Source organism: Glycomyces albidus (genome assembly GCF_009451885.1).
GTDB lineage: Bacteria > Actinomycetota > Actinomycetes > Mycobacteriales > Micromonosporaceae > Glycomyces > Glycomyces albidus.
The window spans coordinates 23,363-79,792 of the sequence record NZ_WIAO01000020.1 but is presented as its reverse complement, the minus strand read 5'-3'; the positions used below and the strand labels follow the sequence as shown (position 1 = coordinate 79,792).

The 56,430-nt window shown below is 71.6% G+C and carries 53 protein-coding genes, 2 tRNA genes and 1 riboswitch; of the genes, 36 read left to right on the top strand and 19 right to left on the bottom strand.

Going from position 1 to position 56,430, the window contains the following annotated elements; all coding sequences use genetic code 11:
• Positions 1–2 precede the first annotated feature (2 nt).
• Positions 3–437 (bottom strand): ribonuclease P protein component, encoded by a 435-nt coding sequence (gene rnpA / locus GFD30_RS16440; protein WP_407649079.1) that lies wholly within the window; start codon positions 435–437, stop codon positions 3–5.
• 78 nt (positions 438–515) lie between these two features.
• A complete protein-coding gene (gene rpmH, locus GFD30_RS16435) occupies positions 516–653 on the bottom strand; it encodes a 50S ribosomal protein L34 (protein WP_091053947.1) in 138 nt (45 codons plus the stop codon).
• 620 nt (positions 654–1,273) lie between these two features.
• On the opposite strand from rpmH, the gene dnaA reads away from it, so the two are divergent.
• The 13 genes from dnaA (at position 1,274) to GFD30_RS16375 (ending at position 15,490) form a co-directional block, all read left to right on the top strand.
• Entirely contained in the window at positions 1,274–3,127 is a 1,854-nt protein-coding gene (gene dnaA, locus GFD30_RS16430) for a chromosomal replication initiator protein DnaA (RefSeq protein WP_153026275.1), read from the top strand.
• Positions 3,128–3,519: 392 nt separating this feature from the next.
• Positions 3,520–4,668 carry a DNA polymerase III subunit beta gene (dnaN, locus tag GFD30_RS16425; protein WP_153026274.1) on the top strand — a complete coding sequence of 383 codons (1,149 nt, stop codon included), beginning with the start codon at positions 3,520–3,522 and terminating at the stop codon, positions 4,666–4,668.
• 82 nt (positions 4,669–4,750) lie between these two features.
• The gene (gene gnd / locus GFD30_RS16420; protein WP_153026273.1) at positions 4,751–5,626 is read left to right on the top strand and encodes a phosphogluconate dehydrogenase (NAD(+)-dependent, decarboxylating); all 876 of its coding nucleotides are present in this window, start codon (positions 4,751–4,753) and stop codon (positions 5,624–5,626) included.
• Between the two features lie 167 nt (positions 5,627–5,793).
• Positions 5,794–6,873 (top strand): DNA replication/repair protein RecF, encoded by a 1,080-nt coding sequence (gene recF / locus GFD30_RS16415; protein ID WP_407649078.1) that lies wholly within the window; start codon positions 5,794–5,796, stop codon positions 6,871–6,873.
• Entirely contained in the window at positions 6,863–7,318 is a 456-nt protein-coding gene (locus tag GFD30_RS16410) for a DciA family protein (protein ID WP_322633319.1), read from the top strand. Before recF ends, GFD30_RS16410 begins: the two co-directional genes overlap by 11 nt.
• Before the next feature lie 357 nt (positions 7,319–7,675).
• Positions 7,676–9,634: a DNA topoisomerase (ATP-hydrolyzing) subunit B gene (gene gyrB, locus GFD30_RS16405; RefSeq protein ID WP_407649073.1), complete on the top strand. Its 1,959-nt coding sequence runs from the start codon at positions 7,676–7,678 to the stop codon at positions 9,632–9,634.
• 87 nt (positions 9,635–9,721) lie between these two features.
• A complete protein-coding gene (gyrA, locus tag GFD30_RS16400; protein ID WP_322633318.1) occupies positions 9,722–12,226 on the top strand; it encodes a DNA gyrase subunit A in 2,505 nt (834 codons plus the stop codon).
• Positions 12,227–12,937, top strand: a complete 711-nt coding sequence (locus tag GFD30_RS16395) for a DUF3566 domain-containing protein (protein WP_153026270.1) — start codon at positions 12,227–12,229, stop codon at positions 12,935–12,937. It begins immediately after the preceding gene.
• 168 nt (positions 12,938–13,105) lie between these two features.
• Positions 13,106–13,182 (top strand) — tRNA-Ile (locus tag GFD30_RS16390).
• Positions 13,183–13,293: 111 nt separating this feature from the next.
• The gene (locus GFD30_RS16385; RefSeq protein ID WP_153026269.1) at positions 13,294–13,878 is read left to right on the top strand and encodes a flavodoxin family protein; all 585 of its coding nucleotides are present in this window, start codon (positions 13,294–13,296) and stop codon (positions 13,876–13,878) included.
• Between the two features lie 121 nt (positions 13,879–13,999).
• The gene (locus tag GFD30_RS27045; RefSeq protein ID WP_218125197.1) at positions 14,000–14,131 is read left to right on the top strand and encodes a DLW-39 family protein; all 132 of its coding nucleotides are present in this window, start codon (positions 14,000–14,002) and stop codon (positions 14,129–14,131) included.
• Between the two features lie 101 nt (positions 14,132–14,232).
• Positions 14,233–14,308: transfer RNA gene (locus GFD30_RS16380), tRNA-Ala, on the top strand.
• 147 nt (positions 14,309–14,455) lie between these two features.
• Positions 14,456–15,490 carry a phosphotransferase gene (locus GFD30_RS16375; RefSeq protein WP_153026268.1) on the top strand — a complete coding sequence of 345 codons (1,035 nt, stop codon included), beginning with the start codon at positions 14,456–14,458 and terminating at the stop codon, positions 15,488–15,490.
• Here GFD30_RS16375 and GFD30_RS16370 read toward each other — a convergent pair.
• Together GFD30_RS16370 and GFD30_RS16365 are read right to left on the bottom strand one after the other, a co-directional pair.
• Complete coding sequence (locus tag GFD30_RS16370) at positions 15,487–16,146, bottom strand: response regulator (protein ID WP_153026267.1); 660 nt, start codon at positions 16,144–16,146, stop codon at positions 15,487–15,489. The two genes, GFD30_RS16375 and GFD30_RS16370, sit on opposite strands and share 4 nt — an antisense overlap.
• Positions 16,143–17,858 carry a sensor histidine kinase gene (locus GFD30_RS16365; RefSeq protein WP_322633317.1) on the bottom strand — a complete coding sequence of 572 codons (1,716 nt, stop codon included), beginning with the start codon at positions 17,856–17,858 and terminating at the stop codon, positions 16,143–16,145. Before GFD30_RS16365 ends, GFD30_RS16370 begins: the two co-directional genes overlap by 4 nt.
• A 100-nt stretch (positions 17,859–17,958) precedes the next feature.
• On the opposite strand from GFD30_RS16365, the gene GFD30_RS16360 reads away from it, so the two are divergent.
• From GFD30_RS16360 to GFD30_RS16350, 3 genes are read left to right on the top strand one after another with little or no spacing between them, the layout of a single operon-like run.
• Positions 17,959–18,954: a Bug family tripartite tricarboxylate transporter substrate binding protein gene (locus GFD30_RS16360; protein WP_153026266.1), complete on the top strand. Its 996-nt coding sequence runs from the start codon at positions 17,959–17,961 to the stop codon at positions 18,952–18,954.
• The gene (locus tag GFD30_RS16355; RefSeq protein ID WP_153026265.1) at positions 18,951–19,538 is read left to right on the top strand and encodes a tripartite tricarboxylate transporter TctB family protein; all 588 of its coding nucleotides are present in this window, start codon (positions 18,951–18,953) and stop codon (positions 19,536–19,538) included. The genes GFD30_RS16360 and GFD30_RS16355 overlap by 4 nt, the downstream gene beginning before the upstream one ends.
• 9 nt (positions 19,539–19,547) lie before the next feature.
• On the top strand, positions 19,548–21,065 hold the full coding sequence (locus tag GFD30_RS16350; RefSeq protein ID WP_407649071.1) for a tripartite tricarboxylate transporter permease: 1,518 nt from the start codon (positions 19,548–19,550) through the stop codon (positions 21,063–21,065).
• A 43-nt stretch (positions 21,066–21,108) separates the two neighbouring features.
• On the opposite strand, the gene GFD30_RS16345 is transcribed toward GFD30_RS16350, so the two are convergent.
• Together GFD30_RS16345 and GFD30_RS16340 are read right to left on the bottom strand one after the other, a co-directional pair.
• Entirely contained in the window at positions 21,109–22,272 is a 1,164-nt protein-coding gene (locus GFD30_RS16345) for a DUF418 domain-containing protein (RefSeq protein ID WP_153026264.1), read from the bottom strand.
• A 113-nt stretch (positions 22,273–22,385) separates the two neighbouring features.
• On the bottom strand, positions 22,386–23,201 hold the full coding sequence (locus GFD30_RS16340; RefSeq protein ID WP_322633316.1) for a DUF2306 domain-containing protein: 816 nt from the start codon (positions 23,199–23,201) through the stop codon (positions 22,386–22,388).
• Positions 23,202–23,345: 144 nt separating this feature from the next.
• Here GFD30_RS16340 and GFD30_RS16335 point away from each other — a divergent pair, with 144 nt between their 5' ends.
• The gene (locus GFD30_RS16335) at positions 23,346–24,035 is read left to right on the top strand and encodes a TetR/AcrR family transcriptional regulator (RefSeq protein ID WP_153026263.1); all 690 of its coding nucleotides are present in this window, start codon (positions 23,346–23,348) and stop codon (positions 24,033–24,035) included.
• Positions 24,036–24,207: 172 nt separating this feature from the next.
• Here GFD30_RS16335 and GFD30_RS16330 read toward each other — a convergent pair whose 3' ends face one another.
• The gene (locus tag GFD30_RS16330; RefSeq protein ID WP_153026262.1) at positions 24,208–25,578 is read right to left on the bottom strand and encodes a dicarboxylate/amino acid:cation symporter; all 1,371 of its coding nucleotides are present in this window, start codon (positions 25,576–25,578) and stop codon (positions 24,208–24,210) included.
• A 337-nt stretch (positions 25,579–25,915) separates the two neighbouring features.
• Here GFD30_RS16330 and GFD30_RS16325 point away from each other — a divergent pair, with 337 nt between their 5' ends.
• The 3 genes from GFD30_RS16325 (at position 25,916) to GFD30_RS16315 (ending at position 29,366) form a co-directional block, all read left to right on the top strand.
• Positions 25,916–26,350: a FluC/FEX family fluoride channel gene (locus GFD30_RS16325; RefSeq protein ID WP_322633315.1), complete on the top strand. Its 435-nt coding sequence runs from the start codon at positions 25,916–25,918 to the stop codon at positions 26,348–26,350.
• The gene (crcB, locus tag GFD30_RS16320) at positions 26,347–26,709 is read left to right on the top strand and encodes a fluoride efflux transporter CrcB (protein ID WP_153026261.1); all 363 of its coding nucleotides are present in this window, start codon (positions 26,347–26,349) and stop codon (positions 26,707–26,709) included. The genes GFD30_RS16325 and crcB overlap by 4 nt, the downstream gene beginning before the upstream one ends.
• A gap of 149 nt (positions 26,710–26,858) precedes the next feature.
• On the top strand, positions 26,859–29,366 hold the full coding sequence (locus GFD30_RS16315) for a S8 family serine peptidase (protein ID WP_153026260.1): 2,508 nt from the start codon (positions 26,859–26,861) through the stop codon (positions 29,364–29,366).
• A gap of 399 nt (positions 29,367–29,765) precedes the next feature.
• On the opposite strand, the gene GFD30_RS16310 is transcribed toward GFD30_RS16315, so the two are convergent.
• Entirely contained in the window at positions 29,766–30,500 is a 735-nt protein-coding gene (locus GFD30_RS16310) for an SDR family NAD(P)-dependent oxidoreductase (RefSeq protein ID WP_153026259.1), read from the bottom strand.
• Positions 30,501–30,629: 129 nt separating this feature from the next.
• Positions 30,630–30,839, top strand: a riboswitch (cobalamin riboswitch).
• A gap of 41 nt (positions 30,840–30,880) precedes the next feature.
• Here GFD30_RS16310 and metE point away from each other — a divergent pair.
• The 9 genes from metE (at position 30,881) to GFD30_RS16265 (ending at position 40,407) form a co-directional block, all read left to right on the top strand.
• Entirely contained in the window at positions 30,881–33,127 is a 2,247-nt protein-coding gene (metE, locus tag GFD30_RS16305) for a 5-methyltetrahydropteroyltriglutamate--homocysteine S-methyltransferase (protein WP_153026258.1), read from the top strand.
• Positions 33,128–33,207: 80 nt separating this feature from the next.
• Positions 33,208–34,374: an alanine racemase gene (gene alr, locus GFD30_RS16300; protein WP_227996463.1), complete on the top strand. Its 1,167-nt coding sequence runs from the start codon at positions 33,208–33,210 to the stop codon at positions 34,372–34,374.
• A gap of 88 nt (positions 34,375–34,462) precedes the next feature.
• Positions 34,463–35,659 carry an alpha/beta fold hydrolase gene (locus tag GFD30_RS16295; RefSeq protein ID WP_153026256.1) on the top strand — a complete coding sequence of 399 codons (1,197 nt, stop codon included), beginning with the start codon at positions 34,463–34,465 and terminating at the stop codon, positions 35,657–35,659.
• A gap of 73 nt (positions 35,660–35,732) precedes the next feature.
• Positions 35,733–36,224, top strand: coding sequence for a tRNA (adenosine(37)-N6)-threonylcarbamoyltransferase complex ATPase subunit type 1 TsaE (gene tsaE, locus GFD30_RS16290; RefSeq protein ID WP_322633314.1), 492 nt, complete (start codon positions 35,733–35,735; stop codon positions 36,222–36,224).
• Complete coding sequence (gene tsaB / locus GFD30_RS16285; RefSeq protein WP_153026255.1) at positions 36,221–36,925, top strand: tRNA (adenosine(37)-N6)-threonylcarbamoyltransferase complex dimerization subunit type 1 TsaB; 705 nt, start codon at positions 36,221–36,223, stop codon at positions 36,923–36,925. The genes tsaE and tsaB overlap by 4 nt, the downstream gene beginning before the upstream one ends.
• Positions 36,926–36,978: 53 nt before the next feature.
• Positions 36,979–37,599, top strand: coding sequence for a ribosomal protein S18-alanine N-acetyltransferase (rimI, locus tag GFD30_RS16280; protein ID WP_153026254.1), 621 nt, complete (start codon positions 36,979–36,981; stop codon positions 37,597–37,599).
• Complete coding sequence (gene tsaD / locus GFD30_RS16275) at positions 37,596–38,654, top strand: tRNA (adenosine(37)-N6)-threonylcarbamoyltransferase complex transferase subunit TsaD (RefSeq protein WP_322633313.1); 1,059 nt, start codon at positions 37,596–37,598, stop codon at positions 38,652–38,654. Before rimI ends, tsaD begins: the two co-directional genes overlap by 4 nt.
• Before the next feature lie 41 nt (positions 38,655–38,695).
• Positions 38,696–39,259 (top strand): mycothiol transferase, encoded by a 564-nt coding sequence (locus GFD30_RS16270; RefSeq protein WP_153026253.1) that lies wholly within the window; start codon positions 38,696–38,698, stop codon positions 39,257–39,259.
• A 284-nt stretch (positions 39,260–39,543) separates the two neighbouring features.
• Positions 39,544–40,407, top strand: a complete 864-nt coding sequence (locus GFD30_RS16265; protein WP_153026252.1) for a hypothetical protein — start codon at positions 39,544–39,546, stop codon at positions 40,405–40,407.
• Positions 40,408–40,606: 199 nt separating this feature from the next.
• On the opposite strand, the gene GFD30_RS16260 is transcribed toward GFD30_RS16265, so the two are convergent.
• The 6 genes from GFD30_RS16260 to GFD30_RS16235 are packed head-to-tail and all read right to left on the bottom strand — an operon-like array spanning position 40,607 to position 43,571.
• Entirely contained in the window at positions 40,607–41,200 is a 594-nt protein-coding gene (locus GFD30_RS16260; protein WP_153026251.1) for a hypothetical protein, read from the bottom strand.
• Positions 41,201–41,252: 52 nt separating this feature from the next.
• On the bottom strand, positions 41,253–41,726 hold the full coding sequence (locus GFD30_RS16255; protein ID WP_153026250.1) for a toxin-antitoxin system YwqK family antitoxin: 474 nt from the start codon (positions 41,724–41,726) through the stop codon (positions 41,253–41,255).
• Positions 41,708–42,316, bottom strand: coding sequence for a YwqJ-related putative deaminase (locus tag GFD30_RS16250; RefSeq protein WP_153026249.1), 609 nt, complete (start codon positions 42,314–42,316; stop codon positions 41,708–41,710). The genes GFD30_RS16255 and GFD30_RS16250 overlap by 19 nt, the downstream gene beginning before the upstream one ends.
• A complete protein-coding gene (locus tag GFD30_RS16245) occupies positions 42,309–42,803 on the bottom strand; it encodes a WXG100 family type VII secretion target (RefSeq protein WP_227996453.1) in 495 nt (164 codons plus the stop codon). The genes GFD30_RS16250 and GFD30_RS16245 overlap by 8 nt, the downstream gene beginning before the upstream one ends.
• 37 nt (positions 42,804–42,840) lie before the next feature.
• On the bottom strand, positions 42,841–43,167 hold the full coding sequence (locus GFD30_RS16240; protein WP_153026248.1) for a WXG100 family type VII secretion target: 327 nt from the start codon (positions 43,165–43,167) through the stop codon (positions 42,841–42,843).
• 2 nt (positions 43,168–43,169) lie between these two features.
• Entirely contained in the window at positions 43,170–43,571 is a 402-nt protein-coding gene (locus tag GFD30_RS16235) for a hypothetical protein (RefSeq protein ID WP_153026247.1), read from the bottom strand.
• 113 nt (positions 43,572–43,684) lie between these two features.
• Here GFD30_RS16235 and GFD30_RS16230 point away from each other — a divergent pair, with 113 nt between their 5' ends.
• Positions 43,685–44,704 carry an endonuclease/exonuclease/phosphatase family protein gene (locus tag GFD30_RS16230; protein ID WP_153026246.1) on the top strand — a complete coding sequence of 340 codons (1,020 nt, stop codon included), beginning with the start codon at positions 43,685–43,687 and terminating at the stop codon, positions 44,702–44,704.
• A gap of 100 nt (positions 44,705–44,804) precedes the next feature.
• Positions 44,805–45,371: a dihydrofolate reductase family protein gene (locus GFD30_RS16225; protein WP_153026245.1), complete on the top strand. Its 567-nt coding sequence runs from the start codon at positions 44,805–44,807 to the stop codon at positions 45,369–45,371.
• A 179-nt stretch (positions 45,372–45,550) separates the two neighbouring features.
• Here GFD30_RS16225 and GFD30_RS16220 read toward each other — a convergent pair whose 3' ends face one another.
• The 3 genes from GFD30_RS16220 to GFD30_RS16210 all read right to left on the bottom strand — a co-directional run bounded on the left by GFD30_RS16220 (position 45,551) and on the right by GFD30_RS16210 (position 48,308).
• Positions 45,551–46,093, bottom strand: coding sequence for a GNAT family N-acetyltransferase (locus GFD30_RS16220; protein WP_153026244.1), 543 nt, complete (start codon positions 46,091–46,093; stop codon positions 45,551–45,553).
• Between the two features lie 87 nt (positions 46,094–46,180).
• Positions 46,181–47,158: a S66 peptidase family protein gene (locus GFD30_RS16215; RefSeq protein ID WP_153026243.1), complete on the bottom strand. Its 978-nt coding sequence runs from the start codon at positions 47,156–47,158 to the stop codon at positions 46,181–46,183.
• Positions 47,159–47,240: 82 nt separating this feature from the next.
• Positions 47,241–48,308 carry a hypothetical protein gene (locus tag GFD30_RS16210; protein ID WP_153026242.1) on the bottom strand — a complete coding sequence of 356 codons (1,068 nt, stop codon included), beginning with the start codon at positions 48,306–48,308 and terminating at the stop codon, positions 47,241–47,243.
• 499 nt (positions 48,309–48,807) lie between these two features.
• Here GFD30_RS16210 and GFD30_RS16205 point away from each other — a divergent pair, with 499 nt between their 5' ends.
• From GFD30_RS16205 to GFD30_RS16190, 4 genes are all read left to right on the top strand, one after another.
• Entirely contained in the window at positions 48,808–51,081 is a 2,274-nt protein-coding gene (locus tag GFD30_RS16205; protein WP_153026241.1) for a glycoside hydrolase domain-containing protein, read from the top strand.
• Positions 51,078–52,367 carry a glycosyltransferase gene (locus tag GFD30_RS16200; protein WP_322633312.1) on the top strand — a complete coding sequence of 430 codons (1,290 nt, stop codon included), beginning with the start codon at positions 51,078–51,080 and terminating at the stop codon, positions 52,365–52,367. The genes GFD30_RS16205 and GFD30_RS16200 overlap by 4 nt, the downstream gene beginning before the upstream one ends.
• A gap of 308 nt (positions 52,368–52,675) precedes the next feature.
• Entirely contained in the window at positions 52,676–53,263 is a 588-nt protein-coding gene (locus GFD30_RS16195) for a SigE family RNA polymerase sigma factor (protein WP_153026240.1), read from the top strand.
• Complete coding sequence (locus GFD30_RS16190; RefSeq protein WP_153026239.1) at positions 53,260–54,051, top strand: hypothetical protein; 792 nt, start codon at positions 53,260–53,262, stop codon at positions 54,049–54,051. The genes GFD30_RS16195 and GFD30_RS16190 overlap by 4 nt, the downstream gene beginning before the upstream one ends.
• A 142-nt stretch (positions 54,052–54,193) precedes the next feature.
• On the opposite strand, the gene GFD30_RS16185 is transcribed toward GFD30_RS16190, so the two are convergent.
• Together GFD30_RS16185 and GFD30_RS16180 are read right to left on the bottom strand one after the other, a co-directional pair.
• Positions 54,194–54,922: a PIG-L deacetylase family protein gene (locus GFD30_RS16185; RefSeq protein ID WP_153026238.1), complete on the bottom strand. Its 729-nt coding sequence runs from the start codon at positions 54,920–54,922 to the stop codon at positions 54,194–54,196.
• Between the two features lie 19 nt (positions 54,923–54,941).
• Positions 54,942–55,412 carry a rhodanese-like domain-containing protein gene (locus GFD30_RS16180; RefSeq protein WP_153026237.1) on the bottom strand — a complete coding sequence of 157 codons (471 nt, stop codon included), beginning with the start codon at positions 55,410–55,412 and terminating at the stop codon, positions 54,942–54,944.
• 159 nt (positions 55,413–55,571) lie between these two features.
• On the opposite strand from GFD30_RS16180, the gene GFD30_RS16175 reads away from it, so the two are divergent.
• Complete coding sequence (locus GFD30_RS16175; protein ID WP_153026298.1) at positions 55,572–56,363, top strand: aldo/keto reductase; 792 nt, start codon at positions 55,572–55,574, stop codon at positions 56,361–56,363.
• The last annotated feature ends 67 nt before the right edge of the window (positions 56,364–56,430 follow it).

Below are 56,430 nucleotides of genomic sequence, written 5' to 3'. Positions count from 1 at the left end.
CGTCATGGCCGGCCCCGGCGGGAGCGGCCGCCTTTGGCGCTGCGGGCCGCCTTCACGGCTTCGGAGAGGTCGCGCTGGAGCTCGCTGAAGTCGCGTTCGGCGGCCTTCGGGGTGGCCCGGACGACGACGTCGGTCCCGGCGGGCCAGTGCGGCAGCTCGGCGGCGGCGGCGTGGCGGAGGCGGCGCTTGACCTTGTTGCGGACGACGGCGTTGCCGACGGCCTTGGAGACGACGAAACCCGCCCGCGCCGTGCGGTTCGCATCGGCTTCGGACGGTGTCGTCGGATCGGGCGTGTCGGTGTCTGCCGGTTCAGCGTCCGCCGGTCGGGGCGCGGGTGCCCAGTGCACGACGACGCCGCCGCGGGCGGCGCGGCGGCCGCGCTTGAGCGCGGCACCGAAGTCCCGGCTGCTGCGGATGCGCGCGTCGGCTGGAAGCACCTGGATCACGTCCTCATCGGGACCCCTGCCGGGCGGTCGTTCGAGCGCCCGGAGGTGCAGGGGTCCGGAGGCAAGCGCTCAGACGGTCAGCTGCTTGCGACCCTTGTTGCGGCGCGCGTTGACGATGGCGCGGCCGGCACGGGTGCGCATGCGCAGCCGGAAGCCGTGGGTGCGCTTGCGACGGCGGTTGTTCGGCTGGTAGGTGCGCTTGCTCACGACGGATGTCTCCCATTACGAATCAAATTGCCACTGCGTCGGCGGCCCCCCGGGCCTGACCCGGCCCGGCGGCGGGCTGCGGGGACGCGGAGAACAGCCTAGCAGGGCATTCGCGCGCCGCCCCAGCCGCGGACGGCGGGTGTGGCATGCCCCTCTGGTTCGACGGGCAACCACCTCATGTTACTCGCCGCGGCGGCGGCGCCGCCAACCCGGGGGCGGTCCGGCCGGGCGGGGACGGCGGCGGCGACCGTCCTTCCGAGACGCCTTCGAGCGGTCCTCCGGAGGCGTCCGCAGAGCTCCCGCGACCGATGCGAGCAGCCTGTGGATAACTTTGCCCCGATCGTGGGCGAGTTTCGCGGCGCCGGAACGGCATCCTCCGGTGACCTGCGAGAAATACCAGGTCACCCCCGTGATTCGGGAAACATTGTCACAAGCGGCGCATGTGCACAGGGCACCTGAAGGCCTGTGGATAACCTGTGGAAAACTTGCTGGGACGCACTGCGGGCGGCACCGGGGGAACCGGGTGCGGCGGTGCGGAACGCCTGCATCGGAGCCTACCGGCTGCGGCCCCCGGACTTCGCGAAACCGACCGGTCGGGGACAGACGACGAGCACAAAGGGATGGCGAACGTGACCGACCGAGATCTGTCGGCAGTCTGGTCGGCGGTGACCGCCGAGCTGGCTGAGGCGTCCTCGCTCACCCGCCAGCAGGCGGCGTGGATGCGGCTGTCCCAGCCCGTGCTGTCGATGCCGGGCACGTTCATCGTGGCCGCCCCCGACAAGTTCGCCCGCTCGGCCTTCGAGTCGAAGCTCCGCGTCCCGATCAGCGAGGCCCTCTCCCGGCATCTGGGCCAGCCGACGCAGATCGCGGTCACCTTGCAGGAGAAGCAGGCCGACACCGCCCCTGCTCCGGAGCCGGCGGCCGAGCCGCAGCCGGCCTCCGAGGGGCCCGCGAACGGCGCCGCCGCGCACGACGCGGCCGACGCGACCATCGTGTTCGAGCGGCCCAGCTTCGACGGCCCCGCGCCCGGCGCCGAACCGCACCGGGCGGTCCCCAAGCAGGCCGCCCAGAACCCGCCGAGCCTGTTCGACACCGCCGCGTTCCGGTCCGGAGAGCGCGCGGCCGAACGCCAGACCGAACGACAGGCCGAACGCCCCGCCGAGACCGAGCCCGAGCGGCCCGCCGCGATCCCGCACCAGCCGGCCCGCCCCGCCGAGGCCGAGGGCCCCCGCTGGGAGGAGCCGCACCACGGGCCGCCCCCCGCCGACGGGGCCGAGCTCGAGCGGGTCCTCTCCGAGACCGCGGCCCGCCGCGCGGACGGGCACAAGGACCAGGCGTCGCCGCCGGTCGCGCCCCCGCCCTCGGACGACCCCGATCCCGAGCGCCGCGGCCACATCACCAAGGCACACCAGGCCGCGCCCGCCAAGGCCGTCGACGGGGTCGGCCGGCTCAACCCGCGCTACAACTTCGACACGTTCGTCATCGGCTCGTCCAACCGGTTCGCGCACGCGGCCGCGTTCGCCGTGGCCGAAGCCCCCGCGAAGGCGTACAACCCGCTGTTCATCTACGGCGGCTCCGGGCTCGGCAAGACCCACCTCCTCCACGCGGTCGGGCACTACGCGCACGACCTCGGCACCGCCCACTCGGTGCGGTACGTGACCACCGAGGAGTTCACCAACGACTTCATCAACTCCCTCTCGGACCGGCGCCAGCAGGCGTTCCAGCGCCGATACCGGGACGTCGACATCCTGCTCATCGACGACATCCAGTTCCTCATGGACCGGGAGCGCACCCAGGAGGAGTTCTTCCACACCTTCAACGCGCTCCACAACGCGAACAAGCAGCTCGTGATCTCCTCGGACCGCTCGCCGAAGCAGCTCCAGACCCTCGAGGACCGGCTGCGGACCCGCTTCGAGTGGGGCCTGCTCGCCGACATCCAGCCGCCGGACCTGGAGACGCGCATCGCGATCCTGCGCAAGAAGGCCGTCCAGGACGAGCTGAACGTGCCCACCGACGCGGTCGAGTTCATCGCCACCCAGATCCACCACTCCATCCGCGAGCTCGAAGGCGCGCTCATCCGCGTCACCGCGTACGCCAGCCTGAACAAGAAGCCCGTCGACCTGGGCCTGGCCGAAGAGGTGCTGCACGACTTCATCCCCGAGGGCGGCAACACCGCCGAGGTCACCGTCGACCAGATCATGCAGGCCACCGCGGACTACTTCGGCGTCGCCTCCGCCGACCTCAAGGGGAACTCGCGCTCGCGGATCCTCGTGAACGCCCGCCAGGTGGCCATGTACCTGTGCCGGGAGTTGACCGACATGTCGCTGCCGCGGATCGGGCAGGCGTTCGGCGGCCGCGACCACACCACGGTCATGCACGCGAACAAGAAGATCCGCAAGCAGATGTCCGAGCGGCGCGCGCTCTACAACCAGATCGCGGAATTGACGAACCGTTTGAAACACACCGACGAGTGAGCGGGCCTGTGGACAAGGTTGTGGAAAAGCTGTGGAAAAGCCCGGGAATCTGTGGAAAGCCTGTGGACAGAGTGTGGAGAACACGCGGGAGTGCGATTCTGATTCGCGTTGAGGCTGTGGAGAAGCCTGTGCATAACCTGTGGAAAAGCTGTGGATGAGGCTGTGGACGAGATGTGGAAAACTCGGCGGGTGTCGGTGCCTGTGGATAAGCTCCTGATTCATCCACAGGTTCTCCACAGGCCGTCCACAGGCCGGAACCGTGAAAGAGCTGCGGAAAGGCGGGTTTTCCACAGTTTCCACAGCACCGACTACTACGACGACAGTTATATCTATAGAGAAACCATTAGTAATAGCGCTGTGAACAACCGAGCTTCATCCAGAAGGAGCGACCCATGAAGTTCCAAGTCGATCGAGACACCTTCGCCGACGCGGTGTCCTGGACCGCGAAGAGCCTCCCGGCCCGCCCGTCGGTCCCCGTCCTCGCAGGCGCCCGCCTGTCGGTCGACGAGGGCACCCTGACCATCTCCGGCTTCGACTACGAGATCTCCACCCGCGTCATCGTCGAGGTCACCGGGGAGTCCGCCGGGACCGCGCTGGTCTCGGGCAAGCTCCTCGCCGAGATCGTCAAGGCGCTCCCGAACAAGCCGGTCGACTTCGTCGTCGACGGCCCCCACGCCGAACTCACGTGCGGGTCGGCCCGCTTCACCCTGCCGACCATGCCCCTGGAGGACTACCCCTCGCTGCCGCAGATGCCCGAGGCGATCGGGACCATCGACGCCGAGGAGTTCGCGAAGGCCGTCGCCCAGACCGCCGTCGCCGCCGGCAAGGACGAGACCCTGCCGACGATGACCGGCGTCCAGATCGAGATGACCGGCGGCGGCATCGGCATGCTCGCCACCGACCGGTACCGCATGGCGATCCGCGACTCCTCCTGGGAGCCGAACGCCTCCGACGTCGCCGTCACCGTGCTCGTCCCCGCCAAGGCCCTCGCCGACACCGCCCGCACCTTCGGGTCCCTCTCCGGGCCGGTGACCATCGCCGTCCCCATGGGCACCGAAGGCGCCCCCGGCATGATCGGCTTCACCGCCGGCGGCCGCCAGACCACCTCGCGGGTCCTCGACGGCCAGCTCCCGCCGCTGCGCAGCCTCCTCGCCACCTCGTACGCGACCACGCTGAAGGTCAAGACCGCCGAACTCATCGAGGTGGCCCGCCGCGTCGCGCTCGTCGGCGACCGCAACTCGCCCATCCGCCTCTCGTTCGACGAGGACGGGCTCGTGGTCGAGGCCGGCGGCGCCGAGGACGCCAAGGCCTCCGAGGCCATGGACTGCTCGCTCGACGGCGAACCGGGCAAGATCGCGTTCAACCCGACCTACCTGCTCGACGGCCTCTCCGCCGTCGACGCCCCCTACACCGCGTTCAAGATGAACGAACTGGGGAAGCCGGTCGTGATGACGGGGCAGCCCGCGCCCGAAGATGAGGATTCCGACACAAACCACGACGTGTACCTGTACATGCTGCAACCATTGCGTTGGGACGCCTGACCCCACAACGACGTGAGTGACCCTGGCGCACGGCTTCGCTGAAGCGGATGTACTGGACTCTTCTCCAGAGAGGGGGCGCGACATGCAACTGGGCATGATCGGGCTCGGCAAGATGGGCGGCAACATGAAGTTGCGGCTCGAAAAGGCTGGACACCAGGTCGTCGGGTACGACCGCAACCCGGACGTGGCCGACGTCGGCTCGCTCGCGGCACTGGTCGACGCGCTCGAGGCCCCCCGGGCCGTGTGGGTCATGGTCCCCGCCGGGGAACCCACCCGGTCCACCGTGGCCGAACTGGCCGGGCTCCTGTCCGAGGGCGACATCGTCGTCGACGGCGGCAACTCCCGCTTCACCGACGACGCGGTCAACGCGCAGGCGCTCGCCCAGCACGGCATCGGCTACATCGACGCCGGCGTCTCCGGCGGCGTGTGGGGCCTGACCGAGGGGTACGCCCTCATGGTCGGCGGCGCCGAAGCCGACGTGCAGCGCCTCCAGCCGGTCTTCGACGCGCTCAAGCCCGAAGGCGAGTTCGGCTTCGTCCACGCCGGCGGCGTCGGCGCCGGCCACTACGCGAAGATGGTCCACAACGGCATCGAGTACGCCATGATGCAGGCCTACGCCGAAGGCTACGAGCTCCTCGAAGCCAGCGAGTACGTCGACAACGTCCCCGAGATCTTCAAGTCCTGGCGCTCGGGCACCGTCATCCGCTCCTGGCTCCTCGACCTCATGGACCGCGCCCTCGAAGAGGACCCCGAGCTCTCCCGCATCAAGGGCTACGTCGAGGACTCCGGCGAAGGCCGCTGGACCGTGGACGAGGGCATCCGCCTGCGCGTCCCGCTCCCGGCCATCACCGAATCGCTGTTCGCCCGCTTCACCTCGCGCCAGGAGGACTCCCCGGCGATGAAGGCCGTCGCGGCCCTCCGCAACCAGTTCGGCGGCCACGCCGTCAAATCCGAGTAGCGCCGCGGAGCCGCCGGTGCCGGGACCGGCCCGGCGCCCCGCGACGTCCGACCGAACACTTTGCGGGGGCTCGCACGCAGCGCCCCCGAGCGACGCGGCAGGATAGAGGCGTGCGTGTACGACAGCTGCAGTTGACGGACTTCCGGTCCTACGCGCACGCCCAGGTCATGTTCGACGAGGGGCCCTCGATCCTGGTGGGCCCCAACGGACACGGCAAGACCAACCTGGTCGAGGCCCTGGTCTACCTGGCGAACCTCCGCTCCCACCGCGTCTCCACCGACGCCCCCCTGGTCCGGCAGGGCTGCGAGCAGGCCGTCGTCCGCGCCGAGATCCTCCACGAGTCCCGCCGCCTCCTCGCCGAGCTCGCGATCGTCCCCGGCAAGTCCAACAAGGCCAGGCTGGGCCGCACCGACCTCAAACGCCCCCGCGAGATCATCGGCGCGCTCAAGGCCATCGCCTTCGCCCCCGAGGACCTCGCGCTCGTCCGCGGCGAACCCTCCGCGCGCCGCCGCTACCTCGACGAGCTCCTGTGCGCCCGCTACCCGCGCTTCGCCGGCGTCCGCGCCGACTACGAACGCGTCCTCAAACAGCGCAACACCCTCCTGCGCACCGCCTACCTCGCGAAGAAGACCGGCGGCCGCGGCCCCGGCGGCGCCGAGATGGCCACCCTCGACGCCTGGGACGCGCACCTCGCCGCCCACGGCGCCGAACTCATGGCCGGGCGCCTCGCCCTCCTCGACGACCTCGCCGAACCCGTCGCCAAAGCCCACGCCAAGATCGCCGACGGGCGCTCCGAGGTCGCCCTCGCCTACGAGTCCGAACTCGGCGACGGCCTCACCGCCGACCGCGACGTGCTCGCCGCCCGCCTCGCCGCCGCGCTCGCCGCCGCCCGCGCCAAGGAGGTCGAACGCGGCTCCACCCTCGTCGGCCCCCACCGCGACGACCTCGACCTCGTGCTCGGCAGCCTCCCCGTCAAGGGCTACGCCTCCCACGGTGAGACCTGGTCGGTGGCGCTGGCGCTGCGCCTGGGCGCCTTCGAACTCCTGCGCGCGGACGGCACCGCGCCGATCCTGATCCTCGACGACGTGTTCGCCGAGCTCGACGCCACGCGCCGCGAGCGCCTCGCCGAGTACGCCGAGGCCGCCCCGCAGACGCTCATCACCTGCGCGGTGGCCGGCGACGTGCCCGACCGCCTCGCCGGCGCCCGCTACGACGTGTGGGAAGGGGAGGTCAAGCGTGTCCTCTGACGGCGGCTACGACTACCGGCCGCGCCCGCGCCGGCGCGGCAGGTCCGACGACCCGCGGTTCCGCAAGGAGTGGTCCGGTCCCGGGCCCGACAAGCGCGACCCCGAGCTGCTCGGGAGCCTCCTCCCGCAGGTCGTGCGCAAGAACGGCTGGACCCGGAAGGTCGCCGACGCCTCGGTGTTCGGCCGGTGGGAGGCGATCGTCGGCCCCGAGATCGCGAGCCACTGCCGCCCCGAGCAGCTCGAGCACGGCGAGCTCCTGGTCGTCGCCGAGTCCACCGCCTGGGCCACGCAGCTGCGGCTGTTCTCGCGCCAGATCCACGCCAAGATCGCCGCGGCGCTGGGCCCGAGCGTCGTCAAGCGCCTGAAGATCGTCGGCCCGAAGCAGCCGACTCGTTCCTTCGGCCCCAGGCGGGTGCGGTTCAATGGCTCTCGTGACACGTTCTGAAGCCGGACACCCCTAGGTCCGTAGGGGGGTTCATGTCCGCGGCTCCCAGTGCGACTGCGGCGACAATGAGGGCCGCGGAAGGGGTATCGCGAGACCGGACGCAGTAGGATGGACTGATGCGGTCGCGGCCGGCGCTCTCCAGCGTCCGGCCCTGTTTCGTGGCTCACCACGGCCGCCACGGCGGCGGCGACCCGGTACGGCCCCCGACTCCGGTCCGCCCCCGGGCAGGCCCGCGCCGGCGGCCCCGGGCCGGACATCAGGCGCTTGCGCGGCCAGACCGGCTGCAAGTGTCACAGCCATGGACTAGCTTTTCTCTACCGACCGTGAACGACGAATCGACGACAGAAGGAGTTGCCGGTGGCGGCGAAGCAGCAGGACGAGTACAGCGCCAGTTCGCTGACAGTCCTCGAAGGCCTCGAGGCCGTCAGGAAGCGGCCCGGCATGTACATCGGCTCGACCGGTGAGCGCGGCCTGCACCACCTCATCCAGGAGGTCGTCGACAACTCCGTCGACGAGGCCATGGCGGGCTACGCCACCGACATCCTCGTGACCCTCACCGCCGACGGCGGCGTGAGCGTCAAGGACGACGGCCGCGGCTTCCCGGTCGACATCCACCCCAAGCTCGGCAAGCCCGGCGTCGAGGTCGCCCTCACCGTCCTCCACGCGGGCGGCAAGTTCGACTCCCAGACGTACGCCGTCTCCGGCGGCCTCCACGGCGTCGGCGTCTCGGTCGTCAACGCCCTCTCGACCCGCGTCTCGGTCGAGATCCGCCGCGACGGGCACGTGTGGCGCCAGGACTACAAGCACGCCCAGCCCGGCCCGCTGGAGAAGGGCGAGACCACCGACGAGACCGGCACCATCGTCAGCTTCTGGCCCGACGGCGAGATCTTCGAGACCCTCGAGTTCGACTACAAGACGATCTACCGCCGCCTCCAGGAGATGGCCTTCCTCAACAAGGGCCTGTCCATCACCCTCCGCGACGAGCGCCCCGAACACGTCGACGAGGACGGGAACATCCGCCACGTCACGTTCAAGTACGACGAGGGCATCGCCGACTTCGTCCGCCACCTCAACGCCTCGAAGAACGCCATCCACCCCACGGTCATCGCGTTCAGCGCCGAGGAGTCGGAGCAGGCGATCGAGGTCGCCATGCAGTGGAACGAGTCCTACGGCGAATCGGTCTACACGTTCGCGAACACGATCAACACCCACGAGGGCGGCACCCACGAAGAGGGCTTCCGCTCCGCGCTCACCAACGCGGTCAACAAGTACGGCCTCGAGAAGAAGATCATCAAGTCCGAGAAGGACCGCCTCTCCGGCGACGACATCCGCGAGGGCCTGGCCGCGATCATCTCCGTCAAACTCCGCGAACCCCAGTTCGAAGGCCAGACCAAGACCAAGCTCGGCAACACCGAGGTCAAGGGCTTCGTCCAGCGCGTGTGCAACGAGTGGCTCCCCGACTGGCTCGACCGCCACCCCAAGGAAGCGCGGATCATCGTCCAGAAGGCCTCCAGCGCCGCGAACGCCCGCAAGGCCGCCGCGCAGGCCCGCAAGCTCGCCCGCCGCAAGAGCCTCCTCGAGACCTCCTCGATGCCCGGCAAGCTCGCCGACTGCCAGTCGACGAACCCCGAGGAGTGCGAGATCTTCGTCGTCGAGGGCGACTCGGCCGGCGGCTCCGCCAAGCAGGGCCGCAACCCGCGCACCCAGGCGATCATGCCCATCCGCGGCAAGATCCTCAACGTCGAGAAGGCCCGCCTCGACAAGATCCTCAAGAACAACGAGGTCCAGGGCATGATCACCGCCCTCGGCACCGGGATCCACGAGGAGTTCGACGCCGAGAAGCTCCGCTACCACAAGGTCATCCTGATGTCGGACGCCGACGTCGACGGCCACCACATCAACACGCTGCTGCTGACCCTCCTGTTCCGGTTCATGCGCCCGCTCATCGAGCTCGGCCACGTGTACATGAGCCAGCCGCCGCTGTACAAGATCAAGTGGAACAAGAAGGGCGACCTGGTCGACTACGCCTACTCCGACGCCGAGCGCGACCGGGTCATCGAGGCCGGCGTCGCCTCCGGCAAGGCCGACCCGCGCCGCTCCGACGGCGTCCAGCGCTACAAGGGCCTCGGTGAGATGAACTACACCGAGCTGTGGGAGACGACCATGGACCCCTCGCGGCGCAACCTCCTCCAGGTTCAGCTCGACGACGCGGCAACCGCCGACGAGCTCTTCAGCGTCCTGATGGGGGAGGACGTGGAGAGCCGCCGCCGATTCATCCAGGAGAACGCCAAGGACGTCCGCTTCCTGGACATCTGACGGCACAGCCAGGACATCCGACGGCCCGGCCCGAACGACACGGCAGCGGCCCGAAACGACTTCGTCTGACACAGCAAGGAAGCACTGGTGCCTGAGAACAACCAAGACCAGCTGGAGATCCCCGAGGGCCACGGCCGCATCGAACCGGTCGGCATCGAAGTGGAGATGTCGCGGTCCTACCTCGACTACGCGATGAGCGTCATCGTCGGGCGCGCGCTGCCCGACGTCCGCGACGGCCTCAAGCCGGTCCACCGCAAGATCCTGTACGCCATGTACGACGGCGGCTACCGCCCCGACCGCGGGTACGTCAAGTGCTCGCGCGTCATCGGCGACGTCATGGGGCAGTTCCACCCCCACGGCGACGGCGCGATCTACGACTCGCTGGTCCGCATGGCTCAGCCGTGGAGCCTGCGCTACCCGCTCATCGACGGCCAGGGCAACTTCGGCTCCCCGGGCAACGACCCGGCCGCCGCGCACCGGTACACCGAGTCGCGCCTCGAGCCGCTCGCGATGGAGATGCTCCGCGACATCGACGAGGAGTCCGTCGACTTCGAGCCGAACTACGACGGCAAGACCACCGAGCCGACGATCCTCCCCAGCCGGATCCCGAACCTGCTCGTCAACGGCTCCGAAGGCATCGCGGTCGGCATGGCCACCAAGATCCCGCCGCACAACCTCCGCGAGGTCGCCAAGGCCGTCGACTGGTGCCTCGAGCACCCCGACGCCGACGAGGCCGAGGCCCTCGAGGCGATCCTCGGCATCATCACCGGCCCCGACTTCCCGACCGGCGCCACCATCCTCGGCCGCGCCGCCATCGAGGACGCCTACCGGACCGGCCGCGGCTCCATCAAGATGCGCGCCGTCATCGAGGTCGAAGAGGACGCCAAGGGCCGCCCCTGCCTGGTCGTGACCGAACTGCCCTACCAGGTCAACCCCGACAACCTCGCCGAGCGCATCGCCGACCTCGTCAAGGAGGGCAAGCTCGGCGGCATCGCCGACATCCGCGACGAGTCCTCCGGCCGCACCGGCATGCGGATCGTCGTCGTCCTCAAGCGCGACGCCGTCCCCAAGGTCGTCCTCAACAACCTGTACAAGCACACCCAGCTCCAGGACACGTTCGGCGCGAACATGCTCGCCCTGGTCGACGGCGTGCCCCGGACGCTGAACATCGCGCAGATGGTCCGCTACTACGTCGCGCACCAGATCGACGTCATCGTCCGCCGCACCCAGTACCGGATGCGCAAGGCCGAAGAGCGCGCCCACATCCTCCGCGGCCTCGCCAAGGCCCTCGACCTGCTCGACGAGACCATCGCGCTCATCCGCCGGTCGCCCTCGGCCGAGGAGTCGAAGCAGGGCCTCATGTCGCTGCTCGACGTCGACGAGGTCCAGGCCGTCGCCATCCTCGACATGCAGCTGCGCCGCCTCGCCGCCCTCGAACGGCAGCGGATCATCGACGAGCTGTCCGAGATCGAGGCCAAGATCGCCGACCTCAAGGACATCCTCGACAAGCCCGAGCGGCAGCGCCAGATCGTCCGCGAAGAGCTCGCGGCGGTCGTCGCCCGCTGGGGCGACGACCGCCGCACCCAGATCCTCCCCGACGCCGGCGAGGTGTCCATGGAGGACCTCATCGCCCGCGAGGACATCGTGGTGACCATCACCCGCGGCGGCTATGTGAAGCGCACCTCCACCGACTCCTTCCGCTCGCAGAAGCGCGGCGGCAAGGGCGTCCAGGGCGCGCAGCTCAAGCAGGACGACATCGTCAGCCACTTCTTCGTGTGCACCACCCACGACTGGATCCTGTTCTTCACGAACAAGGGCCGCGTGTACCGCGCGAAGGCCTACGAGCTGCCCGAGGCCAGCCGCACCGCCCGCGGCCAGCACGTGGCGAACATCCTCGCGTTCGGCCCCGACGAGACCATCGCCCAGGTCATCCAGATGGCCAACTACGAGGTCGCCCCCTACCTGGTGCTGGCCACCCGCAACGGCCTGGTGAAGAAGTCCAAGCTCACCGACTTCGACTCCCCGCGCACCGGCGGCCTCATCGGCATCAACCTGCGCGACGGCGACGAACTGGTCGGCGCCTCGCTCATCCAGCCCGAGGACGACCTGCTGCTCGTCTCCCGCAAGGCCCAGTCGATCCGGTTCCAGGCCACCGACGAGGCGCTCCGCCCCATGGGCCGGGCGACCAGCGGCGTGATCGGGATGCGGTTCGTCGGGGACGACGAATTGCTCACCATGATCGTCCTCCGCGATAATATGGACATCCTCGTGGCCACCAGCCGCGGCTACGCGAAACGCACTCCGGTCGACGCGTATCCGCAGCAGGGCCGCGGCGGCAAGGGCGTTCTGACGGCTAAGATCACGGAACGGCGCGGCGACCTGGTTGGGGCGCTGTCGGTGACGCCCGACGACGAGCTGTTCGCGATCACCTCGGAGGGAGGGGTCATCAGGACTCCTGTGAAGCCGGTCCGGCAGACGTCGGACCGCAACACCCAGGGCGTCAAACTGATCGACCTGCCCGAGAAAGTGTCGCTGCTCGCCATCACCAGGAGCGCCGAGGAACCGGAACCCGATGAGGGACAGGACGAGTAGATGACCGACGCGAAGGCCACCGCAGCGGAGACCGAGCGCGACGACGACGTGCCGGAGCTGCCCTCCGAACCGTCCGCAGCCGCAGAGCCGGAAGCGGGACCGTCGGCTTCCGACGCCGCCCCCGAACCGGCCCCTGCGCCCGCACAGGACCAGACGCTGACACTGCGGCGCCCGCCGGGCATGACACCGCCCCCGGTCACCCCGGAGGCGATCCCGATCCCCACCGGGCCCACCGGCAACACCGCGGCCAACCAGGCCGCCGGCGTCGCCTCGTCGGCGCGCGTCGCCGACGCGGTCCGCGCCGCCCGCGCGGCCGTCAGCCAGGCCACCGCACGCGGCCCCCGCCGGGCCCGCCTGCGGCTCAAGCGCATCGACCCGTGGTCGGTGATGAAATTCGCGTTCGCCGTGTCGATCGTGCTCTTCATCGTCATGGTCGTGGCGACCACCGTCCTCTACATCGCCCTCGACGCGATGGGCGTGTTCGACACCGTCAACGACATGCTGCAGATGCTCATGGGCACCAACGCCGACTCGGGCACCCCCGCGGAGGACTTCCGGATCACCGCGAAGGGCGTCATCGGGGCCGCCGCCCTGCTCGGCGTCGTCAACATGGTCCTGTTCACCGCGCTGGCCACACTCGGCTCGTTCATCTACAACGTCTGCGCCGACCTCGTCGGCGGCGTCGAGGTCACCCTCGCCGAACGCGACTAGCGAGTACCGGTGCGCCCGCGGCCGGACGGCCGCGGGCGCACCTGCGTTCCCGCCCAGTGATGCCCGTCCCTCCCCGGAGGGGCCCTGATTCGCCGCTGGAACGATGATGGGGTAATCTTTCTCAGCGTCGCCGATGAGACCCCAGGTCCCCGGCCTCGCAACCTGCAAGGGCGTATAGCTCAGGTGGTTAGAGCGTCGAGCTGATAACTCGAAGGTCCCAAGTTCGAGTCTTGGTACGCCCACCAACACCCGCCGGTGACCGGCGGGTTTTTTCTTGCCCGGAATACCCGGGCCCGGCCCGGGCCTTGAACCGGGAGACCCCGCCTCGTCCCGTCCCGCCGCTCGAAAGCACGCCCATGCCCTCGCCCCGCTCGTTCCTGTTCCTCCTCGGCAGCGCCCGCACCGGCGGCAACACCGAGACCCTCGCCCGCGCCGCCGCCGAACACCTCGAACCCGAGGCCGCCCAGGAGTGGATCCGCCTCGCCGACCTCGCCCTCCCGCCCTTCAAGGACCTCCGGCACACCGGCGACGGCACCACCCCGCCCGCCACAGGACCCGAGCGGACGGTCCAGGACGCGACCCTCGCCGCCACCGACATCGTGATCGCCTCCCCGCTGTACTGGTACTCGGTGAGCGGCTCGATCAAGAACTACCTCGACTACTGGTCGGGGTGGCTGCGCGTCCCCGGCCTCGACTTCAAGGCCCGCATGCGCGGCCGCCGCCTCTGGGCCGTCACCGTCCAAGGCGACGACGACCCCGCCGCCGCCGCCCCGCTCGCCGGCACCCTGCGCCTCTCCGCCGAGTACATGGGCATGGACTGGCGCGGCGTCCTCCTCGGCTGCGGATCCCGCCCCGGCCAGGTCCTGCGCGACGACGCCGCCCTCGCCGCCGCCAAGACCTTCTTCACACCCGAAACCGACACGCCCGGAATCAGACACTGAGCCCGCGGGGGACCGGCCCGGCGGTCCGGCGCGCCGCAGTTCGCTATGCTGAGGCGCATCGCGCGATGCCGACCGCGGCATTGCTGTACGCGGCAATCTCTGATATAGGGGGCCTGGGTCCATGTGGAAGAAGATCTTGATCGTCGCCGGGGTGGCGACGGTCGCGTTCGTGGTCGCCAAGAAGGTCAAGTCGATCAACGACGACCGCACCCTGTGGCACGAGGCCACCACCTCCGCGGAGGACGTGCGCTAGCGGATCGCGTTAGCCAACTCACTGCGCTGCGGGTATCCTCGCTGTTGCCCCGTGCGCAGCGGGGATACTCGAACGGTCCGGTCTCACCGCCGGCCGTCCCAGGGGTCTTAGCTCAATTGGCAGAGCACCGCCTTTGCAAGGCGGGGGTTAGGGGTTCGATTCCCCTAGACTCCACCACACCACCGCTCGGCCGCAGACCATTGCGGCACGGGCAGCATCCGCGGCCGGGCACCCGCCCGGCCGTTCCCCATTCACAGCCCCTCCTCCGCCCTCCCGGACCAAAACACCGATGCGCCGCCCGGCCCCCGCCGGTAGCCTTTCGCGGTGGCCCCACCCGAACCCCGCCCGCGCGCCGGACTCGACCCGATCGCCCGCGCCTACCGCCTCGGCACCGTCACCGCCTGCCGGTACCTGCCCGACGGACTGCTGAACCGCAACTGGCGCCTGGACACCGACGCGGGCGCGTTCGCGCTCAAAGAACTCGACGCGCTCGACCCCGACTCGGCCCGGCGCAGCCTCGCACTCACGGCCTCGGTCGCTGCCGACGGCGTCCCCGTCGCGGCGGCGGTCCCCGCCGCCGACGGCACCACCGTCGCCGAGATCGGCGGACACGGCTACTACCTCACCCCCTGGATCGACGGCACCCACCTCCTCGGACCCGACATGGACGCCGGCACCTCCTTCCACATGGGCGCGGTCATCGGCCGGATCCACACCGCGCTGGCCCGCCCCGGCCTGCTCCCCGAGGCCGGTCCGAGCACCGAAGGGCCGCCCACGGTCGCGACCGCGCACGACCGCATCGGCGACTACCTCGACCAGATCGCCGCCCGCGCCGAACCCGACGCGTTCGACCGCGCCGCCGAACCGCTGCTGCGCAGCCGCCTCGACCTCATCGCCGCCCACGAGCGCCTGCGGCCCTCCGAGGACCCGCCCGCCGGGCCGGCCGGCTGGACGCACGGCGACTGCCAGAACTGGAACCTGCTCTGGCGCGGCGACCGCATCGCCGCCGTCCTCGACTGGGACCGGGTGCGCCCCAACCCGTACGGCGAAGAGATCGTGCGCGCCGCCACCTACCAGTTCGCGCTCCCCGACGGGCGCATCGACCTCGACAACGTCGCCGCACTCGTCGCCGGGTACCGGACCGTCGCCGGCATCGGGTCCGACGCCCTCGCCGACGCCGCCCGGCGCCGCTGGTGGCGACTGCTGACCTCCGTGTGGCACTTGAAATACCACTACTACCTGGACCGCACGGCGAGCGACCGCGTCTTCTTCTCCGACGAGCGGCTCCTGCGCTGGTGGACCGCGAACCTCGACGCGGTCGAAGCGGCATTCACGCGCGGCGAAGCCGGCCGGTCCTAACGCCAGGTGTAGCGGCGCTCGGGGCGGCCGCGGCCGGCGTACCTCAACGCGACCTCGGCCCGGCCGCGCTCGGCGAGCTGCTCCAGGTAGCGGCGGGCGCTCACCCGCGAGACGCCGATGCGCTCGGCGCACTCGGCCGCCGACAGCGACCCCTCCGCCTCCCGGAGCGTGGCCTCCACGAGCTGGGCCGTCTCGGCGCTGAACCCCTTCGGCATCGCCGCCGCCGACCCGGTCCGCTCGAACGCCCGGTCGACGTCGGCCTGGTCCCGGACGGCCATGGCGAGCCCGGCCCGCCGGTTCGCGTACTGCTCCAGGCGCTCCTGGAACTCGTCGAAGCCGAACGGCTTGAGCAGGTACGAGACGACGCCGAGGCGGACCGCGGCCCGGACGGCGTCGGCCTCGCGGGCCGCGGAGATGACGAAGACGTCGGTCTCGTGCCCCTCGGCGCGCATGCGCCGCACCAGGTCGAGCCCGAACACGTCCGGCAGGTACAGGTCGAGCAGCACCAGGTCCGGGCGGTGCTCCTCGAGCGCGGCGAGGGTCTCCTCCCCGGAGCGGGCCGACGCCACCACCCGGAACCCGGGGGTGCGCTCGACGAAGCCGCGGTGGATGTTCACGAGGCGGAAGTCGTCGTCGACGACCAGCACATCGATCATGTCGGCTCCTCGGCCAGCGGGCGGGCGGGGCGGGCGCGGCGGCGCCCGGACGGCCCGGACGCGTCGCCGAGCAGCGGCAGCACCGCCGTGAAACGGGCGCCGCCGGCGGTGTTCGCGACGTCCACGCCGCCGCCGTGATGCTCGCACACGAGCTTCGTGAGCGCCAGCCCGATCCCGTGCTCCCCGGCCGCCGCCTTCGTGGTGAAACCGTGCGCGAACACCTCCTCGGCGGTCTCGGGCGGGACGCCCGGACCCGAGTCGGTCACCGTGATGCGCACGGCCCCTTCGGATTCGCGGAGGTCGACCGACACCCACGCCTCGGCGGCCGGGAGCGCCGCCCGCGTCCCCGCCGCCGCGTCCACGGCGTTGTCGACGAGATTGCCGAGGACCGTGCCGACGTCCGCCGAATCGGCCGGCGCGAGCGGCCCGAGCGCGCTGCCCTCGGCGACCTCGAGACGCACCTGCCGCTCGGACGCCTGCGCCGACTTCGCCATCAGGAGCGCAGCGATCGCCTTGTCGCGGATCGGCTCGCCGATCGACAGGTCCAGGGACTGCCGGTGCCGGTTGAGCGCGTCGATGTACCGGACCACCTCCTCCTGCTCCCCGATCTGGATCAGCCCCGAGATGGTGTGCAGCTTGTTGTCGAACTCGTGCGCCTGCGCCCGCAGCGCCTCCGCCGTGGACCGGAACGACCCCAGGTCGCGTTCGAGCTGCGCGAGCTCGGTCCGGTCGCGCAGCGTCGCGACCGCCCCCAGCGCCCGCCCGTCCTTCGCCACCGGCATCCGGTTCACGACCAGGACCCGGTTCCCCTGCAGCACCACCTGGTCGGAACCGGTCACGGTCCCCGAGAGGACGTCCCGGAGCCGCCCCGTGAGGTCCAGGTCGTCGAGGGTGCGGCCGACCGCGCCGTCCGGCAGGTCCAGCAGCCGCCGCCCCACATCGTTCACGAGCGTCACCCGGTGCTGGTCGTCCAGCGCGATCACGCCCTCGGCGATCCCGTACAGCATCGCCTCCCGGTGCTCGGCGAGCCCCGCGATCTCCCTGGGCTCCATCCCGAACGTCTGCCGCTTGATCCGCCGCGCGAGCAGCCACGACCCGGCGACGCCGAGAACGCTCGCCACCCCCAGGTACAGCAGCAGCGTCGGCGTCGCCTCCACCAGCAGCTCCCGCAGCGACGGCACCTCCCGGCCGACCACCGCCACCCCGAGCTGCACCCCGAGGCTCCCGTCCTCGGCGCTGAGCACCGGCGCCTGCCCCACCAGCTCGGTCCGGCCCCCGAGGTCGACCTCCCCGCGCCAGCCCCGGCCCTCCAGGACGCCTGCGCCGAGCGGCAGCCGCGTCCCGATCAGCAGCGGGTTCGTCGACGCCACCACCGTGCCCTCCGCGTCGGCCACCGTCACCGACGACACCTGCCAGCGCTCGAGGTCGGCCTGGATCTGCGGCGCCAGCGTCTGCGCCGGCGCCGGCTCCGGGAGCCGCCCGCGCACCAGCTCCGACGCGGCCAGGGACTCGGCCAGCTGCGTGACCCGCCGCCCCTGCTCGGCGTCGAACACCGCCGCCGACTGCGCCAGCGACAGGCCGGCGACCGCCGCGAGCACCAGCAGGATCACGGTGAGCTGGAACAGCAAGAGCTGGCCGGCGAGGGTCGGGCGAAGCGCCGCTGGGCGGAGCAGCGGACGGTGCAGCGGACGGAATGCGGGCGGCCTGAACACAATGAACTCAATGATCGATACGGACACAAGGCTGACGCAGGGGCCGCGCCAGGGTGACCATCGTCTCTCACACCACCCTCGAAATGAAAGAGCAACCACGATGAAATTTCACCGGAGGGCCCTCCTCAGCGCTGCGGCGGCCGTCCCGGCGCTCGCGGCGGCATCGGCATGCGGCCTCACCGCCGAGAGCGAATCGGGCGACGGACCCCTCACCGGTCTGCGCATCATGGTCCCCAACAGCCCCGGCGGCGGCTACGACACGACCGCCCGCTCCATCGCCCGCATCATGGAGGACGAGGGCATCGCCAAAGCCGTCGAGGTGTTCAACCTCGAAGGCGCCGGCGGCACCGTCGGCCTCCAGCGGACCGTCAGCGAGGAAGGCAACGCCGACCTCGCCATGCAGATGGGCCTCGGCGTCGTCGGCGCCTCCTACACGCAGAACTCCGAAGCCAAGCTGACCGGCACCACGCCGCTCGCGAAGCTCGTCGAGGAGTCCGGCGCCATCGTCGTACCCACCGCCTCCCCGTTCCAGACCATCGACGACCTCGTCGCCGCCTGGTCGGGCGACCTCGCCGGCGTCACCGCCGGCGGCGGCTCCTCCCCCGGCGGACCGGACCACCTGCTGCCGATGCAGCTCGCGAAGGCCGTCGGCATCGACCCGACCCAGGTCAACTACGTCTCCTACGACGGCGGCGGCGAGCTCCTGCCCGCGCTCCTGGGCGCGAAGGTCGCGTTCGGCGCCAGCGGCGTCGGCGAGTTCATCGACCAGATCGAGGCCGGCCAGCTCCGGGTCCTCGCCGTGTCCGGCGCCGAACGCGTCGACGTCGTCCCCGACGCGCCGACGTTCGCCGAGTCCGGCATCGACCTCGAGTTCACCAACTGGCGCGGCTGGGTCGCCCCTCCCGGCATCGCCGACGCCGACGTCCAGAAGTGGACCGACGCGCTCACCGCGATGCACGAGTCGGCGGCCTGGCAGGACGAGCTCGAGAAGCAGGGCTGGACCGACGCGTTCCTCACCGGCGACGACTTCGGCGCGTTCCTCACCGAGCAGGACGCCACGGTCGCGGCCACCCTGCAGGAACTGGGCCTGGCATGACCGGCGAGCACGACGCGGCCACCGCCGAGACGGGCGCCGAAGACCGCGCCGCAGACCGGGTCCCCGAGAACGGGCCGGCCGAGCACGACGCGGCCGAGACCGCCCCCGCACCCAGGGACCTCGCGCAGCTCTGGGTGTGCGGCTTCCTCGCCGTCCTCGGCGTCCTCGTGATCGTCGACGCCGCCCGCCTCGGCGGGTTCTCCGCCTCCAACGACCCGATCGGCCCCAAACCGGTCCCGATCATCCTCGGGATCCTCCTGTTCGCCGTCGCCGCCTGCTACGCCGTCAGCGTCCTGCGCGGCGGCCACGGCGAAGACGGCGGCGCGCACGCCGGCGAGCGGTTCGACGCCACCACCGTCGGCCTGCTGTGCGCGGTGTTCACCGCCAACGCGCTGCTCATCGACTGGCTCGGCTGGGTGATCTCCGGGTCGCTCCTGTTCTGGGGCTCGGCGATCGTCCTCGGCTCCCGCAGGTACCTCCTCACCCTCGCGGCTGCGGCCGTGCTCGGCCTCGCCACGTTCTACGGGTTCGCCATCGGCCTGGGCCTCGCCCTGCCCGCCGGCGTGCTCCAGGGAATCCTGTAGGGGGCGGCCGTGGACAACATGAACGCGCTCCTCGACGGCTTCGCCGCGATCCTCACCCCCGGCAACCTGCTCATCGCCCTCATCGGGGTCACCATCGGCACCGCCGTCGGGATGCTCCCGGGCCTCGGGACCGCGATGGCGATCGCCCTGCTGCTGCCCATCACGTACGGGATGGAGCCGACCCAGGCGTTCATCATGTTCGGCGGGATCTTCTACGGCGGCATGTACGGCGGCTCCACCACCGCGATCCTGCTCAACACGCCCGGCCAGTCGTCGTCGGTCGTCACCGTCCTCGAGGGCTACAAGATGGCCCGCAACGGCCGCGGCGGCCAGGCCCTCGCGACCGCCGCCATCGGCTCGTTCGTCGCCGGGACCATCGCCACGGTCGCCCTCGTGTTCGTCACCCCGATCACCGTCGACTTCGCGATCGGCCTCGGCGCCCCCGAGTACTTCGCGATCATGGTGCTCGCGCTCGTCGCGACCGCGTCCGTGCTCGGCACCTCCCGCGTCCGCGGCTTCGCGTCGCTCCTGCTCGGCCTCGTCATCGGCACCATCGGCATCGACGCGGTCACCGGCCAGCAGCGCCTCACCTACGGCGTCCCCGAACTCGCGAACGGCATCGACATCGTGGTCGTCGCGGTCGGCGCGTTCGCCGTCGGCGAGGCACTGTGGACCGCGGCCCGGCGCAGGAACGGCAAGGACGAGGTCGTCCCCGTCGGCCGGGTGTGGATGGGCCGCAGCGACTGGCGCCGATCGTGGGGCCCGTGGCTGCGCGGCTCCGCGCTCGGCTTCCCGTTCGGGGCCGTGCCCGCCGGCGGCGCGGAGGTGCCGACGTTCCTGTCGTACGTGACCGAGCGGCGCCTCTCGAAGCACAAGCAGGAGTTCGGCAACGGCGCGATCGAAGGCGTCGCGGGACCGGAGGCCGCCAACAACGCCTCCGCCGCCGGGACGCTCGTGCCGATGCTCGCGCTCGGCCTGCCGTGCAACGCGACCGCCGCGGTCATGCTCGCCGCGTTCCAGACCTACGGGATCCAGCCCGGGCCGCTCCTGTTCGCGAACGAGTCGGCGCTCGTGTGGACGCTCATCGCCGGGCTGTTCGTCGGGAACGCGATGCTGCTGGTGCTCAACATGCCGCTGATCCCGATCTGGGTGAAGCTGCTGCGCATTCCCAAGCCGTACCTGTTCGCCGGGATCCTGTTCTTCGCGTCGATGGGCGCGTATGCGACCAGCGGCCAGCCGTTCGAGCTGTACATCCTGCTCGCGCTCGGCCTGATCGGACTCGGCATGCGCCGCTTCGGGATCCCGATGCTGCCGATGATCGTCGGCGTCATCCTCGGCCCCATGGCCGAACGGCAGGCGCGCATGTCGCTCCAGCTCTCCGGCGGGGACCTCTCCGGGCTCGTCGGCGGGCCCGTCTCGTGGACCGTGTACGGGATCATCGCGCTGATCGCCCTGTGGCCCTTGGCCGCCCTGGTGCGTCGCCGGACGGCCCGGGACCGCGAACCGGAGCCGGCCTCCGCCGGGTGAGGGGGAGGTGCGGGCCGGATCTCGAACCCGGCCCGCACCCGGCTCAGCGGAGGACGGCCTTCTGCAGCGATTCGGCCGGGCCGTTCGCGAAGCGGCGCAGCCACAGCCACGACCCCGCGAGGAGGAGCGCGCCGATGCCGAGCCACAGCGCCGGGGCGAGCCACGGCTCGGACCCGTACCGGGCGGCCAAGCCCAGGCCCCAGCCGTAGCAGGCGACAGAGGCGAGCAGGTTCTGGAGGATGTAGCCGCTGAGGGCGGTGCGGCCCAAGGACTCCAGCGACGCCGTGACCGGGCCGCGGCGCACGTGCTCCACGAGGAACCCGACCAGGCCGATGTACCCGAGCATGACGACCGGGGCGATCACGTACCGCTCCAGGTAGAAGCACTCGGCGGGGGCGAACAGGGCGGCGGTGTTGAGCGGCAGGCCGAGACCGAGGCCCCAGGCCATGAGCCGGGCCCGGATACGGCGGCCGCGCTCGCCCGCGCCATCCGCGCCCATGGCGAACGCGCCGGATCGGAACAGCCTGACGCCCAGGAGGAACAGGAAGACCAGCAGCGGGAAGGTGATGACCGGCTCGATGCGGAAGGCGATCGCGTTGTCGAGCCGGAACTGCACCTGTTCCGACCAGGTCCCGGTGGCGTAGAGCGCCTGCACCTCCGGCTCGGGCCGCGGCTCGATGCCGCCGGCCGCGGCGCCGGCGGTGATGAGGCCGACGAGGGCCAGGTGCAGGCCGAGCGCGGTCCACATGGCGGCCCGCTGCGCGCGTTCGGAGCGCTTGAGGAGCCAGGCCACGGTGATCGCGGTGACGGCGTACCCCATGAGCACGTCCCACGCGAACAAGAGGACGAAGTGGACGGTGCCTTCGGCGAAGAGGAACAGGGCCCGCCAGTGGTACCGGCCCGGCCAGCGCCGTCCCCGCTTCTCCGCGGACCGGTACTGGATCGCCAGTCCGACTCCGAAGAGGACGGTGAGCATGGACAGGAACTTGCCGTTGGCGAGCAGCTGGAACGCCGAGCCGACGGGCCCGCCGTCGTTGATCTCGAAGCCGAGCAGGGGCCCGGCCTCGCCGTGCGCGGAGGTGAAGAGCCAGATGTTGGTGCCGAGGGTGCCGAGGATCGCGACGCCGCGGAGCACGTCGAGGAGCGGCAGCCGCTTCGCCGCGGCCGGCTCGGCGGGCGCGGGTGCGGTGGCGGTGGTGGTGTCCATGCCTTTCAGCATCGCGTGCCCGGCGGCTCCGCGAATCCTTCCGCGGCATGGACTTCCGGTCCGGACCGGGGCGACCGGGGGTGGAGCCCCGGCCGCCCCGAAGGTGGCAGCGCCTACGCGGCGGCTGCGACCTTCGTCGGACCCGGCCGGCGGCCCCGGCGCGCCGGCCTGCGGTCGAGCCACCACTGGGCGATCATCAGGTTCACGACCCAGGACAGCCAGATCGAGGCGACGGCCACGTCAGTGACCAGCGCGTCGGTGTCGCCGCCGTAGTAGCTCTCCTCGAACGGCAGCAGCACCGCGATCAGCAGGGCGATCCACACCCGGTTGACCACGATGGACCAGCACAGGGCGAAGCTGCGGATCATCCAGCGCCGGTGCGCCTGGAAGTCGTGGCGGCGGGCCGCCAGGAACCCGGCGAAGGTCGTCCCGAACCACAGGAGCGACAGCATGACGTTCCCGATCTTCCCGGCCGGGCCGATCACGGACATGATCGAGACGACGAGTGCGAACACGCCCGAGGGCAGGACACCCGCGAACACGTACAGGCGCCCGGAGACGCGGTGGACCTTCGGGTGCTTGAGCCGCAGCCACGTCCACACCTGCATCGAGCAGGTGATGATCGCGATCGAGCCGAACAGGATGTGCCCGGACAGCATCAGGTAGTGCGTCTCCGGGAACGCGTCCTGGAGTTCGACGAGCGAGTCGCTCGTGTCGAAGGTCAGGTAGAACGGCAGCCGCGCGGCCACGAAGAGGCCGGCGACCGCGAACAGCGGGACGATCCAGGGGCGGCGGTACCACTTGGTCCTCTCGCCGGGCGGGGTGGCGCGGTCCGGCCGCTCGGGCCGGTTCCGGCCCGCCTGGTCGGGGGCCGGCCGGCCGGCCGCGGCGGGCGGCTCGGGTGCGGCGGGGGCGGGTGCTTCGGTCACGGGTGTCTCCGGTCGTGTCGCGGGGGTCCGAACGATGCGTATGACATACGCTAATAAGCGTACATCATACGCACGATGTGTGCGTGCACGCAGCACCGGCACGGCGCCTAGGCTGCGACGCGGGACGGACGAAGGGGGTGCCCTGTGGGACAAGGCGAATACGAGCTGCTGTGGAGCGACCGCCCGCGGCCCGGACGCGGCCGCCCCTCCGGCCTCACCCGCGAGCGCATCGTCGCCGAAGCCGTCGCCATCGCCGACACCGAAGGGCTCCACAAGGTCTCGATGAAGCACCTCGCCGAACGCCTCGGCAGCGGCGTCATGTCCCTCTACCGGCACGTCCCGGGCAAGGACGAACTCGTCGTCCTCATGTACGACTCGCTCATGGCCGACCCCGTCGACCTGCCCGCCGCCGAGAGCTGGCGCGACGTCCTCCTCCACTGGGGACGCGCCGTCATGGGCATGTTCCGCGCCCACCCCTGGGCGGTGACCGTCGGCACCGGCCACCGCACCATGGGCCCCGGCGAGGCCGGCTGGGTCGACGAGGTCCTCGGCCGCCTCACCGCGGTCGGCCTCCCCGCCGACCTCGGCCTCATGGCCGTCCTCACCGTCGACTGCTTCGCCCTCGGCGCCGTCCGCCCCGAGATCGGCGGCGCCGACTCCTCCGCCCAGTTCTTCCAGTTCCTCGCCGACCCCGGCATCCGCGACCGCTTCCCCCACCTCTCCCGCCTCGCCCCCGCCGCAGCGGACTCGGACGACCTCATCGAGGACTACTTCGAATTCGGCCTCAACCGCGTCATCGACGGCCTCGAGCAGTACCTCGAAGGCAACCGCTGACCCAGCGCCGGACCCCTGCGGCACCACCGGGAGCGGCACCATCGGAGCGCCGCCCGACAACCGCCGGCGGTTCCCGCCCGACGACCGCCAGAGCATCGAGCAGGCAAAAAGAGCGAGGGACCGGCCCCGACGGGCCGGCCCCTCACTCCTCAGGAGAGAACAAAGCTCCAGATCACGCCGGCTGCAACGCCGGCTCGCCCTTCCGGGCCGGCGCCGAGTCGCCGCCGAACGCGGACTCCTCGTCCAGCGGCACCGGCGCGGCGTCGTAGACCTCCCGGTCCAGGATCCGCTCCGACCGCGCCACGATCACCGGCACCACCATCTGCCCGGTCACGTTCGTCGCCGTCCGGATCATGTCCATGATCGGGTCGATCGCCAGCAGCAGACCCACGCCCTCGAGCGGCAGACCCAGCGTCGACAGCGTCAGCGTCAGCATCACCGTCGCACCGGTCAGACCCGCCGTCGCCGCCGAACCGATCACCGACACGAACGCGATCAGCAGGTAGTCCTGGACCCCCAGGTCCACCCCGTACACCTGCGCCACGAAGATCGCGGCGATCGCCGGATAGATCGCGGCGCAACCGTCCATCTTCGTCGTCGCACCGAACGGCGACGCGAACGACGCGTAGTTCCGGTCCACGCCCAGCCGGTCCGTCACGATCCGCTGCGCCAGCGGCAGCGTCCCCACCGACGAGCGCGACACGAACGCGAACTGGATCGCCGGCCACGACTTCCGGAAGAACTGCACCGGCGACACCTTCCCGAACACCCGCAGCAGCACCGGGTACACGACCAGCATCACGATCAGCGCACCCGCGTAGATGTCGACGCTGAACACCGCCATCGGCTCCAGCAGATCCCACCCGTACGAGAACACCGACTTCCCGATCAGCGCCGCCGTACCGATCGGCGCCAGGCGGATCACCCACCACAGCGTCTTCTGGACCAGCGCCAGCGCCGAAGCGTTGAACCTCAGGAACGGCTCGGCCTTGTCGCCGAGCTTCGCCGCCGCCGCGCCCACGACGATCGCGAGGAACACGATCTGCAGCACGTTCACGTTCACGAACGCGTCGACCACGTTCACCGGGACGATCCCGGTCAGGAAGTCGGTCCACGACCCCTGCGTCTCCGGCGCCGCCGCCGAACTCGACAGCTCCACACCCGAACCCGGGTTCGTCGCCAGACCGATCGCGATCCCGATCACCACCGCGATCAGCGACGTCACCGCGAACCAGCCCAAGGTCTTGGCGACGAGGCGGCCCGCGTTCGCGAGATTCCGCAGATTCGCGATCGACGCGACGATCGCCGTGAACACCAGGAACGGCACGATCAGGAACAGGAGCTGCACGAACAGCGTGCCGACCGTCTCGAGCGTCGTACCGAGCCACGCGACCGACCACTCGCGGGCGACGAACCCGAGGACGAGGCCGAGCACGAGACCGATGAGCAACTGCGCGGCGAACGGAACCCGCTTGCGGCGCTTGGACTTCTTCGATTCCTCAGCGGCCGCGTCGACGGCCGCGCTTTCTGGAGCACTGGACATGGAGAACCTCAGGTGAAGGCGGACGCGGACACGGCGGCGCGCAGCGGCGCAGGCCGCGGCGAAGCCGAGTCAGCGAAGAACGGGAATGCGGGTCGGGCTCGAACCCAGCGGGGGAGAAAGACGAGTACGTCGGCGAGCCGGCCGGCCGGAGCGGCGGACTAACGACAGAGCACGGTGGACACGCGGCAGAAGTCGAGGTGACGCCTGCGTGTCAGGTGCTGGTTCGTGACGGTGTAACTCATCGCCCGTCAACCGTAACCGCACCCGCAATTCGGGCGCAAGGGACGGTGAGCGATCGCATACCGTGTGCGGCCCCGCAGGGCGATACATTCAGCCCGTGTCCGGAACCTTCCGCCCTCCCCTGCGCACCGCCCTCCGCGCCGTCCCCGCCACCGCGCTCGCGGCCGTCGCCGCCGGCGGCGCCATCGGGTCCCTCGCCCGGTACGGACTCCTCGTCCTCCTTCCCGCCGAACCAGGCGAATTCGACCTCGCGACGTTCCTCGCGAACACCGCCGGCGGCCTCCTCATCGGCGCCCTCATGGTCCTCGCCACCGAGATCGCCCCCGACCGCCGCCACGTCAGGCCGTTCCTCGGCGTCGGCGTCCTCGGCGGCTTCACCACCTTCTCCACCTACATCGTCGACATCGGCCGCGCCGTCGACGCCGGCGCGCAGCTCCTCGCCGTCGCCTACGCGTTCGCCACCATCGCCGCCGCGCTCACCGCAGCCGCCGCCGGCATGTGGGCCGCCCGCCGGATCGCCCGCCGCCGATGACGCTCCTCCTCATCGCCGCCGGCGCCGCCATCGGCGCCCCCGCCCGGTTCCTCACCGACCTCGTCGCCGCCCACTACCTCGGCCGGCGCCTCCCCTGGGGCACCCTCGCCGTCAACACCGCCGGCTCCGGCCTCGCCGTGTTCCTCGCCGCCGCCGTCGCCGACCCCGCCTGGTCCGCGTTCCTCGCCGTCGGCTTCTGCGGCGCGCTCACCACGTTCTCGACCCTCTCCTTCGAGACCCTGAAACTCGCCGAGGAAGGCCGCTGGGCCCACGCGGTCCTCAACATCGCGATGAACCTGGCCGGCGGCCTCGCCGCCGGACTCGCCGGGCTCGGGCTCGCGCGCCTCCTCGGCCTCTGAACCCGCCCGCGCCCCGACACGCCCGGGGCCGCGCGGCAAATGCGCGGTTCCGCGCGCCCGATGCCCCACGATCGAGGTCCTGCCATATCTGCCCGCCGGGATCCCGGGAGCCTCCGGGCCCCGGCGGGCACGAGACGAAGGGACCCCTGATGCCGGGCCTGCGCACGTTCCGAACCGTCCCCGACTCCTGGCGGCGGCCCCTCGCCGCCGCGGCCGCCCTGCCGCTGCTCGCGCTCGCCGCGCCCGCGGCCCAGGCGGAACCGGACGCGGGGCCCGCGCGGGTGTGGCTCGTCGAGTTCACCGAAGGCGCCGACGCCTCCGTCCTCGAAGGCGCCGGCGACCTCGACTTCACGGTCCGGCACGACTTCGAGCGCATCTGGAACGGCGTCTCGGTCGAAGCCGACCCGGCCACCGCGCGGCGCCTCGGGCAGCTCGGCGCGGTCGAGCGCGTCTGGTCCGACGTCATGTTCGCCGGCCCCGACGCGCGGCCGGGCGTCGGCGTCCCGGAGGCGCAACCCGAACTGGCGCAGGCGATCCGCACCACCCGCGCCGACGAGGCGCACGACCGCGGCGTCACCGGCGGCGGCGTCGAGGTCGGCATCATCGACACCGGCATCGACTACACCCACCCCGACCTCGGCGGCTGCTTCGGCGACGGCTGCCGCGTCGCCTACGGCACCGACTTCGTCGGCGACGACTTCGACTCCGACGACCCCGACCTGAGCGAACCCGCCCCCGACGACGACCCGGCCGACTGCGGCGGCCACGGCACCCACGTCGCCGGCATCGTCGGCGCCGACGGCGAGGTCACCGGCGTCGCCCCCGACGTCCGCTTCGGCGCGTACAAGGTCTTCGGCTGCGAGGGCTCCACCAGCGCCGAAGTGATCATGCAGGCCATGGAGGCCGCCCTCGAGGACGGCATGGACGTCGTGAACCTGTCGCTCGGCCAGTCGTACCAGTGGCCCGGCTACCCGACCGCGGTAGCGGCGGACAAGCTCACCGAGGAGGGCGTCGTGGTCGTCGCCTCGATGGGCAACGACGGCGAGACCGGCATCTACTCCGGCTCCGCGCCCGGCGTCGGGGAAGACGTCATCGCCGTCGCCTCCACCGACAACCCGGCCCAGCGCATGGACGCCGCCTTCGTGCCCGCGCTCGACCGCAGCATCGGCTACCGCGCCATCAGCGAATCCCCCGAACCCGAGACCGGCACCGCGACCGACGCCCTGGTCTGGCTCGGCCGCGCCTGCGCCGACGACCCCTCCGAAGGCGACGTCGACGGCAAGGCCGCCCTCGTGGTCCGCGGCACCTGCACGTTCAACGAGAAGTACGCCCGCGCCGTCGCCGAAGGCGCGACGAGCGTCGTCGTCTACAACGACCGCCCCGGCCCCTTCGGCGGGGGCGGCGTCGAGGACCTCGGCGTCCCGATCATCGCCATCACCGACACCGACGGCAAGGACCTCCAGGACCTCGCCTCGATCGGCGGCGCCCCGGTCCTCGAGTTCGACGGCGGCACCGTCCTCGTCGACCTCCCCCGCGGCGGCCTCGCCTCCAGCTTCACCGCATACGGCCCCGCCCCGGACCTCTCGTTCAAACCCGACGTGACCGCCCCCGGCGGCGGCATCTGGTCCACGGTCCCCGTCGCCGACGGCTCCTACGAGGCCCTCTCGGGCACCTCCATGTCCTCCCCGCACGTCGCCGGCGCCGCCGCCCTCCTCCTCGACGCCGAACCCCGCCTCCACCCCCGCGACGTCCGCACCCGCCTCGCCAACGCCGCCAAACCGGTCCCATGGGGCGACAACCCCGACCTCGGCGAACTCGAAGCGGCACACCGCCAGGGCACCGGCCTCATCGATGTCATCGACGCCCTCGACGCCGAGGCGTACCTCTACCCCACCGGCGTCAACACCGGCGACGGCACCGGGCCGCGCACGTTCGAACTCACCCTCACCTCACACGACCCGGACACCCGCGACTACACCATGACCCACCGGGCCACGATCGCCACCACCGGCGACGACCGCGACCCGGGCTTCCATGCGGCCGAACCGAACGTGACCTTCGAGCCCAAAGAACTCCGCCTCCACCCGGGCGAGTCGGCGACGATCGAAGTCACGGTCGAACCCGGCGCCGACCTCCCCCTCGGCAGCGTCTTCGGCGGCCGCATCACCGCCCGCCCCGAGGGCGGCGGCGAGTCGCTGTCGGCCGCGTACTCGGGCTACCACGGTGACTACCTGTCGATCCCGATCCTCGAGCACCCCGATTTCCCCCACCTGGCGGCGGTCGTCGCCCAGGATCAGGAGACGCACGAGTTCGAGTACCGCGACCTGGCCGAAGGCGAGACGTTCAGCCTCACCGAGGGCCCCGTCCTGGCGGCCCTGATCTTCCTGGGACACCAGCCGGCCGCGATGGAGGTCAGCGCGACGAACGCCCGCACCGGCGAGGTGATCGTGTGGGACCGGGAGGAGTTCCTGCCGCGCTCGCCCGGCCCCGATGACGCGGTGGGCGTCCACTTGAAGGACCTGGTGGCGCAGCGCCCGAACGCGTTGGAGCCGGGGCAGTGGACGCTGACCGTGCGGGTGCTCAGGGCGCTTGGGGACGAGGACGACCCGGCGCATTGGGAGCAGTGGACTTCGCCGGAGTTCACGCTCACTGCGTGATCTGGGGGCGACAGCGTGGATTGCGGGCGGCCGGGGTGGTGTTCCCGGCCGCCCGCACCTGTAAGTGGCGGTCCTGCGGGGACCGTCGCGCGGGCGGCTTCCCGCGCGCGGTCTCGGTATGGCGACGTTCGCGATTCCCCTTCATATCGCCGCCATCCCGCAGGGCCAGATGGCTTTTTTGTCTCAACCGTGACACCGTCTGCGGTGGAGTGTCGAGAACGAATTCCCGGCCTGTGGATAACTCGCCGCGCGCGCAGCCGCACAGCGGCCGCCGCGCTCCGGCCTGCGGCCGGGCGGGTGCTGTGGAGCCTGTCGTGTCGGCGCATGGGTCAACACTGGCACCGAGTGCCGCCGGGCGCCCAGCGCGAGTTCTCCGCCTGTGGATAACCGCCGCTCGGTCTACTTGCGGCGGTGCACCAGTTGGGCTCCGGCCTGGTCTCTCGGGGTGATGGTGATCTGGTCGATGTTCACATGCGCGGGCCGGGTCGCGACCCACGCGACAGTCTCGGCGATGTCGTCGGCCGTCAGCGGCGTCATCCCGGCGTACACCGCGTCGGCGCGTTCCTGGTCGCCTTCGAAGCGGACGAGGCTGAACTCGGTCTCGACCATGCCAGGGTCGATCTCGCAGACCCGCACCGGCTGCCCGAGCAGCTCCATGCGCAGCACCCGCGTGATCGCCGCCTCGGCGTGCTTGGCGGCGTTGTAGCCGCCTCCGCCCGGGTACGGCTGGTGGCCGGCGATCGAGCCGATCGCCATGACCTGGCCGTCACCCGATTCGACCAGCTTCGGCAGGAGCGCCTTGGTGATCCGTGCCGTGCCGAGCACGTTCACGTCGTACATGCGCTGCCACAGCTCGAGATCGGCGTCGGCGATCGAGTCGAGGCCGAACGCGCCGCCCGCGTTGTTCACGAGCACGTCGCAGCGCTCCACCCGAGCCGCGAACGCCGACACCGACGCCTCGTCGGTCACGTCGAGCGCGAGCGCGGTCCCGCCGCATTCGGCCGCGACCTCGGCGAGCCGGTCGGTCCGGCGCGCGCCGAGGACCACGTCGAACCCGGCCTTGGCGAGGGCGCGGGCGGCGGCCGCTCCGATGCCGCTGCTCGCTCCCGTGACGACTGCGGTCTTCCTGCTCATCGAATCCTCCTCGAACCCGTCCGCGGGCCGCGGTCCCGGCCCGGCTCGGACCTTACTCGGCGCCCCTGCGGCGCCCGCGCGGGTTCTCACAGTCTGGCCGGGCCCTGCGGCGGGGGCCGGTGCGGCCGTACCATCGCATTCGACGCTGGTTCCGCGGCGCCCCGGGGCACTGCGGCTAAGAGGGAATCTGGTGCGAATCCAGGACTGCCCCGCAGCGGTGAGGGGGAACGAAACCCGCCATGAGCACTGGGCCGCAAGGGACCTGGGAAGCGGTGGGGACTAGGCGCCGGCGACGGAGCGCCCCCGAGTCCGAATACCTGCCCGCGTACCGCGCGCGACCGCGCGCGGTCCCGCTGTCGCAAGTTCGAGGGAACTGACACATGACCAACCGAATTCCCGTGCGCTCCACCGCGCTCGGATACCCGCGCATCGGCTCCCGGCGGGAGCTCAAGCGCGCGCTCGAGGCCCACTGGTCCGGCCGGCTCGACGCCGAGGGCCTCGAACGGGCCGCCGCGGCCGTCCGGGCCGAGATGCTCGACGACCTCGCCGTGCTCGACTCGGTGCCGACCGGGTGCTTCTCCTTCTACGACCACGTCCTCGACGCCGCGTTCGCGGTGGACGCGGTCGCGCCCAGGCACCGCCGCGACGGCGACCTCGCCTCCTACTTCGCGGCCGCGCGCGGGGACGCGTCCGCCGCGCCGCTCGAGATGACCAAGTGGTTCGACACGAACTACCACTACCTGGTGCCCGAGATCGGCCTCGCCACGGTGTTCGCCGCCCGGCCCGAGAAGGCGGTCGCCGAGTTCCGGGAGGCGCGCGAGCGCGGCCTGGACGCGCGGCCGGTCCTGGTCGGGCCGGTCTCGCTCCTGCTGCTGGCGAAGCCGGCGGACGGCTCCCCGGAGGGGTTCCGGCCGCTCGACCGGCTCGGCGACCTCGTCGAGGCGTACGCCGAGCTGCTCACCGAACTCGGCAGGGCCGGGGCCGGGCTGATCCAGCTCGACGAGCCGGCGCTGTGCGGGGACCGGTCCCCGGAGGAGCTGGAGGCGGTGGCCGGGGCGTACCGGCGGCTGGTCGGGGTCGCGGAGATCCTCGTCGCCGGCGGCTACGGGCCGTTCGGCGAGTCGCTGCCGGTGCTGCTGGACGCGGGCGTGGAAGGGATCGCCCTGGACCTGGTGCGCGGCCGCTCGGACCTGGATGCACTTGAGACACTGAATGTTTCACGTGAAACATTCGTCCTCGCCGGGGTGGTCGACGGGCGCAACATCTGGCGCACCGATCTGGCGGCCGCCGCCGCGGACGTCGAGCGGGTCAAGGCGGTCACCGACCGCGTCGGGGTCGCGTCCTCGTCCTCCCTGCTGCATGTTCCCGTGGACCTCGCCGCGGAGACCGAGCTGCCGGCCGCGCTGGTCGAGCGGTTGTCGTTCGCGCGGCAGAAACTCGCCGAGATCACCGCGCTCGCCGACCCGGACGGGCCGCGCGAGCCGCGGCCCGCGGCCCCGGACTCGTGGCGCGACGACGCGGTCCGCGCCCGGCTCGCCGGCCTCCCCGAGGACGCCGACCGGCGCGCGCCCTACGCCGAGCGCCGCGCCGCCCAGGCCGAGCGGGTCCCGCTGCCGCCGCTGCCGACCACCACGATCGGGTCGTTCCCGCAGACCGCCGAGCTCCGCAAGGCCCGCGCCGCCCACCGGCAGGGCCTGATGATCGACGCCGACTACCACTCCCGCATGCGCGCCGAGGTCGCCGCCGTGATCGCCGAGCAGGAGAAGCTCGGCCTCGACGTGCTCGTCCACGGCGAACCCGAGCGCAACGACATGGTGCAGTACTTCGCCGAGCAGCTCACCGGGTTCGCGACGACCGCCGCCGGCTGGGTCCAGTCGTACGGGTCGCGGTGCGTGCGGCCGCCGATCCTGTACGGGGACGTCGCGCGGACCGCGCCCATCACGGTCGCCTGGACCTCGTACGCCCAGTCGCTCACGGACAAGCCCGTGAAAGGCATGCTCACCGGTCCCGTCACCATCCTCGCGTGGTCGTTCGTGCGCGACGACCAGCCGCTCGCCGACACCGCCGACCAGGTCGCGCTCGCCCTCCGCGACGAGGTCGCCGACCTCGAAGCGGCCGGGACCGCGATCATCCAGGTCGACGAGCCGGCCCTGCGCGAGCTCCTGCCCGTGCGGGCCGCCGGGCGCGCCGCCTACGCGGCTTGGGCGACGCGGTCGTTCCGGATCGCGACCGCCGGCGTCCGGCCGGACACCGCGATCCACACCCACCTCTGCTACTCCGAGTTCGGCGACGTCATCGACGCGATCGCGGCGCTCGACGCCGACGTCACCTCCATCGAGGCGTCCCGGTCGAAGATGGAGGTCCTCGCCGACCTCGACCGGGCCTCCTACAACAGCGCCGAGTTCCGCTCCGCGGTCGGGCCGGGCGTGTGGGACATCCACTCACCGCGCGTCCCCGACGCCGCCGAGATGGCCGCGGCGCTGCGGCTCGCCGTCGCCGCGCTCGGGCCCGGCCGCGTCTGGGCCAACCCCGACTGCGGGCTCAAGACCAGGCGGTACGAAGAGGTCGTCCCGTCCCTCGAAGGGCTCGTGGAGGCCGCCCGGACCGTCCGGAGCGAGATCGCCTGAACCCGGCGCGCCCGCCGCCGACCGGACCGCTGAGCCTGGCCGGTCCCGCGGCGGCGGGCACGTACCCTTGAGCCGTGGCGATGGACAACTACCGCATCCTGACCGAACCCGTGCACGACGGCATGTCCGGCCTGGCGAAGGCCAGCGCGGACTGGCGGCGGCTCGCGCACAACGTCGAGGCGCTCGCCCGCGTCGCGGGCGTCCCGATGATGGCGATGGTGAAGGCCGACGCGTACGGGCACGGCATGGTCCCGGCGGCGCGGGTCGCCCTGGAGGCGGGGGCCGAGCGGCTGGGCGTGGTGACGCTGCGCGAGGCGTGGCAGCTGCGGCGGTCCGCGGGCCTGGAGGAGGCGCCGGTGATGGCGTTCTTCTTCGCGCCGGAGCAGCCGGGCCTGGCGGAGGTCGTTGGCGCCGGGATCGACGTGGGGGTGTCGTCGCTGCCGCAGCTCGAGGCGGCGGCCGCCGCGGGGGAGCGCGCGGGGACGCCGGCGCGGGTCCATCTGAAGGGCGATACGGGGATGTCGCGCGGCGGGGTCGCCGAGCACGAGTGGGAGCTGTTCGCGGAGTCGGCGGCGAAGCTCCAGGCGGCCGGGTCGGTGCATGTCGCGGGTGCGTGGAGTCACATGGCGTGCGCCGACGAGGTCGGGCATCCGGCGAACGCGGCGCAGAAGGAGGCGTTCGGGCGGTTCCTGGGTGCGGTGGCGGCGGCGGGGCTGGAGCCGGAGGTGCGGCATCTGGCGAACTCGGCGGCGCTGATCGCGGACCCGGAGACGCGGTACGACATGGTGCGGCCGGGGATCGCGCTGTACGGGTACAACCCGGTGCCCGGGTTCCCGGTGGACCTGCGGCCGGTGCTGGAGGTGCGGTCGCAGGTGATGAGCGTGAAGCGGCTGCCGGCGGGGTCGGGGATCTCGTACGGGCACACGCATGTCCTGGAGCGGGACGCGAACGTGGCGCTGGTGCCGCTGGGGTATGCGGACGGGGTGCCGCGGGCGGCGTCGAACCGGGCCGAGGTGTACCTGGCCGGCAAGCGGCGGCGGGTGATCGGGCGGATCTGCATGGACCAGTTCGTGGTCGACTGCGGTGACGACGCGGTGCGGGCGGGCGAGCCGGTGGTGCTGATCGGTGCGGGTGCGCAGCATCCGGACGCGGACGACTGGGCGGCGTGGGCGGGGACGATCCCGAACGACGTGCTGACGGGCCTGGGGGCCCGGATCCCCCGGTTGTGGAACCGGGGTCTGGACTAGCCGGCGGGTCGGTGCGGGCAGTGTGGCCCGGGAACCCCTCGGCCTGTGGCGGGGTCCTTCGGGGCTCCTCGAGTTGCAGTGAGGTCGCATGAGCGAGAGGCAGTCGGGCCGCGGTGGGCGGCGGGGCCGGGGCTGGGCGGTCGTCGGCGGTGTGACCGGCGGGATCGCGGTGGGTGCGGCGCTGGCGTACGGGGTGCCGGCGTATCTGGCGCGGCGGACGCGGGCGTCGTCGGCGGATCCGTATGCGCATGAGCCGTTCGAGCTGCCGCCGACGAACTCGGTGCGGACGGTGGAGACGCGGGAGGGCGCGTCGGTGCATGTGGAGACGGCGGGGCCGGAGGACGCGGACCTGACGGTGGTGCTCATTCACGGCTACATGCAGGACATGGGCACGTTCTACTTCCAGCGGAAGGCGATCGCGGATGCGGTGCGCGGGGGTCTGCGGCTGCGGGCGGTGCTGTACGACCAGCCGGGGCACGGGCGGTCGAGCGGTCTGACGCGGACGGAGTACTCGATCGAGGACCTGGCGGAGATCCTGCACGACGTGCTGGCGGCGGCGGCGCCGGAGGGGCCGCTGGTCCTGGTGGGCCATTCCATGGGCGGGATGACGATCATGCAGTTCGCGCGGTTGTATCCGGAGGTGTTCCGGGAGCGGGTGCAGGGCGTGGCGTTCCTGTCGACGAGCGCGGCCGGGCTGGACACGGTGGAGACGAAGCCGATGCGGGCGCTGCGGCGGTTGCGGCGGACGGTGCTGCCGATGCTGCAGCAGGTGGCGGGGTGGACGCCGGACCTGATCGACCGGTCGCGGCTGCTGGCGGGGGATCTGGGGTGGCTGCTGACGCGGAAGGCGGCGTTCCGGTCGCCGAATCCGCCGGGTTCGATCGTGACGCTGGTGGAGCGGATGAACCGGCGGACGTCCATCCAGTCGATCGTGGGGTATGCGCGCGGTATCCTCGACCACGATGCGACGGCGGTGCTGCCGCAGTTCAAGGGGTTGCCGACGCTGATCGCGGTGGGCGACGACGATCCGCTGACGCCGCCGGGGCATTCGCGGCGGCTCGCGGAGGCGCTGCCGGGAGCGCGATTGGAGCTCATAGCCGAGGCGGGTCATTCGCCGCAGCTGGAGTACCCTGGTGAGATCTCACAACTGTTGTTGGAGATGATCGACAAAGTCGCGGCCGAGATCGGTGACGGTTCGCTGCGTCCGGAGGCCGCGCCGCCGGAGGCCGAGCGGGGGCGGCAGCGCCGCCGGAAGCCGTTCTCGCGCCACCACGAGCAATCCTGAGGGCCCCTCGCCGGGGTCCGGCAGAGACGAGCGCCGGCGTCAGCAGCGCCGGTTCGCAGAAGAGGAGTGAGACGTGAGGCTGACGCTCCAGACAGCCGGAGACACGCATGAGTTCGGGCTGCGCCTGGCCGCGGTCCTCCGAGCGGGCGACCTCGTGATCCTCACCGGCCCGCTCGGGGCCGGGAAGACCGCCCTCACGCAGGGCATCGGCGCCGGTCTCGGCGTGGAGGGGCGGATCACCAGCCCCACGTTCGTGATCGCGCGCTCGCATCGCGCGGGGGCGGCGGGGGTGCCGCTGGTGCACGTGGACGCGTACCGGTTGGAGACGCTGGACGAGCTGGACGACCTGGACCTGGACACCGACGTCGACGCGGCGGTGACCGTGGTCGAGTGGGGTGCGGGTCTGGCGGAGCGGCTCGCGGAGTCGCATCTGGAGGTCGCGATCGAGCGGCGCACGGGCGTGGACGGGACGGGCGAGGCGCGGGAGGCGGTCCTGCACGCGCGGGGCGGCGACTGGGCCGAGCGGCTCGCGTCGCTGGGTCTGCCGGTGGGCGCGGCCGCATGAGAGTGCTCGCCGTTGACACTTCCACGAGCGCGGTGCAGGCCGCGCTGGTCGACCTCGACGGTCCGGTGGACGACGTCGAACTGTTCCTGACCTCGTTCCGCCGCGAGATCGATGCGCGCGGGCACGTGGAGAAGCTGGGTCCGTTCATCGAGGCGTGCCTGGCGGATGCGGGCCGGACCGCGAAGGACGTGGACGCGGTGGTCGCGGGCGTCGGCCCGGGGCCGTTCACCGGTCTGCGGGTCGGGATGGTCACGGCCGCGGCGTTCGCCGACGGCGCGGGCGTCCCGGTGTACGGGGTGTGCTCGCTCGACGGGATCGGCGCGCGGGACCGCGGCCGGGCGCTGGTCGCGACCGACGCCCGCCGCAAGGAGGTCTACTGGGCCGTCTACGAGGACGGGGTCCGGGTGGGCGAGCCGCAGGTCGGCAGGCCCGCCGACGTGCCGGCCGGTGTCGCGGACTACGCGATCGGCGAGGGCGTCGCGAAGTACGCGGCCGAGTTGGCGGTTCCGGCCGCCGAGACCAACACGATGTACCCCGACCTGGTGACGCTCGTGGAGCTGGCCGCGCCGCGGCTGCTGTCGGGCGCGCCGAGCGAGCGGCTCACGCCGCTGTACCTGCGCCGGCCGGACGCGCAGCCCGCGGGCGGGCCGAAGGCGCCGGCGGCGAGTTCCCCGGAGGCGCCGGCCGCCGGTGGGAAGTGACGCACGACGAGGCCCCGGCCGCGGCCGGGCCCGGCGTGGTACAGCTTGACGTGATGAACGGTGATTTCAGGATCGGGCGGGTGCGCTGGTGGCACCTGTCGGCGATGGCGCGGATGGAGTCGGCGATCTTCGGGCCCGAGGCGTGGAGCGAGGGCCTGCTGTGGTCCGAGCTCGCGGCCGGGCACGACTACCGGGCCTTGTTCGACGTCGCCGTCCCCGGCCATGCCGTCGCCGACCGGGCCGAGTTCGGCGGTGCCGACCCTGGTAGTGCCTTGTCCGACCGGGCCGCCGGTGCTCCCGCGTCCGCCGATCGCACGCCGGGCGCGGACGACTCCGCGGGTTCCGGTGCCGCCGACCGTGCTTCGGGCGGCCGCGACGCGGACGGCCGGATCGCCGGGTACGCGGGGACCGCGTTCACCGACACGGAGGCGTGGATCAACAACATCGCCGTCGACGAGGCGTACCGTCGCCGGGGCGTCGCCTCGATGCTCATGGACGACCTGTTGGCGCGGGCGCGCGCGCACGGCGCGAAGTCGGTGTTCCTGGAGGTGGCGGTCGACAACGTCCCGGCCCAGCGCCTGTACGACCGCTACGGTTTCTACGGCATCGGCGTGCGCAAGAACTACTACCAGCACACCGGCACGGATGCCGCCGTGATGAGGATGGACTTGTGAAGAACGAACCCTTGGTAATGGGCATCGAGACCTCCTGCGACGAGACGGGGGTCGGGATCGTGCGCGGGCACGAGCTGCTGGCCGACGCGGTCGCGTCGTCGGTGGACGAGCACGCCCGCTTCGGCGGCGTCGTACCGGAGGTCGCCAGCCGCGCCCACCTCGAGGCGATGGTGCCGACGATCCGCCGCGCCCTGGACGACGCCGGCGTGGGCCTCGCCGACCTCGACGGCATCGCCGTCACCGCCGGCCCGGGCCTGGCGGGGGCGCTCATGGTCGGCGTCGGCGCCGCGAAGGCGTACTCGATCGCCACCGGCGTCCCGATCTACGGCGTCAACCACCTGAGCGCGCACATCGCGGTCGACACGCTCGAGAACGGGCCGATCCCCGAGCCCGCGATCGGGCTCCTGGTGTCCGGCGGCCACTCCTCGATCATGATGGTCGAGGACCTGGCGGGCAAGGTGACGCAGCTCGGCGCGAGCATCGACGACGCGGCGGGCGAGGCGTTCGACAAGGTCGCGCGGCTCCTGGGCCTGCCGTTCCCCGGCGGACCGTACATCGACCGGGCCGCGAAGGAGGGCGACCGGGCGTACGTCGAGTTCCCGCGCGGCCTCTCCGCGGCGAAGGACATGCAGAAGCACCGGTACGACTTCTCGTTCTCCGGGCTCAAGACCGCGGTGGCCCGCTGGATCGAGGCGCGCCGCGCCGACGGCGAGGACGTCCCGGTGAACGACGTCGCCGCCGCGTTCCAGGAGGCCGTCTGCGACGTCCTCACCCGCAAGGCGATCCTGGCCGCTCAAGAGCACGGCGTCGAGACGATCCTCCTCGGCGGCGGCGTCGCGGCCAACTCGCGCCTGCGGGGCCTCGCGTCCGAGCGGGCCGAAGCGGCGGGCCTGACGCTGCGCTACCCGCGGCCGAAGCTGTGCACCGACAACGGCGCGATGGTCGCCGCCCTCGGCTCGCACCTCGTCGCCGCCGGCGTGGCGCCCTCCCAGATCGACTTCCCCGCGAACTCGTCGATGGACGTCGAGATCGTCAGCCTCGCCAACGCGCTCTGATCCGCTCCGCGGTGTCGGTGCCGGCCGCTACCGTAGCGGGCATGACCGACAACGACCCCCCGTGGGAGCCGCCGCTCGCCGGCACCGAGTCCGAGCACCTGCTCGCCATGCTCGAACGCCTCCGCACCACGTTCCGCTGGAAGGCCGACGGACTCGACGCCGACGGCCTCGGCCTGCGCATCGGCGCGTCGGCGCTCACCATCGGCGGACTCCTCAAGCACCTTGCGCGCGTTGAGGACACGACCTTCGCGTGGAAGATGCGCGGCGAGTCCCCGGGGGAGCCGTGGGTCTCGGCGCCCCTGGACGACAGCGACGACTGGGAGTTCGGCAGCGCCGCCGAGGACACGCCCGAGTACCTGTACGGGCTGTGGGACGGCGCGGTCGAGCGGTCTCGCGCCCGCCTCGCCGCGATCACCGCCGACGGCGGCCTCGACCAGCCCGCCCACTGGGAGTGGCCCGGCCGCGGGCATTTCAGCGTCCGCCGCATCGTCTGCGACCTCATCGAGGAGTACGGCCGCCACACCGGCCACGCCGACCTCCTCCGCGAAGCCGTCGACGGCCGCGTCGGCGAAGACCCGCCCGCCGACTGGCGGCCCGGAGCCTGAGACCCGCGGACCGGCGCTCCTGCGGAGCGCGCACGTGTCGGGACCCCGGCGGCGAGGTGAGACCCGCGGACCGGCGCCTCCGCGCCTGCCGGTCGAATCCGGTCGCGCCCGCGCGCTTCGCACAGCGACGGTGACGCCGTGCTGACCGCGTCGGCGGCGCTGCCTGCACGAGGGACGGGTGACCGCCGAGTACTCGATGCTGTCGCGCTCCACGCACTCGCGATCCGACCGGAGTCGATCCGCACCCGGTACCGTTGCAGGTCAACGACACCGGAGGGACGACCATGGGACCGGACCCGCGCGCGATCGCCGACGCCCTGAACGCCTGGGCCCTGCGCACTGACTGGGTGGACTGGGTCGAACTCGGCGGCTCTCTCGGCCGCGGCGCCGGCGACGCCCTCTCCGACGTCGACGCGGGAATCGGCGTCCGCGACCTCGCCGCCGACGCCTCCGACGCGCGCGACCCCGACGGGCCCGACCCTGACTGGCCCGACACCGGAGCAGGCGACCTCGGCGAGCGCGGCTCCGGCGCGCGCGACCCGCGTCTCGATGCGATCCGTTCCGCCATCACCGGATTCGCCCCGACCGCGGCGGTCCTCGACCAGCGTCTCGGCGACCTCACCCACCTGATCTGCGTCTACCGCGACGGCCGCCAGCTCTCACTCGTCGTCTTCGACGCCGCCGCCCGCACCGGGCTGCCGCCGCAGTCCTCGGCCCCCGTCGACAAGACCGGCCGCCTCGCCGAGCCCCTCGCCCCCGACCGCTGGGACCCCGACGACCGCACTCGCCGCGAATGGGCGTTCCTCGCCTGGATCGCCCTCGGCGACGCCGCCCGCCACACCCTCCGCGACCACCCGTGGCGCGCCCTCCACGCCCTCACCGAAGCCCGCGACCACCTGTGGCGCCTCCACGCCGCCGCCCTCGGCCTCACCTACCCCGCCTTCGGCGCCGTCACCGTCGAGAACGCCGAAGCCGAACCCCCGCAAGGCATCCACGCCACCCACCCGGAGACCCTCACCGCCCCGGACATGCGAAAGGCCCTCGAAGCCCTCGCAGGACTCCTCGGGCCGCACACGACTGGCGACCTCGAACCGCTGGCGGCCGTGATCAGGGAGCGGCTCGCGCTGGCGGCGCGCTACCGCGCCTGATCGAGGAGTTCCTGCTGCACTGCGATCGCCTTACGGCACTCCTCGTCCTCCAGTTCGATGAACGGGCGCCGGACGGCTTCTGCCCGACGACTGCGTTGTAGCAGGAGTCGAGCGCGTTGAAGGCGACCTCGCTCCGGAGCGCCGAACCGCGGATCAGTGCTCATCGCGCTTCCAATCCGCTCAGCTCAGTCGTGCGTCGTCACAGCAGGCCGCCTTGTTCGAGAAGGGTCCTCCAGCTGTCGACGTACCGGTGCTTGCGGTCCCGCCGGTGTGCGGCCTCGCCCATGACGACATCGATGAGCTCGTTGTAGCGCTTGCCCAAGACGAAATCGTCGAAGAATACCGCGGTGTCCACTTCGAATTCATGTGTCTCGATCTCATCGACGTCGTTCGCGTAATAGAAGGCGTAGTCGTCGCCGTTCAGGTAGTAGACCCCGCCGTCGGTGCGGTCGACGCGGATCACCGGCTCCCCTTGGAATCCCGGGATGTCGTCCGGCATGTTCAGATGGAAGAAACCGATGTCGAACGGGTTGTCGAGCGGACAGCCGAGAAGTTCCTCCCGCTCCTCCCACGCCTGCGTCGAGGTGATCGACTTCGGCCGCACGAACTGGAGGCAGCTGCCCCGGAGGACGGTGAACAGACTGAAGACATCGGTGATCTCGGCCCGGACGCCGTCGATTGCGGGAAGAGGCTCCCCGGTGCCCACGATGACGCCGAGCCGCTGCGCGGCGGGAAGGCCGCGCAGCAGTTCAAGCTTCGATCGGATCCTCTCGACATCCTTCCGGTGGTTCACGATCTGTCAACTGTCCTGATGAGGGCGAACCGCGTGGTCCCAGGCCGGACGGTCAGTGCGCGGTGAGGTCGGCGGCGGCGGCCGGGCCTGGGATCAAGGGGAGTCCGTACACGGATCTGGTCTTGGCGATGGATTCAAGTTCAGGCGCATCGGCGGGCAGCGACCACTGCTCAGTGATCCTGTCCCCGTTGAAGGACACTCTCCAAACGACGGTACCGCCGTCATAGCCGACCGCCGAGAGCAAGCTCCCATCGGCTTTGAACTCGCGCGAGATGCCGTGACGGATCGCCTTGCAGTACCAGTCCTCCGCAAGCACCGTCCCGTCGGCGGCCAAGGTTCTGGCCGGTCCATGCTGGTAACCATCGCGGTAAGCGATCTCATCGCGACCACCGTCGCGGTTGTCTTCGAACCCGATCCCGGTGAACCGCCGTCCTTCGTATGAGACGCGCTGATCTGCGTCCATATCCAGGTCGTCGTCGGGGACCCTCGGCATCGCCGAGGTGTCCGTCAGTTCTTCCTGTCCCACCCGTCGATCCCTTCCACGATGCTGCTGCAGTTCGCGCAGCACTCGATGAACTCGCCCTTCTTGGAGCCCTTGAGCCTGATGTTATCCACGATGAGGTCCTCGGGCTTTGCGTCGGGTCGGTCTTTCAACACCTCGTTCCAGGCGTACACCTCGGAGTGGGATCCCGGTTTCCCGAGGAACTCGGGAGTCGGGACCCGGCCATTCGCGATGTCGTCGTTCCGGGCGTCGACCCGCGACTTGATCGAAGGGTGCAGGTCGCCGGGCGGGTCGGCGTGGTTCTGACCGAAGTAGACCTTGCCGGTCTTCCGGTCCATGATGCCGGACAGGACCGGTCCGCGTTCGCGGTTGGTCTGGTACTCGGGACCGTTCTTGTCCATGATCCGGTCGTACTTCTCACGGAGCCTCTGATTGAGGGTGGCCCGGTCGGCATCGATCGAGTTCGGGTAGTCCGTCCTTCCCGGCGTCCCGGGGGTGTTGGGCGACCGGCCCTTGCCGAAACGGAAGATGTCGGCCCGCTTGAGGATGCGGGCGATCAGACCACTGCCGGCCTCCACGGCTTCGCGGTTGGCGCGAGTGCGTTTCCTAGCCATTCAGCACCATCTCGATCGCCATTCCGATGAGCTGGTCAATGATGATGCCGCTGATGATCTTGAAGATCGGGATCTGGGCGAGCGAGGCCCCGAAGGTGACCACGGCGGTCGCGATCGCCTGGGCGATCTGGAAGGCGAGCATCACCAACTGGATGATCACCTGGACCTTCAGTGCCAGAATCACTCCAGCGGCGAGGGTGAGGCCTATGTTGATGATGTTGCTCGGGTCGGTCGCGTCGGCGAGATTCCGCACCGCGGACTCCGCATCCTCCCATTCGTCCCGGAACGCATCGATCTCCTGGCCGACGTTGTTCTCGACCAGTGTTCGGGCGGCGGCCTCAAGATTCTCGATCTTCCCGGTTATCTGATCCGCCATGCCGGTCCACTCACCGGCGAGGTTGAATATCGACTCCTCATCGGATTCGGGCCAGTCATAGCCGAGCATGCTCAGCAGTCCGGTCAGCTCGGATGGCAACTCCAAGCCCACGGGGTACCTCCTCGCAAAGGTTCAGGGGTATGGCGGGTCAGCGTCCAAGTTCGCTCTGCAGCGTGGAGAAGATCTGGGCGACCGCATCGTCGCCGGCCTCATGGTCGTCGGCCATCTCGCGCACGCATTGCGCATAGTCGGCCAGGTCCTCGATGTTCGTGGTGAAGCAGCCAGTGAGGGCATCGACACAAGCCTGGTGGGCGATGCCCACCAGCATGCCGATCTCGTCGCCGCCGAAGGCGTCGGCGAACTGCTCCAGGGCGCCGGTGAACTGGTCGAGGAGTTCCTGGACCTCCTCCTTGGCGGCGTCGAGCTGGTCGGCGGCCTGGCGCATGGACTCGAAGTCGAGGTGCAAGTCGCGCATACTCACCGTCCCCCGTGGAGCTTGGCCATGACCTCGCTGATGGAGGCGCTCATGGCCTGGAACTGGCGCAGGGAGCGGTCCTGGATGTCGGCGATCGTCTCGTTCATGGCCTCGAGGTCGGGGACCGGCTCGTCGGTGCCGAGGGCCTCGGCCCGCTCGTCGAGGGCGGTGTTGATCATGCGCTTGATCTCGGCGGCGATGGCCTGGGAGCCGGCGTGCATCACGCGTCCGTCCATTTCGAGCTCGTCGACCCGGCCAGCGGGGTTGAGGGTGAGGCGGAGGAGGCCGTCGGCGCCTTCGACCACGATCGGGTCGATCTGGTGGGCCTCAGGGGATTTGACGGCGCTGCTCAGGGTTGCGCGGGCGTCGGCCAGCTGCTGCGCGATCGCGTCCTCTCCGAACATGGATCCTCCAGTCGCGTTGTGCGATATGAGCACTACTCATCCTATTGGAGTGGCGCAACTGTGTGGGTTCGCCGGATTCGCGCACTGGACACCGGCCGCTACGCTTCTGACGCATGACTGATGCGGACGTGGCCACTGTGGCCCAAGCGCAGGGCGAACCGAAGCGGCCCTGGTGGCGGCGGCGGTGGCTGCGGGTGCTGTCGTGGGCCGGGACGGCCGGCGTGGTCGCGTACACGCTGATCCGGCTCCTCGGGCTGGAGGCCGGCTGGCTCCTGGTGACCACAGTGGCGTTCGTGCCCTACTTCGCGGCGGCCGCGCTCGTGGCGGCGGGAGTGCAAGCGGCCGTCCGGCACTGGGCGGCGCTCGCGGTGACCGGGGCGGCCGTGCTCGCGCTCGGGGCGGTGCTCGTGCCGCGGGTCCTCGACGACCCGCAGCCGCAGGCCGGCGGCGCCGAGTTCACGGTCATGTCGGTGAACCTCTATGTGGGGCAGACGGACCTGGCGAAGGTCGTCGAACTCGTCGAGGAGCGCGAGCCGGACCTGCTGAGCGTCCAGGAGCTCACCCCGGACGCGGCCGACCGGCTCGCCGAGCTCGGCCTGGAGGAGCTGCTCCCCCATTCGATCCTGGAACCCGACGGCCTGGCGGTCGGGACCGGCATGTACTCGGCGCATCCCCTGGAGCGGATCGACACCGTCGGCCGGGACGGGATCTTCTACCAGATAGGCGCCGAGGTCGACCTGGGCGGCGAAGCCGTCCGGTTCATGGCCGTGCACACCGCCGCCCCGTCGAGCCCGGAGCGGATCCCCTTGTGGGAGGAGGACTTCACGGACCTGCCGCGCCCCGACGGCGGCGCCCCGTGGGTGCTCGCCGGCGACTTCAACGCCACCCTCGACCACGACAACATGCGCGACCTCCTCGGCGACGGGTACGTCGACGCCGCCGAGGCCGCCGGCGACGGGCTCCGGCCCACCTGGCAGCCGACCGAGGGCTACCTCGACGGGCTCGTGACCATCCCCGCCGTCACGCTCGACCACGTCCTCGCCGAGGACGGCATCGCCGTCCTCGACTGGGAGGTCCTCGAGAAGGACGGCAGCGACCACGCCCCGGTCCTCGCGCGGCTGCGGCTGCCGTGACCGCACCGCCTCCTGAAGCGGATTTCAGGGTTGCGATGAATCCTGTCGGGGGCCGTCGTCATAGTGGGTGAGTAGCCAACCCGAACAGAAAGGCCACGTCATGCGCCAACTCATCGTCACCGCGTTCGTCTCCCTCGACGGCGTCATGGAAGCCCCCGGCGGCGAGGCCGGGTACCGGAACACCGGCTGGACCTTCAAGGACATCGAGTTCGTCCCCGAGGCGTACGAACTCAAGGAGCGCGAGCAGAACGAGGCCGGGGCGCTGCTGCTCGGCCGCGTCTCCTACGAGGCGTTCGCACCGGTCTGGCCGACCATGACCGAGGAGTTCGCCGGCTACAACGCCATGCCCCGGTACGTCGTCTCCACCACCCTCAAGGAGCAGGACGACCGCTGGCCGGCCACGATCCTGCGCTCCCTCGACGAGGTCGCCGCGCTCAAGGAGACCGAGGGCGGGCCCATCTCCGTCCACGGCAGCGCTACCCTCGGGCACTCCCTCGCCGACGCCGGACTCGTCGACCGCTACCACCTGCTCGTCTTCCCCAAGCTCCTCGGCGCCGGCAAGCGCCTCTTCAGCGACGCCGACAAGGACGCCGTCAACCTCAAGCTCATCGAGCACGAGGTGTACCGCAACGGCATCCAGAAGCAGGTCTTCGACGTCGTCCGGTAGCGGTGCCCGAGGGGCCGGAGCCGATCCGGCCCGCGGCGCATTCACTTGCGCATCACCTCGATGCGCATCCGCTCCGGGCAGGGCGCAGCCTGTTTTCCCCGCGGCCCGCCGCAGCCGACCGCGTCCCGCATCCAGGCCGCGGCCGACCGCTTCAGTCCGAGCCGCTCGGGTCCGTGCCGCTAGCGCTCCTCGACGGTCCGGTCCTTCGGGAGGGCCAGGCGCTCGATCGGGTAAGCCCGGCCGCCGAGCTCGAACTCGCCGCGCTCGCCGTCGGGCGCGAAACCGTACCGCTCGTAGAAGCGGCGCCCCACCCGGTTGCCCACCAGCTCCCACACCCGGATCGGCAGCAGCGCCTCGTCGGTGAGCCAGCGCTGGCCCTCGCGCATGAGCGCGGTGCCCGCGCCCCGGCCCCAGTGGTCGGGGTGGACGTAGATGGCCCACACTTCGCCGGGGCAGCCGGGTCCGGCCTCGGCCTCGGTGGCCTCGCGCCGGTCCCAGCCGACGGTGGCGAAGCCGATGACGTTGGGGCCCTTCTCCGCGACGAGGGTGATGACGTGCTCGCGGCGGTGCGAGAGGCCGCGCACGAAGCCTTCGGAAGGTTCGTCGGAGAGGCCGGCCAGCACCTCGTCGGCGACGATGCCGGCGTAGGCAGCGCGCCAGGAGGCGTTCTTCAGTTGCATGATCTCGTCTGCGTCTGCGGGGCCGCCGGTTCGGATCCTCATGTCTACCAACCGTGCCCGAAGGTCCACAAGAAAGCAACCGCTGGGGCGGCCGGAATTGCGACAACAACCCGTTCGTGCAGGAAGCGTCTAGGCGACCGGTGACTCCAGCAGCCGCAGCTCGCGGGCGGTGGCGTCGACGGAGGCCAAGGCGCCGACGGGCATCGGCAGATTGGGGCCGGTATGTCCGAAGTCGACTCCGGCGAGGACGGGGAAGTCGTAGTCGGCGAGGACGTCGAGGACGACGTCCTTGACGCCGATGAGGCGCCCGTCCGGTATGTCCCGGTCGGTGATGTCCGCCGGGATGCCCACGATCATCGCGCCGATCCGGTCGAAGACCCCCTGCATCCGCAGCACGTGGAGCTGGTTCCACACGTGGCCGAGGTTGCGGCCCACGTCCTCCCAGAAGAACAGCGCGCCGTCCCAGGTCTGCGGCGCGAGCGCGAAGGGCGACGCCTGGACGTTGATGAGCCGGTCGAGCAGGCCGCCGACGAGCCGGCCCGTCGCCCGTCCCGGCCTCCAGGTCTCCCACGGCCGGTCGGCGGGGAGCGACACCGCGCCGATCCGGCCGGTGAGCAGGCCGTGCACGAGGTCGAGGATCTCGGCGTGCCGCTCGGGGCCCGCGTCCCAGAAGCGGCCGCCGAGGCCGGGGGCGAGGTCGGCGTGGAAGCCGACCAGGCCGGTCTGCGAGTGCAGCGCCAGGTGGAGCGCGGTGATGTCGCTGAAGCCCAGGAGCGGCTTCGGGTCGCGGCGGACCGCGTCGTAGTCGATGCGGTCGAGGTACGAGGTGGTGGCGTTGCCGCCCTCGAACGGGATGATCGCGCGCACCTCGGGGTCGTTCAGGAGCGCGTTGAACTCGTCGGCCAGGGCCTCGGGCCGGGCCGCCTGCCAGAAGTGGTGGGCGCCCGACTCGACCAGCGCCGTCACCCGGACGCCGAGGCCGAGGCCCTCCAGGGCGGCGACGGCGGCGTCGAGGTGGACCCGGTGGTGCGGCCACCGCGCGCCGGACAGGGCCGCGATCGCGACGGTGTCGCCGGGTTCGAGCCGCTTGGGACGCAGCGGTTCCATGTCGTGCCTCCTCCTGGGACGCGTCGGGGCCGGGACCAGCCTAGCGGCGGTCCCGGCCCCGGGCAATCCCAGTGTGCAAGCGCTATCGGAGCACGAGGGCGGGCTCGGCGTCCTCGGCCGCGGCGGCCTTGCGGGCCCGGCCGATCGCGATCGCGATGCCCGCGGCGGCGACGAGGGCCGAGGCCGCGAAGCCGGCGAGGGTGGCCGCGTCGGGGGCGATGAACGACTGGCCGCGGACCGCCTGCCACACCGTGGTCGCGAAGACCCCGAGGTAGCCGACGGAGAGCCAGCGGACGATCGCGCCGCGGACGCGGTCGTCGCGGAGCCAGGCGCGGCGGACGGCGAGGAAGGAGAGCAGCATCGCGACGCCGATGAGGACCTGGATGCCGTGGAGGCCGATGAAGTGGGGGACGCGCATGTCGCCGCCGGTGGTGGACCAGCCGGTGAGGAACATGCCGTTGCCGTCGAGGTCGCCGACGCCGTGGCCGGCGTTGAGCGGGACCTCGTTCCCGTTCGCGTCGACCTGGGTCCGCTCGCCCTGGCCGCCGACGGTGACGATGAAGAACGCGGCGAACATGCCCAGGCTCGACAGGAGCAGGCCCCACCGGATCACGGCGGTCACGGCCCGGTCGCCGATGCGCTGGAACAGGACCAGGGCCGCCATGACGAGGTTCGCCACGAACATGACCGGCACGAACTGGAACGCGAGCTGCACGACCTGGTTGAACGCGTCCTCGGAGGCGTTGAAGTGGCTGAAGGTGCCCATCGCGGCCGCGGCGGTGATGACGCCGACCTCCGCCGCGCTGATCACGGCGAACACGGTCCCGACGACCCAGCCGGTGCGGCGCAGCCTCGTCATGTGCGACAGGAGCCACGCGAGGCTCAGGCAGTAGGTGAAGAAGGAGAACCCGAACTTGAAGGACTTCACCCAGACGCTCTCGCCCATGAGGGTGCGGTCGTCGAAGGGCATCGCGGCGAGCGAGAGGAGGGCGACGGCGCCGCACGCGATCCCGAGGACCAGCAGCGGCCGGTGCCAGCGGCGGCCGCCGTGCGTGAGGGCCAGCCCGGCCCCGGCGGCGCGGTCGGCGACGGCGGTGCGGACGGGAGGAGCGGGGCGGCGGCGGGCGGCAGTGGCGGGGGGAGTGCTCATGGGAACCACGCTATGCAGGATCCTGTTGCGGCACATTGCCGTTGACCGCCGAATAACCGGTAGGGCCTGCCTTACCCAGGCCGGTGCGCTGCGGCGATGGCGACGGTGTACGTGGTGCAGCACGGCGAGAAGGAGCGCGTCCCCGGCGACCCGGGCCTGACCGCGCGCGGGCACGCCCAGGCGGCGCGGGCGGAACCGGAGCCGGGGCACCGGACCGCGGAGGGACGGCCGCGGATACGGCACCGCGGAGCCCGCGCGCTGCGGCGAACGCCGCCGATCGCGCGCGCGGCCCCGACGAGGACCCGGCGATGTCCCACGGGTCCGGCAGCGCCGCCCACGGCGAGGGCCGACCGGAGCGCGGACGACGCGTCCTGAGCGGCCGAACGCCGCCGAGCGAGCCGCAGGAGAAGGGGGGATTTCAGGGGCCTCAGCCGGGGATTCTAGACGAAGTGCACGTGAACGCTTGCGCGTTCACCCGCACGTAACGAGGATGTGACGAATGAGCTCTAATCTCAGTCGCATCTTGGACAGCGTGGACCCGTTCATCGGTACGGCAGCGACCGATCTGCCCGCGGCGCAGGGGCTGGCCGCCGCTTGGTGGTGGCCGAAAGCCCAAGTGGGGAACACGCACCCGGGCGCGTGCTATCCACTCGGGATGGTCTCCGCGTGCGCGTGCTCAGGCGCCTACCCGACCGGCTACGGCCTCTACGGGATCTCCACCGAGGGCGCCCCCACCCAGATGTACGACGACTACATGGCCAGCGGCTTCACCCACTTCCAGCAGTCGGGCACCGGCGCGATCCGCAAGTACTACAACTACTTCCGGGTCACGCCGATGATCGAGCCCCTCGACTCGCTCGGAAACCGGTGGCGGCTCGCCGACGAGGAGGCGTCCCCGGGCTACTACGCGGCGACGCTCGAGAACGGCATCCGGTGCGAGCTCACCGTGGGCGCCAAGACCGCCGTGCACCGGTACACGTTCCCCGAGTCGTCCTCGTCCCGGGTCGTCATCGACTTCTCCTACGGCGGGCTCGCGATCGAGCACGGCACGACCGTGCCGCTGCGGGCCGGGATCGAAAGCCTCGGCCAGGGGTGCGCGCAGGGCACCGTGGTCATGGAGGGCATCCCGCTGTCCGTCTACATCGACACCGACGCGCCCGGGTGGCGCCAGCTCGTCTGGTACGACCGGCGCCGCGTCGACGGCGGCACCAGGCTCGACTTCGACTACATCCGCCGCACCACCCTCCGCCCGTTCGGCCTCATGTTCATGGGCCCCACCCGGGCCGGCCAGGTCGTCGAGATCCGCATGGGCTTCTCGATGCGCGGCACCGAGCAGGCGCGCACGAACCTCCAGCAGGCCCTCCCCGGCGAGGCCGGGTTCGACCAGGCCCTCGAGGACACGCGCGAAGCCTGGTCGGACTACTTCTCCCAGGTCGAGGTCCAAGGCGGCACGCCCGAGCGCCGGCAGGTGTTCGCGACCGGCCTCTACCACTCGCTGATCAAGCCGTGCTTCGCGCAGGACGAGAGTCCGTTCTGGCCCTCCAAGGGCCCCTTCGTGTTCGACATCGCGACCATGTGGGACATGTACAAGACCCAGTTCCCGCTGCTCACCGCCTTGAACCCGGCGAAGGGCGCCGACATGCTCGAAGCGATCGTCCGGATCGCCGAGGAGGAGGGGAACCTCCCGATCGGGTACCGGATGGCGCGCGGGTCGGACCGGTTCTTCCGGCAGGCGTCCGCGCTGGCGCACACCGTGCTCGCCGACGGGTTCCAGCTCGGCCTCGAAGGGCCCGAATGGGACTGGGCGCTCGTCCACATGCAGGACGACCTGCGGCGCGGGTACGGCGAGGACTACACCGAGCGCGGCATCGTCCACCCGATCAGCCACACCCTCGACCTGGCCACGGGGTACTGGTGCACGGCGATCGTCGCCCGCGGGCTCGGGGACCTGCGGCTCGCCGACGAGCTGGAGGCGAAGTCCCGCAACTGGATCAACGCGTTCGGCCCCGACGGGCTGCTGCGCGACTCGAGCTTCTACGAGGGCGGCCGCTGGAACTACTCGTTCCGGCTGCTGCACGACATGGCCTCCCGGATCGACCTCGCCGGCGGCGACAAGGAGTTCGTGTCCATTCTGGACCGGTTCTTCGGGTTCGGGGCCGAGCCGGTGGTGCAGCTCGGGACGCCGCCGTTCGGGACCGAGTTCGCGATCGGCCTGGACCTCGACCGGTTCGAGGGCCTGAACAACGAACCGGACATGGAGGCCCCCTGGGCCTACCACTACGCGGGCCGGCCCGACCGGACCGCGGAGATCGTGCACGCCGCCCTGTCGTACCAGTTCGGGACCGGGCGTGGCGGGCTCGTCGGCAACGACGACTCCGGGGCGCTCTCGTCGTGGTACGTGTGGGCGTCGCTGGGCCTGTTCCCGGTCGCCGGCCAGAACCTGTTCCTCGTCAACGCGCCCGCGTTCGCCGAAGCGCAGCTCACGTTCGGCGGCAACGACTTCGAAGTGGTCGCGAACGGGCACCTCGAGGCGGGCATCGGCGACGACGCCCGCGGGTACTCCCCGCAGTACGTCCAGTCCGCGCGCTTCAACGGGAAGCCCCTGGACCAGAGCTTCATCACCGGCAACCAGCTGCACGGCGGCGGGAGGCTGGAGATCGAGCTCGGACCCGAACCGTCCGACTGGGCGACGCACACGCGCCCGCCGTCCGCCTCCGACCGCGCCGACCTCGCTCGGGGCGCCGGGGCCCGCTTCCAGGAGTTCCTACCGTGACCGACCAGTCCCGCGGCCCGCAGCGCCGTCTCGTCATCGTCGTCCGCGCCGACCCGGTCATCTGCGGCCACGCCACCGAGGCCCGGGGCCTCGCGGAGGTCGCGCTCACGCGCGGCTTCGACGACGTGCGCATCGTGACCTGGCCGATCGACGCGCTGCAGGCCGCGGGGCTGCCGCTCAAACCGCTCGACGAGCTCCTCCCGTACTCCGAGGGGATCACCGTCGAACGGCCCGGGCCCGTGGGGGACTACCGCGTCCCCGACGGCCGCCACCTCCTCGGCATGACCGGCCGCCTGTTCGAGCTGTTCACCGACGGGGTGCCGACGGTGTGCATGTCGATGTACCTGTCGCCGCACGCGAACGCGGTCGTCGACGCACTCCGGTCGGTGCGCGCCGCCGGGCTCGACGCCGACGTCACCACGATCGCCGAGGCGGTCGGCTCCGACATCACGAACGTCGTCCGCGGCTGCCTCGCGCGCGGCGAGCTCGGCGCGGCCGCCGCCCTGTTCACGACCTACCTCGCGAACGACCGGTGCGTCGCGGTCTCCCAGTACACGAAGGACCTCATCGCCGACGAGGCCGAGCAGGTCGACCGCGCCTGCGGGACCCGCTTCGCCGCCGAGGTCGCCGCCCGCGTCCAGGTGTCCTACCCGGCCGTCGACGCCGGCGCCTACACGGACCTGGACCCGGCCGCGGTCGACGCGGCCCTGGCCGCGCGCGGCCTCCAACGCGACCGGTACGTCCTGTTCCTCTCCCGCGTCGCCGCCGCGAAGGGCGCCGACGACCTCATCGCCGCCTGGCGCGACTCGCGCGCCTACGAGACCCACAAGCTCGTCATCGCCGGGACCGGCCCCGCCCTGGCCGAGACGAAGGTGTTCGCCGAGGGCGACGACCGGGTCGTGTTCCTCCCCGACGTCGGCGACGAGGAGAAGCCGCTGCTCATGAACGGCTGCGCCGTGTACGCGCTGCCGTCCAAGCCCCGCCCCGAGTTCGTCGAGACCTTCGGCATCGCCCTGGTCGAGAAGATGCTCGCCGGCGGCGGCCCGGTCATCACCACCCGCACCGGCGGGATCCCCGAAGCCGTGGGCGACAACGCGATCGAGGTCCCGCCCGCCGACCGGGAGGCCCTCGCGGACGCCATCGACCGCGCCGTCGCGATGGACCCGGCCGAACGCGCCGACCGCGCGGCCCGCGCCCGCGCATACGCGATGCGGTTCGACCGCGCCACCGTGTTCGACAACCTTTTCGCCGGCCTCGCCCCCGGCGTCGCCGCCCCCATCGGCTGACCCGCACCTTCCTGACCTGCACGGACGCCGCCCCGGAACCGGATCGGAAAAAGTTCCGGATCCGGGGCAACCTTCGGCGCGCCCGCGGCAACTGGTAGACGGTGCGGCAACCCGGCTCCGTCGCACCGCACATCTACCGGAGGGAAGGGCTGCGATGTCCTCCACGACTTTCACCGCCACCCCCGCCATGGCGCGCCCGTAACGACTCCGGTTCCAACGGATGGGCTTCCTGCCATGGGAGATCGACAGGCGCGGGCACCGGGGGTGCCTGCGCCTGTCGTGCAACGGAACGTGAGGGGGCCCAGGTCATGCTGCTAGAATCGCCTCCCCGCAACGCGACCGGAAGGCACCCGTTGGACGTCCCCGCCAAGCTGGAGGAAGACGCCTTCCGCGCCTTCTTCGAGCGGCACCACGCCGAGCTCGCGCGCTTCGCGTGGATGCTCATCGGCGAGCGCGCCGCGGCGGAGGACATCGCCTCGGACGCGATGCTCGCGGTCTGGCGCCAGTGGGACCAGGCCCGGCGGGCCCGCTCGCAGATCGCGTACGCGCGCGGCATCGTCGCGAACCTCGTCAAGGCCCGCATCCGCGCCGCCGTGCGCGAACGCCGCCGCAACATGCTCTTCTGGCAGCGCCCCGACGCCGCGGACGGCCCCGACGCCGCCGACGCGGCCGCCGCCGCGGTCGACGTGCGCGCCGCCCTCGACCGGCTGCCCCTGCGCCGCCGCGCCTGCGTGGTGCTGCGCCACTCCCTCGAACTGTCCGAGCGCGAGACCGCCGAGGCCCTCGGCATCTCGGTCGGCACCGTCAAGAGCCAGACCTCGAAAGGCCTCGCCGAGCTGCGCCGAATCCTCGGGCCGCCGACGGAGGCCGCGATCAGGAACGGGGTGGGGCCGTGAACGACGATCTGCCCGACCGGCTCCGGATCACCGCCGAGGAGTTCGAACCCGACCGCGACCGCATGTGGACGCGCATCTCCGACGGGATGCGCGAGCCGCGCGGCGCCGCGTCCCGGCCCGAGCGCGCCCGCTGGCGCGTCCCGCACCTGGCGTTCGCCACCGGCGCGGCCCTCGTCCTCATCGGCGGCGTCGTCCTCTTCGGACAGTCGCTCGGCCTCGGGCCCCAGGCCGACCCCGACGACCCCGCGCCGCCCGCGGCCGACCCCGGCACCCAGACGAGCGCGCCGGACGGCACCGAGAGCCCCGCCGACCCCGAGTCCTCCGCCGGCGGCCCCTCCGAGACCGGAAGCGGCCCAGGCGAATCGAGCAGCGAAGAGTCCGACGCGCCCGAGACCGCCGCCCCGGACTGGCTGGCGGCCGACGGCTCCATCGACCCCAACAACACCGAGTACTGGACCCAGTCGGTCGTCTCGTTCACCAGCGAGCGGCCCCTGACCGGGCTCGAGATCGAACTGCGCGTCGAGGAAGGCGAGGGCCTCGCGTTCCTCGACTCGTGGACCACCGACGACAACCTCTTCCACGAGGCGGTCGTGACCAGCGAGGACGGCTACACCGTCCTGCGCTGGACCCTGAAGGACGGCGCGGTCGTGCCCGCCGGCGTCGAGTACACGCTCGCGGGCCAGTTCGACCCCGACGGGGGTCCGCGCAGCGGCGAGGGCGACTCGTACACCGTCGAGGCCGAAGACCAGGACGGCGGCACCGGCGCCCTCGAAGGCGGATTCGCCTAGATCCCCAACCCCGGAGCGAGTGCGGGGGACGGCCCGGCGGCCGTCCCCCGCACCGACACCCAGAAGCCGGAAGCCGAAGCCGCAGCCCGAAATCCGAAGCCGACGAGCACGAGCAGTGCCCGAAGCCGGCGCTCGGACCGTGCTAGAAGTTGACGAGCTCGAACGTGGTCGCGTACCGGACGCCGAAGCGCTCGCCCGACGCCGCCGCGAAGTCGGTGAGGAACCTGCGGACGTACACCTCCGGGTCCTCGTCGGTGAGCGCCGAGATGTAGGCGCGGTGCTCCAGGAGCGAGGCGATCCCGGCCTCGAGTGTGTCGGTCACGTCGACGGCGTGGGTCGACTCGGGGGACGCGGCGAGCGCGACCCACCGGACCCCGCCCCACGGCTCCAGGCCGTCCTCGGCGAGCTCGGGGAAGATCCACCGGTTCCCGGCGTCGGTGGCGGCGTCGAGCACCGACTCGCCGACGGCGCGGTGATCGGCGCTGTTCCAGTGGCCGGGCACGAAGTACTCGCGCCGGTTGAGGGTGATGATCAGCTCGGGCCGGTGGCGGCGGATCGCGGCCGCGAGGTCGCGGCGCAGCGCCACGCCCGCCTCGATGACGCCGTCGCGGTGGTCGAGGAACTCGACGGAGGAGACGCCGACGACCGCGGCGGACGCGCGCTGCTCGGCGTCGCGGACCGGCGCGCACTCCTCCGGCGCCATCGTGTCGATGCCGGCCTCGCCGCGGCTGACCATGAGGTACGAGACCTCGCGGCCGCCGCCCGTCCAGCGGGCCACGGCCGCGGCGGCCCCGTACTCCATGTCGTCGGGGTGGGCCACGATGGCCAGGGCTCGGGTCCAGTCCTCTGGCATGGCAAGGAGTTCGCTCATGCCCCGATTATGTCCTGCGTCAGCAGGCGCAGGAGACGCCGCCGACCGGGACGGTGCGCGGGTCGGGCTCGCCCCGCTCGACGCCGGCGTCGGTGGCGACCGGGAGCCCTTCGCGGATCCAGTACTCCATGCCGCCGATCATCTCCTTGACCTGGTAGCCGAGCTTCGCGAACTCGACCGCGGCGCGGTAGGCGCCGTTGCAGCCCGGGCCCCAGCAGTAGACGACCACCGGCAGGGCCGGGTCGACCAATCCCGCTGCGCGCGAAGCGATCTCGTCGGTCGGCAGGTGCACGGCGCCGGGGGCGCGGCCCTGGTCCCAGGCGGCCCGGCCGCGGCTGTCGACCAGCGTGAAGCCGGGGTCGCCGGCCTCGAGCGCGGAGTGGACGTCCGAGACGTCGGTGCGGAAGGCAAGCTGGCCGGTGAAGTAGGCGAGCGCGTCGGCGGGCGAGGCCGGAGGGACGCGCAGCACGGCGTTCTCGTTCGTTCCCATGCCCCGAACCTACATGCCGATACAAATCTAATATTGCACTGATACAAACGATCGGGAGGCGGCTCCCGGGGTAGCGTAGACCCGAATCGCATCCGATGAGAGAGGCAATCAACCGTGGCTCCCACCGCACCGACCGTCCGGCTCGCCCACGGCGCCGACATGCCGCGCCTGGGCCTGGGCACCTGGCCGATGGACGACGCCGAGGCCGAGCGGGTGGTCGCCGAGGCCATCGGCCTGGGCTACCGGCTCGTCGACACCGCCGAGAACTACCGCAACGAGCGCGGCGTCGGGCTCGGCATCAAAGCCTCCGGCGTCGCCCGCGAAGACCTGTTCGTGACCACGAAGTTCAACAAGGAGTGGCACGGCGTCGACCTCGCGGCCGAGGCCGCCGAGCGCAGCCTCGACCGGCTCGGCCTCGACTACCTCGACCTGCTGCTCATCCACTGGCCCAACCCGCAGCACGGCAAGTACACCGAGGCCTGGCAGGGCCTGGCCCGGCTGCTCGAGTCCGGGCGCGTGAAGGCGATCGGCACCTCGAACTTCAAGCCCGCGCACCTCGACCGGATCATCGACGCCACCGGCGTCGTCCCCGACGTCAACCAGATCCAGCTCAGCCCGTACACGACCCGCGACGAGTCCCGCGCGTACGACGCGGAGAAGGGGATCGTCACCCAGTCGTGGTCGCCGATCGGCGGCGAGGGCGGCGAGGTCCGCAAGGACCCGCTCGTGACCGGCCTGGCCGAGAAGTACGGGAAGACGCCGGTCCAGATCGTGCTGCGCTGGCACCTGGAGCTGGGCCTGGCCGTGGCGGTGAAGTCCTCGAGCGCCGAACGGCTGGAGGAGAACCTCGACGTGTTCGGCTTCGAACTGGAGCCGGCCGACATTGACGCGCTCACGTCCCTGGACCGCGGCGAGGCCGCGGCCGCGGACTCGGACCGGTTCGGGCACTAGGCGAAGTGCGGCGGGGGGGCCCCGGGGCCGCGGGCGGCCCCCCCGGGGGGGGGGGCCGGCCCCCGCG

What these genes read in the sequence shown, in the direction of transcription:
- gnd (WP_153026273.1), top strand. Translation starts at nt 4,751, where the DNA reads ATGCAACTGGGCATGATCGGGCTCGGCAAGATGGGCGGCAACATGAAG.
- rimI (WP_153026254.1), top strand. Translation starts at nt 36,979, where the DNA reads ATGAACGGTGATTTCAGGATCGGGCGGGTGCGCTGGTGGCACCTGTCG.
- GFD30_RS16360 (WP_153026266.1), top strand. Translation starts at nt 17,959, where the DNA reads ATGAAATTTCACCGGAGGGCCCTCCTCAGCGCTGCGGCGGCCGTCCCG.
- GFD30_RS16270 (WP_153026253.1), top strand. Translation starts at nt 38,696, where the DNA reads ATGACCGACAACGACCCCCCGTGGGAGCCGCCGCTCGCCGGCACCGAG.
- dnaN (WP_153026274.1), top strand. Translation starts at nt 3,520, where the DNA reads ATGAAGTTCCAAGTCGATCGAGACACCTTCGCCGACGCGGTGTCCTGG.
- GFD30_RS27045 (WP_218125197.1), top strand. Translation starts at nt 14,000, where the DNA reads ATGTGGAAGAAGATCTTGATCGTCGCCGGGGTGGCGACGGTCGCGTTC.
- dnaA (WP_153026275.1), top strand. Translation starts at nt 1,274, where the DNA reads ATGGCGAACGTGACCGACCGAGATCTGTCGGCAGTCTGGTCGGCGGTG.
- GFD30_RS16395 (WP_153026270.1), top strand. Translation starts at nt 12,227, where the DNA reads ATGACCGACGCGAAGGCCACCGCAGCGGAGACCGAGCGCGACGACGAC.
- GFD30_RS16175 (WP_153026298.1), top strand. Translation starts at nt 55,572, where the DNA reads ATGCCGCGCCTGGGCCTGGGCACCTGGCCGATGGACGACGCCGAGGCC.
- GFD30_RS16310 (WP_153026259.1), bottom strand. Translation starts at nt 30,500, where the DNA reads ATGAGCAGGAAGACCGCAGTCGTCACGGGAGCGAGCAGCGGCATCGGA.
- GFD30_RS16225 (WP_153026245.1), top strand. Translation starts at nt 44,805, where the DNA reads ATGCGCCAACTCATCGTCACCGCGTTCGTCTCCCTCGACGGCGTCATG.
- GFD30_RS16235 (WP_153026247.1), bottom strand. Translation starts at nt 43,571, where the DNA reads ATGTTCGGAGAGGACGCGATCGCGCAGCAGCTGGCCGACGCCCGCGCA.
- GFD30_RS16210 (WP_153026242.1), bottom strand. Translation starts at nt 48,308, where the DNA reads ATGAGCACTCCCCCCGCCACTGCCGCCCGCCGCCGCCCCGCTCCTCCC.
- crcB (WP_153026261.1), top strand. Translation starts at nt 26,347, where the DNA reads ATGACGCTCCTCCTCATCGCCGCCGGCGCCGCCATCGGCGCCCCCGCC.
- recF (WP_407649078.1), top strand. Translation starts at nt 5,794, where the DNA reads ATGTTCGACGAGGGGCCCTCGATCCTGGTGGGCCCCAACGGACACGGC.
- GFD30_RS16240 (WP_153026248.1), bottom strand. Translation starts at nt 43,167, where the DNA reads ATGCGCGACTTGCACCTCGACTTCGAGTCCATGCGCCAGGCCGCCGAC.
- GFD30_RS16250 (WP_153026249.1), bottom strand. Translation starts at nt 42,316, where the DNA reads ATGGCTAGGAAACGCACTCGCGCCAACCGCGAAGCCGTGGAGGCCGGC.
- GFD30_RS16370 (WP_153026267.1), bottom strand. Translation starts at nt 16,146, where the DNA reads ATGATCGATGTGCTGGTCGTCGACGACGACTTCCGCCTCGTGAACATC.
- GFD30_RS16315 (WP_153026260.1), top strand. Translation starts at nt 26,859, where the DNA reads ATGCCGGGCCTGCGCACGTTCCGAACCGTCCCCGACTCCTGGCGGCGG.
- GFD30_RS16195 (WP_153026240.1), top strand. Translation starts at nt 52,676, where the DNA reads ATGCTGCTAGAATCGCCTCCCCGCAACGCGACCGGAAGGCACCCGTTG.
- alr (WP_227996463.1), top strand. Translation starts at nt 33,208, where the DNA reads ATGGACAACTACCGCATCCTGACCGAACCCGTGCACGACGGCATGTCC.
- GFD30_RS16230 (WP_153026246.1), top strand. Translation starts at nt 43,685, where the DNA reads ATGACTGATGCGGACGTGGCCACTGTGGCCCAAGCGCAGGGCGAACCG.
- GFD30_RS16295 (WP_153026256.1), top strand. Translation starts at nt 34,463, where the DNA reads ATGAGCGAGAGGCAGTCGGGCCGCGGTGGGCGGCGGGGCCGGGGCTGG.
- GFD30_RS16330 (WP_153026262.1), bottom strand. Translation starts at nt 25,578, where the DNA reads ATGTCCAGTGCTCCAGAAAGCGCGGCCGTCGACGCGGCCGCTGAGGAA.
- GFD30_RS16345 (WP_153026264.1), bottom strand. Translation starts at nt 22,272, where the DNA reads ATGGACACCACCACCGCCACCGCACCCGCGCCCGCCGAGCCGGCCGCG.
- GFD30_RS16215 (WP_153026243.1), bottom strand. Translation starts at nt 47,158, where the DNA reads ATGGAACCGCTGCGTCCCAAGCGGCTCGAACCCGGCGACACCGTCGCG.
- GFD30_RS16355 (WP_153026265.1), top strand. Translation starts at nt 18,951, where the DNA reads ATGACCGGCGAGCACGACGCGGCCACCGCCGAGACGGGCGCCGAAGAC.
- tsaB (WP_153026255.1), top strand. Translation starts at nt 36,221, where the DNA reads ATGAGAGTGCTCGCCGTTGACACTTCCACGAGCGCGGTGCAGGCCGCG.
- GFD30_RS16385 (WP_153026269.1), top strand. Translation starts at nt 13,294, where the DNA reads ATGCCCTCGCCCCGCTCGTTCCTGTTCCTCCTCGGCAGCGCCCGCACC.
- GFD30_RS16220 (WP_153026244.1), bottom strand. Translation starts at nt 46,093, where the DNA reads ATGAGGATCCGAACCGGCGGCCCCGCAGACGCAGACGAGATCATGCAA.
- GFD30_RS16180 (WP_153026237.1), bottom strand. Translation starts at nt 55,412, where the DNA reads ATGGGAACGAACGAGAACGCCGTGCTGCGCGTCCCTCCGGCCTCGCCC.
- GFD30_RS16265 (WP_153026252.1), top strand. Translation starts at nt 39,544, where the DNA reads ATGGGACCGGACCCGCGCGCGATCGCCGACGCCCTGAACGCCTGGGCC.
- GFD30_RS16185 (WP_153026238.1), bottom strand. Translation starts at nt 54,922, where the DNA reads ATGAGCGAACTCCTTGCCATGCCAGAGGACTGGACCCGAGCCCTGGCC.
- GFD30_RS16205 (WP_153026241.1), top strand. Translation starts at nt 48,808, where the DNA reads ATGAGCTCTAATCTCAGTCGCATCTTGGACAGCGTGGACCCGTTCATC.
- metE (WP_153026258.1), top strand. Translation starts at nt 30,881, where the DNA reads ATGACCAACCGAATTCCCGTGCGCTCCACCGCGCTCGGATACCCGCGC.